This window comes from Streptomyces sp. Isolate_45 (assembly GCF_024721315.2).
GTDB lineage: Bacteria > Actinomycetota > Actinomycetes > Streptomycetales > Streptomycetaceae > Streptomyces.
In genome coordinates, this window is sequence record NZ_JANFAK020000012.1 from 56,270 (window position 1) to 99,306 (window position 43,037).

Annotated in this window: 27 protein-coding genes, 3 pseudogenes and 1 riboswitch (1 of these 31 cut by a window edge); of the genes and pseudogenes, 14 read left to right on the forward strand and 16 right to left on the reverse strand. The window is 72.6% G+C overall.

Features of this window, described 5'->3' with window-relative positions:
* Positions 1-566, forward strand: the 3' portion of a protein-coding gene (locus NOD94_RS06735) for an adenosylcobinamide amidohydrolase (protein WP_281204797.1). It extends 175 nt beyond the left edge of the window; only the last 566 of its 741 coding nucleotides appear in the window; its start codon lies beyond the left edge, outside the window; it ends in the stop codon at positions 564-566.
* Here NOD94_RS06735 and NOD94_RS06740 read toward each other — a convergent pair.
* The 5 genes from NOD94_RS06740 to NOD94_RS06760 are packed head-to-tail and all read right to left on the reverse strand — an operon-like array spanning position 553 to position 5,969.
* Positions 553-1,338, reverse strand: a complete 786-nt coding sequence (locus NOD94_RS06740) for an enoyl-CoA hydratase (protein ID WP_281204798.1) — start codon at positions 1,336-1,338, stop codon at positions 553-555. The genes NOD94_RS06735 and NOD94_RS06740 overlap by 14 nt on opposite strands.
* Entirely contained in the window at positions 1,335-2,255 is a 921-nt protein-coding gene (gene mmsB, locus NOD94_RS06745) for a 3-hydroxyisobutyrate dehydrogenase (RefSeq protein WP_281204827.1), read from the reverse strand. The genes NOD94_RS06740 and mmsB overlap by 4 nt, the downstream gene beginning before the upstream one ends.
* Positions 2,249-3,325 carry an enoyl-CoA hydratase/isomerase family protein gene (locus NOD94_RS06750; RefSeq protein WP_281204799.1) on the reverse strand — a complete coding sequence of 359 codons (1,077 nt, stop codon included), beginning with the start codon at positions 3,323-3,325 and terminating at the stop codon, positions 2,249-2,251. Before NOD94_RS06750 ends, mmsB begins: the two co-directional genes overlap by 7 nt.
* Positions 3,322-4,473, reverse strand: coding sequence for an acyl-CoA dehydrogenase family protein (locus NOD94_RS06755; protein ID WP_281204800.1), 1,152 nt, complete (start codon positions 4,471-4,473; stop codon positions 3,322-3,324). Before NOD94_RS06755 ends, NOD94_RS06750 begins: the two co-directional genes overlap by 4 nt.
* On the reverse strand, positions 4,470-5,969 hold the full coding sequence (locus tag NOD94_RS06760; protein WP_281204801.1) for a CoA-acylating methylmalonate-semialdehyde dehydrogenase: 1,500 nt from the start codon (positions 5,967-5,969) through the stop codon (positions 4,470-4,472). The genes NOD94_RS06755 and NOD94_RS06760 overlap by 4 nt, the downstream gene beginning before the upstream one ends.
* Positions 5,970-6,194: 225 nt before the next feature.
* A riboswitch (cobalamin riboswitch) is annotated at positions 6,195-6,385 on the reverse strand.
* An 86-nt stretch (positions 6,386-6,471) separates the two neighbouring features.
* On the opposite strand from NOD94_RS06760, the gene NOD94_RS06765 reads away from it, so the two are divergent.
* Entirely contained in the window at positions 6,472-6,900 is a 429-nt protein-coding gene (locus NOD94_RS06765) for a VOC family protein (protein ID WP_281204802.1), read from the forward strand.
* 72 nt (positions 6,901-6,972) lie between these two features.
* On the opposite strand, the gene NOD94_RS06770 is transcribed toward NOD94_RS06765, so the two are convergent.
* Positions 6,973-8,382 carry a short-chain fatty acyl-CoA regulator family protein gene (locus tag NOD94_RS06770; protein WP_281204803.1) on the reverse strand — a complete coding sequence of 470 codons (1,410 nt, stop codon included), beginning with the start codon at positions 8,380-8,382 and terminating at the stop codon, positions 6,973-6,975.
* A gap of 367 nt (positions 8,383-8,749) precedes the next feature.
* On the opposite strand from NOD94_RS06770, the gene aceA reads away from it, so the two are divergent.
* From aceA to NOD94_RS06790, 4 genes and pseudogenes are all read left to right on the forward strand, one after another.
* Positions 8,750-10,036 (forward strand): isocitrate lyase, encoded by a 1,287-nt coding sequence (gene aceA, locus NOD94_RS06775; protein ID WP_281204804.1) that lies wholly within the window; start codon positions 8,750-8,752, stop codon positions 10,034-10,036.
* A gap of 105 nt (positions 10,037-10,141) precedes the next feature.
* On the forward strand, positions 10,142-11,740 hold the full coding sequence (gene aceB, locus NOD94_RS06780) for a malate synthase A (RefSeq protein WP_281204805.1): 1,599 nt from the start codon (positions 10,142-10,144) through the stop codon (positions 11,738-11,740).
* Positions 11,737-12,624, forward strand: coding sequence for a 3-hydroxybutyryl-CoA dehydrogenase (locus tag NOD94_RS06785; protein WP_281204806.1), 888 nt, complete (start codon positions 11,737-11,739; stop codon positions 12,622-12,624). Before aceB ends, NOD94_RS06785 begins: the two co-directional genes overlap by 4 nt.
* A 176-nt stretch (positions 12,625-12,800) precedes the next feature.
* Positions 12,801-13,055: pseudogene (locus NOD94_RS06790) on the forward strand (ECF transporter S component); the annotation flags it as partial.
* Positions 13,056-13,085: 30 nt separating this feature from the next.
* On the opposite strand, the gene NOD94_RS06795 reads toward NOD94_RS06790, so the two are convergent.
* Positions 13,086-14,186, reverse strand: coding sequence for a serine hydrolase domain-containing protein (locus NOD94_RS06795; protein ID WP_281204807.1), 1,101 nt, complete (start codon positions 14,184-14,186; stop codon positions 13,086-13,088).
* Positions 14,187-14,410: 224 nt separating this feature from the next.
* Here NOD94_RS06795 and NOD94_RS06800 point away from each other — a divergent pair, with 224 nt between their 5' ends.
* Positions 14,411-15,976, forward strand: a complete 1,566-nt coding sequence (locus NOD94_RS06800; RefSeq protein ID WP_281204808.1) for an alpha/beta fold hydrolase — start codon at positions 14,411-14,413, stop codon at positions 15,974-15,976.
* A gap of 12 nt (positions 15,977-15,988) precedes the next feature.
* Positions 15,989-17,599, forward strand: coding sequence for an alpha/beta hydrolase (locus NOD94_RS06805; RefSeq protein WP_281204809.1), 1,611 nt, complete (start codon positions 15,989-15,991; stop codon positions 17,597-17,599).
* 20 nt (positions 17,600-17,619) lie between these two features.
* Here the strand turns inward: NOD94_RS06805 and NOD94_RS06810 are convergent, their stop codons facing one another.
* The 6 genes and pseudogenes from NOD94_RS06810 to NOD94_RS06835 all read right to left on the reverse strand — a co-directional run.
* Complete coding sequence (locus NOD94_RS06810) at positions 17,620-18,474, reverse strand: hypothetical protein (RefSeq protein ID WP_281204810.1); 855 nt, start codon at positions 18,472-18,474, stop codon at positions 17,620-17,622.
* Positions 18,471-18,998, reverse strand: coding sequence for a SigE family RNA polymerase sigma factor (locus NOD94_RS06815; protein ID WP_281204811.1), 528 nt, complete (start codon positions 18,996-18,998; stop codon positions 18,471-18,473). The genes NOD94_RS06810 and NOD94_RS06815 overlap by 4 nt, the downstream gene beginning before the upstream one ends.
* Positions 18,999-19,111: 113 nt before the next feature.
* Positions 19,112-20,299 (reverse strand): right-handed parallel beta-helix repeat-containing protein, encoded by a 1,188-nt coding sequence (locus NOD94_RS06820; RefSeq protein ID WP_281204812.1) that lies wholly within the window; start codon positions 20,297-20,299, stop codon positions 19,112-19,114.
* Between the two features lie 183 nt (positions 20,300-20,482).
* Positions 20,483-21,922, reverse strand: coding sequence for a serine/threonine-protein kinase (locus NOD94_RS06825; protein ID WP_281204813.1), 1,440 nt, complete (start codon positions 21,920-21,922; stop codon positions 20,483-20,485).
* Complete coding sequence (locus NOD94_RS06830; RefSeq protein WP_281204814.1) at positions 21,919-22,728, reverse strand: serine/threonine protein kinase; 810 nt, start codon at positions 22,726-22,728, stop codon at positions 21,919-21,921. Before NOD94_RS06830 ends, NOD94_RS06825 begins: the two co-directional genes overlap by 4 nt.
* 592 nt (positions 22,729-23,320) lie before the next feature.
* Positions 23,321-23,714 (reverse strand): annotated as a pseudogene (locus NOD94_RS06835) (M23 family peptidase); the annotation flags it as partial.
* Between the two features lie 167 nt (positions 23,715-23,881).
* Here NOD94_RS06835 and NOD94_RS06840 point away from each other — a divergent pair.
* Positions 23,882-26,362 (forward strand): penicillin acylase family protein, encoded by a 2,481-nt coding sequence (locus NOD94_RS06840; protein WP_281204815.1) that lies wholly within the window; start codon positions 23,882-23,884, stop codon positions 26,360-26,362.
* 100 nt (positions 26,363-26,462) lie between these two features.
* Positions 26,463-27,497 (forward strand): alpha/beta hydrolase-fold protein, encoded by a 1,035-nt coding sequence (locus NOD94_RS06845; protein WP_281204828.1) that lies wholly within the window; start codon positions 26,463-26,465, stop codon positions 27,495-27,497.
* Positions 27,498-27,708: 211 nt separating this feature from the next.
* Here NOD94_RS06845 and NOD94_RS06850 read toward each other — a convergent pair whose 3' ends face one another.
* Positions 27,709-28,482, reverse strand: a complete 774-nt coding sequence (locus NOD94_RS06850) for a maleylpyruvate isomerase family mycothiol-dependent enzyme (protein ID WP_281204816.1) — start codon at positions 28,480-28,482, stop codon at positions 27,709-27,711.
* A gap of 140 nt (positions 28,483-28,622) precedes the next feature.
* A pseudogene (locus tag NOD94_RS06855) lies at positions 28,623-29,112 on the reverse strand (hypothetical protein); the annotation flags it as partial.
* A 168-nt stretch (positions 29,113-29,280) separates the two neighbouring features.
* Between NOD94_RS06855 and NOD94_RS06860 the strand changes: the two are divergent.
* Positions 29,281-29,940, forward strand: coding sequence for a cutinase family protein (locus NOD94_RS06860; protein WP_281204817.1), 660 nt, complete (start codon positions 29,281-29,283; stop codon positions 29,938-29,940).
* Here the strand turns inward: NOD94_RS06860 and NOD94_RS06865 are convergent, their stop codons facing one another.
* Entirely contained in the window at positions 29,941-31,023 is a 1,083-nt protein-coding gene (locus tag NOD94_RS06865; RefSeq protein ID WP_281204818.1) for a BTAD domain-containing putative transcriptional regulator, read from the reverse strand.
* Positions 31,024-31,741: 718 nt separating this feature from the next.
* On the opposite strand from NOD94_RS06865, the gene NOD94_RS06870 reads away from it, so the two are divergent.
* From NOD94_RS06870 to NOD94_RS06880, 3 genes are all read left to right on the forward strand, one after another.
* The gene (locus NOD94_RS06870; protein ID WP_281204820.1) at positions 31,742-34,834 is read left to right on the forward strand and encodes an amino acid adenylation domain-containing protein; all 3,093 of its coding nucleotides are present in this window, start codon (positions 31,742-31,744) and stop codon (positions 34,832-34,834) included.
* Positions 34,835-34,953: 119 nt separating this feature from the next.
* Positions 34,954-40,602 carry a non-ribosomal peptide synthetase/MFS transporter gene (locus NOD94_RS06875; RefSeq protein WP_281204821.1) on the forward strand — a complete coding sequence of 1,883 codons (5,649 nt, stop codon included), beginning with the start codon at positions 34,954-34,956 and terminating at the stop codon, positions 40,600-40,602.
* On the forward strand, positions 40,599-43,037 hold a 2,439-nt coding region (locus NOD94_RS06880; protein ID WP_281204822.1), incomplete at its 3' end, for a condensation domain-containing protein. The genes NOD94_RS06875 and NOD94_RS06880, both read left to right, overlap by 4 nt.

Consider the following 43,037-nt stretch of genomic DNA (forward strand, 5'->3'; position numbering starts at 1 on the left):
AAGTGGCCCACGGATACCGGCGGATGGATCCGGACGTCCACCTCGCCGGACTCGCGGCGCGGGCCGGGGCACCGGGGTCGGGCGTGGGCCTCATGACGGCCGCCCCGGTCGCCGATCACGGCGTCGCCTCGGACGGGGGCGTGCGGGCCCTGGCGTCCGCCGGACTCGGGGTGCGGGGTTGGGCCGCCTACCCGGCCCCGGGCGTCCCGGGGCCGAGACCGGCGGGGACGATCAACATCGTCGTGTCCGTGCCCGTCGCCCTCTCCGACGCGGCCCTGGTCAACGCGGTCGCCACGGCCACCGAGGCCAAGGTCCAGGCCCTGCGCGACGCGGGCGTGGACGCCTCCGGTACGCCGACCGATGCCGTGTGCGTCGCCGCGCTGCGGCCCTCGGACGGGCATCCGGCCGAACCCTTCGCCGGCCCGCGGTCGGTCTGGGGGGCGCGGCTGGCCCGGGCCGTGCACGGGGCCACCTACCAGGCGTGTCTGCGGAGCGAGAGCCCCGGGCGGCTCCTCGCTCCGGGAGGGACGGGGAACCGCTCGGGGGGCCGCGTCAGCGGTGGGTGAAGTCCGGGGACCTCTTGTCCACGAAGGCGCTCATGCCCTCCTTCTGGTCGGCGGTGGCGAAGACGGCGTGGAAGAGGCGGCGTTCGAAGCGGACGCCTTCGGCGAGGGTCGTCTCGAAGGCCCGGTTCACCGCCTCCTTGGCCATCATCGCGACGGGCGCGGACATGCCGGCGACCGTTTCGGCGACGGCCAGGGCCTCGGCCATCAGTTGGTCGGCCGGGACGATGCGGGAGACGAGTCCGGCCCGCTCGGCCTCGGCGGCGTCCATGGTCCGGCCGGTGAGGCAGAGTTCCATGGCCTTGGCCTTGCCGACGGCCCGGGTGAGGCGCTGGGAGCCGCCGATGCCGGGGATGACGCCGAGTTTGATCTCGGGCTGGCCGAAGACGGCGGTGTCGGCGGCGAGGAGGATGTCGCAGAGCATGGCCAGTTCGCAGCCGCCGCCCAGGGCGTAGCCGGATACGGCGGCGACGGTGGGGGTGCGCAGGTTGCCCAGGCGGTCCCAGGCGGTGAACCAGTCGGTGAGGTACATGTCCATGTACCCCTGCGGCTGCATCTCCTTGATGTCCGCGCCCGCCGCGAAGGCCTTGGCGGAGCCGGTGAGGACGATGCACCCGACGTCCGGGTCCCGGTCGAGTGCCTCGGTCGCGGCCACGACCTCGTTCATCACCTGAAGGTTGAGCGCGTTGAGCGCCTTCGGCCGGTTGAGGGTGAGGAGGGCGCTGCGGCCCTTGCGCTCGACGAGGATCGTCTCGTGGTCGGTGGTCCCGGTCACGGGGTGGTTCCCTTCGGTGCCTCGGTCGCCGCGTCCCGCAGGACGTGGACGATTGCGGAGAAGTCCTGGGTGGCGCCGCTCGCCTCGGCGAACGCGGCGTACATGTCGGCCGCGCGCAGGCCGAGGCCGGCTTCGATGCCGCCGGCCCGCAGGGCGTTGGCGGCGAGGCCGAGGTCCTTGGCCATGAGCGGGGCGGCGAATCCGGGTCGGTAGTCGCGGTTGGCGGGACTGGCCGGGACCGGTCCGGGGACGGGGCAGTTGGTGGTGAGCGCCCAGCACTGGCCGGAGGCGGTGGAGGCGACGTCGTACAGGGCCTGGTGGGAGAGGCCCAGGCTTTCGCCGAGGACGAAGGCCTCGCTGACGGCGATCATCGAGATGCCGAGGATCATGTTGTTGCAGATCTTCGCGGCCTGGCCCGCTCCCGGGCCCCCGCAGTGCACCGTCTTCTTCCCCATGGCCGACAACAGGGGTTCGGCCTCGGCGAACTCCGCCTCGCCGCCGCCCGCCATGAAGGTGAGGGTCGCCGCTTCGGCGCCCATCACCCCGCCCGATACGGGTGCGTCCAGCGCCCGTTGCCCGGCGCCGGCGGCCGCCTCGTGGGCGGCTCGGGCGTCGGCGACGTCGATGGTGGAACAGTCGACGAACAGGGTGCCGGGCTTGGCTGCCGCCAGCAGGCCCTCGTCTCGGTAGAGGGCCAGGACGTGCCGCCCGGCGGGGAGCATGGTGATCACCACGTCCGCCTCGGCGGCGGCCACCGGCGCGGAGTCCACGATCTCCACCCCGGCCGTCGAGGCCGCGGCCAGGGCGTCCGGGGCCAGGTCGAAACCGAGGACGCGGTGGCCGGCCGCGACGAGGTTGGCGGCCATCGGGCCGCCCATGTGGCCGAGGCCGACGAAAGCGATGACGGTGGTCACCAGGGCACCTCCTGGAAGGCATCGGGGGCGGCGACGGCCGGCTCGCTGTCGTCGTCGAGCGGTGCGAAGTAGCGGGCCGTGTCGGCCTCCGTCACGTCGGAGAGCCGGGCGGGCGACCAACGGGGGTTGCGGTCCTTGTCGATGACCTGGGCACGGATGCCCTCGACGAGGTCGGGCGAGGACAGGGCCGCGCAGGACACGCGGTACTCCTGTTCCAGCACCCGTTCCAGCGGCCCGAGGCCGCGGGCCCGGCGCAGCGCGGCCAGGGTGACCTTCAGGGCGGTGGGAGACTTCGTGGCCAAGGTGGCCGCCGCCTGCTTCGCCGCCGGGTCGTCGGCGGCGAGGAGCCGGTCGATCACCTCCTCCACGGTGTCGACCGCGTAGCAGTGGTCGATCCACTCGCGGTGGGAGCCGAGCTCCCCGGCGGGGGCCGGACCCACGTGCGCGGCGAGGGCGTCGTGCACGCGGCCGTGGGCGAGGTCCGCGACCAGCGCTCCGAGCCGTTCGGCGGGTACGAAGTGGTCGGCGAGGCCGCAGAGCAGCGCGTCGGCGGCGCCGACCGGCGCGCCCGTCAGGGCCAGGTGGGTGCCCAGTTCGCCGGGTGCCAGGGCGAGGAGGTAGGTGCCGCCGACGTCGGGGACGAATCCGATGCCGGTCTCGGGCATGGCGACCCGGGAGCGTTCGGTGACGATCCGGACCGAGCCGTGGGCGGAGATGCCGACGCCGCCGCCCATGACGATGCCGTCCATGAGGGCGACGTACGGTTTCGGATAGCGGGCGATCAGCGCGTTGAGCCGGTACTCGTCGCGCCAGAAGGCCGCCGAGGCGGTGCCTCCCGTGCGGGCGTCCTCGTGGATCGCCCGGATGTCGCCGCCGGCACAGAGCCCGCGCTCCCCCGCCCCGGAGATCACCACCGTCCGCACCGCGGGGTCGTCGCGCCAGGCCGTCAGGGCTTCCTCGATGCGCAGCACCATGGAGTGGCTGAGGGCGTTGAGGGCCTTGGGGCGGTTGAGGACCAGCCGGCCGGCCCCGCCCTCCACCCGGACGAGGACGTCGTCCTCCTCCCCGCTCATCGCAGAGCCTCCGTCAGGCCGCGGGCGACGATGACGCGCATGATCTCGTTGGTCCCTTCCAGGATCTGGTGCACACGGAGATCGCGGACGATCTTCTCGATGCCGTACTCGCTCAAATAGCCGTATCCGCCGTGGAGTTGGAGCGCCTCGTTGGCGACGGCGAAGCCGGTGTCGGTGGCGAACCGCTTGGCCATCGCGCACAGCTGCGCGCCCTGCGGGTCGGCGCGGTCCAGCGCCTCGGCGGCCGTACGGACCAGCGCGCGGGCGGCGGAGAGTTCGGTCGCCATGTCGGCGAGGCGGAACTGGAGCGCCTGGGCGTCCAGGAGCCGGGCCCCGAAGGCCTCCCGGTCCGCCAGGTACGCGAGGCTGCGGTCCAGCGCGCTCTGGGCGCCGCCCAGGGAGCAGGCGGCGATGCCGAGGCGGCCGCCATTGAGGCCGTTCATGGCGATGCGGAAGCCGTCGCCCTCGGCGCCGAGCCGACGGTCGGCGGGGACGCGCACGCCGTCGAGGACGACCTGCCGGGTGGGCTGGGCGTTCCAGCCCATCTTGTGCTCGTTGGGTCCGAAGGAGACCCCGGGGTCCTCGCGCTCGATGACGAACGCCGAGATCCCGCCGGACCCGCTCTCGCCCGTGCGGGCCATGACCACGTAGACGCCGGCGGCCCCGGCTCCGGAGATGAACTGCTTGACGCCGGTCAGGACGTAGTGTTCGCCGTCCCGTTCGGCACGGGTGCGCAGCGCGGCGGCGTCGGAGCCGGCGCCGGGCTCGGTGAGGCAGTAGCTGCCCAGGGTGGCGGCGGTGCACAGGCTCGGCAGCCAGCGGCGCCGCTGGGCGGCGTCCCCGTAGCGGTCGATCATCCAGGCGACCATGTTGTGGATGGAGAGGTAGCCGGCGATCGACGGGCAGCCGGTCGCCAGGGTCTCGAGGACGAGGACCCCGTCGGAGCGGGTGAGGCCGGAGCCGCCGTGCTCCTCGCGGACGTAGACGCCGCCGAGGCCGAGTGAGGCGGCCCGGCGGATGACGTCGACGGGGAAGTGCTTGGCCTGGTCCCAGGCGACGGCGTGGGGGGCCAACTGCTCCTGGGCGAAGTCGAGGGTGACCTCGGCGAGGGCGAGCTGGTCCTCGGTGAGGGTGGTCACGGCGTTCATCCCATCGTCGGGATGGTGAAGCTCGCGCTCTCCTTGGCCCCGGAGGGCCAGCGCGAGGTGACGGTCTTGGTCCGGGTGTAGAAGCGGATCGAGTCGGGGCCGTGCTGGTTCAGGTCGCCGAAACCGGACCGCTTCCAGCCGCCGAAGGTGTGGTAGGCCACGGGCACGGGGATCGGCACGTTGACCCCGACCATGCCCGCGCCCACCCGGCGGGTGAAGTCGCGTGCGGTGTCCCCGTCACGGGTGAAGATCGCGACGCCGTTGCCGTAGGGGTGCTCGGTGGGCAGGCGCAGTGCTTCCTCGTAGTCGGCGGCCCGTACGACGGACAGCACCGGGCCGAAGATCTCCTCGCGGTAGATCCGCATCTGCGGGGTGACTCGGTCGAAGAGGGTGGCTCCGGCGAAATAGCCGTCCTCGTGGCCGGGCAGGGTGAACCCGCGTCCGTCGACGACGAGTTCGGCGCCCTCGGTGGCTCCGATGCCGACGTAGCGGTTCACCCGGTCGAGCGCGTCCCGGCTGACCAGGGGTCCGAAGTCGACCTCGGGGTCGTCGGAGCGGCCGACGCGCAGGGTGGAGATGCGTTCCGCCAGCTTCGCCACCAGGGCGTTCGCGGTCTCCTCGCCGACGGGGACGGCGACGGCGATGGCCATGCAGCGTTCGCCCGCCGAGCCGTAGCCGGCGCCGATGAGTGCTTCCACGGCCTGGTCGAGGTCCGCGTCGGGCATCACGATCATGTGGTTCTTGGCGCCGCCGAAGCACTGCGCGCGCTTGCCGTGGGAGGCGGCGGTGGCGTAGATGTGCGCGGCGATCGGGGTGGAGCCGACGAAGCCGAGGGCCTGGACGCGGGGGTCCTCGAGGAGGGTGTCGACGGTTTCCTTGCCGCCGTTGACCACGTTGAGGACGCCGGGCGGCAGTCCGGCCTCCAGGAACAGTTCGGCCAGGCGCAGCGGGACGGACGGGTCCCGCTCGGAGGGCTTCAGGATGAAGGAGTTTCCGCAGGCAAGGGCGGGTGCGGCCTGCCAAAGGGGAATCATCGCGGGGAAGTTGAAGGGGGTGATCCCGGCGACCACGCCCAGCGGGGAGCGCAGCGAGTGCACGTCGATCCCGGTGCCCGCGTTGTCGGTGAACTCACCCTTCAGCAGGTGCGGTACGCCGGCGGCGAACTCGACTACTTCCAGGCCGCGTTGCAGGTCTCCGTGGGCGTCGGCGACGGTCTTGCCGTGCTCGGAGGACAGCAGTCGGGCCAGCGAGTCCCTTTCGCTCTCGACGAGTTGGAGGAAGCGCAGCATGACGCGGGCGCGTCGCTGCGGGTTCCACCGACCCCATTCCAGTTGCGCCTCCTCCGCGTTGGCGATCGCCGCCTCGGTGTCGGCGCGCCCGGCCAGGGGGACCCTGGCCTGCACCGCGCCGGTGTTGGGGTCGTACACGTCGGCGAAGAGACCGGACGTGCCGGTCGTGTGCTTGCCGCCGATGAAGTGGGTGAGTTCGCGGACCATCGAAGCCTGCTCTCGTCAGGTGAGGATCCGAGGAAGGCGCGGCGCGGGAGCGGTACGGCACCGATCGGGGTGCGGACCGCGGCTCCGACCGCGGGACAGGGAAGGCCCGGGGCCTTCGTCGAGTCACGAACGCGGGGGCAGGGCCTCGCCGTTCGGGTACTCCGCCGGATCACCTGGGCCGTGGTCACGTACCGGTGCCATGCGTGTCAGCTCCATCCTCGTGGACAACACGGATCACCCCGCGGCCGGTATCCTGACTCCCGGATCAACGCGCGCTCTCCGGCCTTCCCGACGGATGGATTCCGTCAGTGGCCTGACCTGCTGAAGAGCGCACTTCCCGGTCACAGTGGCGGGACCGCGCCGGATTCACACCGGCTTCCCTGCACCGCGGGCTTGCCACGAACATATAGTTGGACGTCCTAGTAAGTCCACCCCCCACCCCCGGCGCGGCCGCGTGAAGAACCCCACGGCGCCGGCCGGGTCCTGTTGGTACGGTGCGCCGATGGCAGCGACCAAGAAGTTCCAGGTGACCTTCGACTGCGCGGAACCCGAGCGCCTCGCCCGCTTCTGGTGCGAGGTGTTGGGGTACGTCGCGGCGCCGCCGCCGGAGGGGTTCGCCGGCTGGGACGATTTCAACCGCTCGCAGCCGCCCGAGCAGCGGGATTCCTGGTTCGCCTGTGGTGATCCCTCGGGGGTGGGCCCGCGCCTGTACTTCCAGCGCGTGCCCGAGGGGAAGGCCGCCAAGAACCGGGTGCACCTCGACGTGCGGGTCGGCACCGGACTCGTCGGCGAGGAGCGCCTCGCCGCCCTTGAGGCGGAGTGCGCACGGCTCGTCCCGCTCGGCGCGGTGCACGTGCGAACGCTGTACGACGGCACGGACTCGTGCATCCCGATGCTGGACATCGAGGGCAACGAGTTCTGCGTCGACTGAGGTTCGTCCGATCCGCGCAGGCGCCGGGGATGCCCCTCCGCGGACGCCTCCCGGCCGGGGCCGGGCCTCGCCTCACCGGTCCCGGTCGGCGACCCGGTACGGGACGAAGGTGCTGGAGTTCTCGTCGACGGCGAGCGGCCGCCCGAGGGGCGGGACGGCGCGCTGCGGGCAGTCGAGCCGCTCGCAGAGGCGGCAGCCCATGCCGATGGGGGTGGCCGCCGCCGTGTTGTCCAGGTCGATCCCGTCGGAGTAGACCAGCCGGGACGCGTGCCGGATCTCGCAGCCGAGACCGATGGCGAAGGTCTTGCCCGGCTCTCCCCAGCCGCCGCGGTGGCGGGTGACGGCGCGGGCCGTCCACAGGTGGCGCTGCCCGTCGGGCATGGCGGCCACCTGCACGTGGATCCGGCCGGGCGCGGCGAAGGCCTCGTACACGTTCCACAGCGGGCAGGTGCCTCCCGCGCGGGAGAAGTGGAAGCCGGTGGCCGACTGCCGCTTGGACATGTTCCCGGCGCGGTCGACGCGGACGAAGGAGAAGGGGACCCCGCGCAGCCTGGGGCGTTGCAGGGTGCTGAGGCGGTGGCAGACGGTCTCGTAGCCGAGTCCGAAGTGGTCGGTGAGTCGCTCGATGTCGTAACGGAACTCCTCGGCGGCCGTGTGGAAGGCCCGGTACGGGAGGATCAGCGCGGCGGCGAAGTAGTTCGCGATGCCGATCCGGGCCAGCGCGTGCGGGGTCGACCCCGCGGGGAAGTCCTCCGCCGCCAGCCGGTCCAGTTCGCCGCCGTACTCCAGGAGCGCCAGCTGCGTGGCCATCCGGAAGGCCTGCTGGCCCGGCCGCAGCCGGGCGGACAGGTGGAGGACCCGGCCCGAGTCGTCGTAGTGGTGCAGCCGCTCCGAGTCGGCGCTCACCCGGACCCCGTGGCGCTCCATGAGTCGCGCCGAGAGGGCGCGGACGACCTCACCGGGCCGGATCCGGATGGTGCGGGCCAGCTCCTCGGCCGCGAGGTCGGTTTCGTGGAGGTAGTTCTGGCGCCGGTAGAAGAACTCCCGGATCTCCTCGTGCGGCGAGCGGGGCAGCCCCATGGCCGGGTCACCGTCGCGCCCGTCGGCGGACCCCGCCAGTCGCTCGGCCAGGAGTTGGCCGCGGCGGCCCAGGTCGAGCAGTACCTGTGCGACCGCCGGCATCCGGGAGGCCAGTTCGGCCAGGTCCGAGGGGGAGACCCTCGCCTCGGCCACTTCCCCGGCGAGCGCCTCCCTCAGGTCCGCGACCAGCCGACCGGTGTCCCGTTCGGAGAAGAAGCCCGGGTCGACGCCGAAGGCCTCGGTCAGCCGCAGTAGCACCGGCACGGTCAGCGGGCGGGAGTCGTGCTCCATCTGGTTGAGGTAGCTGGGCGAGATGGCGAGTACCCGGGCCAGCTCGGCCTGGGACATCCGCCGCTCCTCCCGCAGTCTCCGCAACCGCGTACCCGCGTACGTCTTGCTCACCGCGCCTCCTTCGTTCCGTGGACCACCCTATGCGGGGCGACGGCCACGTGGACCCTTCGCAAACTTGGCAAACGGCCCCGAAAAGATTCACAGAAATTGGCAGGCGTCCACGATTGATGGCACTGGGTGTCACTGCGAGAGTCGTCCTGCGGCCCGCCGGACCAGGCGGATCCGGACGGGAGTTCCGGGCCCGAATCACGCCCTGATGTCGGACACCCCGGCAGCTCCCGGCTGTGGATCGACAACATTGCTCACTCGTTCCAGGTCAGGAACGGCGGGCCGCGATCCAATTCGGCACGTGGTGCCAAAGCTTCGCACCTATGGCGTGCGAGGACGGTTGAAGCGACTCATGGAGACGGTGACGGTCATGGCACAGGCGAACACGACGGCGGCGGCCGAGCAACTGGGGCAGCGGTGGGCCGACGACCCGCGATGGGCGGGCATCGAGCGCACCTTCACGGCCGAGGACGTGGTGCGGCTCTCCGGCAGCGTCCGCGAGGAGCACACCCTGGCCCGGCGTGGCGCCGAGCGGCTGTGGCGACAGCTCCACGAGCAGGACTACGTCCACGCACTCGGCGCGCTCACCGGCGGCCAGGCCGTCCAGCAGGTGCGGGCCGGTCTCCAGGCGATCTACCTCTCCGGCTGGCAGGTCGCCGCCGACGCCAACCAGGCCGGGCACACCTACCCGGACCAGAGCCTGTACCCGGTCAACTCGGTCCCCCAGGTGGTCCGACGCATCAACAACGCGCTGCTCCGCGCCGACCAGATCGCCACCGCCGAGGGCGGATCGGACACGATCGACTGGCTGGCCCCGATCGTCGCCGACGCCGAGGCCGGCTTCGGCGGCCCGCTGAACGCCTTCGAGCTCACCAAGGCGATGATCGCGGCGGGCGCGGCCGGCATCCACTACGAGGACCAGCTCGCCTCCGAGAAGAAGTGCGGCCACCTCGGCGGCAAGGTCCTCGTCCCGACCTCCCAGCACATCCGCACCCTGAACGCGGCCCGCCTCGCCGCCGACATCGCCGACACCCCGACGGTGATCATCGCCCGCACCGACGCCCTCGCCGCGAACCTGCTGACCAGCGACGTCGACGAGCGCGACGCGCGGTTCGTGACGGGCGACCGCACCGCGGAGGGCTTCTACCGGGTCGAGAACGGCATGGCCCCGGTCATCGCCCGCGGTCTCGCGTACGCCCCGTACGCGGATCTGATCTGGGTGGAGACCGGCACCCCGGACCTGACCCAGGCCCGCGAGTTCGCCGAGGCGATCCACGCCCGGTACCCGGACCAGATGCTCGCCTACAACTGCTCGCCCTCCTTCAACTGGAAGGCGGCCCTGGACGACGACCAGATCGCCAAGTTCCAGCGCGAACTCGGCGCGATGGGCTACCGCTTCCAGTTCATCACCCTGGCCGGCTTCCACTCCCTCAACCACGGCATGTTCGACCTCGCCCGCGGCTACGCCGAGCACGGCATGACCGCCTACGTCGACCTCCAGGAGCGGGAGTTCGCCGCCCAGGCGCAGGGCTTCACGGCGGTCAGGCACCAGCGCGAGGTCGGCACCGGCTACTTCGACCTGGTCTCCACCGCCGTCAACCCGGCCTCCTCCACCACGGCGCTCGCCGGCTCCACCGAGGAAGAGCAGTTCCACTAGGGGCTGTCGTCACCGCATGGCGGGGCCCACCCGCCGGCGGTCGTCCGAAGGCGCCCGAGGCTCCCCCCTCGGGCGCCGGCCACCCACGCCGAGGAGCAGAACCGCATGTCATCCACGTCCCTGACCGCCGGTGTCCGAGTCCTCGGCACACCGGGTGAACGCCACGAGGTGATCCTCACACCGGCGGCGCTCGACTTCATCGCCCGGCTCGACGCCGCGTTCGCGGGCCGCCGTGCGGAGATCCTCAAGGAACGGCGCCGCCGGTCCGCCCACCTGGCCTCGGGCACGCCCCTGGACTTCTCGCGCGCCACCTCCGCGGTCCGCGCCGACGCCGACTGGCGGGTCGCCCCGCCCGCGCCCGGCCTCACCGATCGGCGCGTCGAGATCACCGGCCCGCCCGAGCGGCGGATGGCCGTCAACGCCCTCAACTCCGGGGCCGAGGTGTGGATGGCCGACTTCGAGGACGCCACCGCCCCCACGTGGAGCAACGTCATAGGCGGCCAGCTCACCCTGCTCGACGTCGTCGAACGGCGCATCGACTTCACCACCCCGGAGGGCAAGGAGTACCGCCTCGGTACGGACCTCGCCACGATCATGGTCCGGCCCCGCGGCTGGCACCTCCTCGAAGAGCACCTGGAGATCGACGGCCGGCCCGTGGCCGCCTCGCTGGTCGACTTCGGCCTGTACTTCTTCCACTGCGCGCGGCGACAGATCGACGCCGGGTACGGCCCGTACTTCTACCTCCCCAAGCTGGAGAACCGGTACGAGGCCCGGCTGTGGAACGACGTCTTCGTACTCGCCCAGGAACTCCTCGGCATCCCCCGGGGCACCGTCCGGGCCACCGTCCTGATCGAGACGATCACGGCCGCCTTCGAGATGGAGGAGATCCTCCACGAGCTGCGCGAGCACAGCGCGGGACTGAACGCCGGCCGCTGGGACTACCTCTTCAGCCTCATCAAGACCTTCGGCCACCGCACCGACTTCCAGCTGCCCGACCGGGCCGCCGTCACCATGACCGCACCCTTCATGCGGGCCTATACCGAACTCCTCGTCCGCACCTGCCACAAGCGCGGCGCCCACGCCATCGGCGGGATGGCCGCCCACGTCCCCAGCAAGGACCCGGCGGCGAACGAGGCGGCGCTCGCCAAGGTCCGGCTCGACAAGGAGCGCGAGGCCGAGGACGGCTTCGACGGCTCCTGGGTGGCCCACCCCGGGTTGGTCCCGGTCTGCCGCGAGGTCTTCGACGGCGTGCTGGGCCGGCGCCCCAACCAGGTGGAGCGGACCCGGGAGGACGTCGAGGTCACCGCCGCCGAGCTGCTGTCCGTCCGCCGGATCGCCGCGCCGCCGACCCCGGAGGGGATCCGCTCGAACGTCGCCGTGGCCCTGCGCTACTTCGACGCCTGGCTGCGCGGCAGCGGGGCCGTGGCCCTGTACGGGCTGATGGAGGACGCCGCGACCGCCGAGATCGCCCGCGTCCAGATCTGGCAGTGGCTCCGCCACGAGCGGGTGGACCGGGCGACGCTCCTCGACCTCCTCGACTCCGAATGCGCCGCCCTGGAGGCGGAGGACCCCGAGGCACTCGTGCTCGACGCCCGCGAGGTGTTCGTGGACGGTGCGCTGTCCGGGCGGCTCCCCGCCTTCTTCACACCCGAGGCCTACACCCGGCACCTCGTCCGCCGCGCCGCCGCGCCGGTGACCGCGTGAACGCCCCCGCCCGGTCGTCGAGCCGGATCCGGCGGGTCGGGATCGTCGGCGGCGGACAGATGGGTGCGGGCATCGCCGAGGTGTGCGCCCGGGCCGGCCTCGACACCGTCGTCGCCGAGGCCGACGCCACCGCCGCCCGCGCCGCTCGTGAGCGGATGGCCGTCTCCCTGGAACGCGCCGTCCAGCGGGGCAAGCTCGACCGGATCTCCGCCGAGGACGCCCTGGCCCGGCTCCTGTTCACCAGCGGCCTCGATGACCTCGCCGACCGCCAGTTGGTCATCGAGGCCGTCACGGAGAGCGCCGACGCCAAGATCGAGGTCTTCACCGCCCTCGACAAGATCGTGGAGGACCCGCAGGCGATCCTCGCCACCAACACCTCCGCCATCCCCGTCATGCGGCTCGGCATGGCGACCGGTCGCGCCGACCACGTGCTCGGCCTGCACTTCTTCAACCCGGTACCGGTGATGCCGTTGGTCGAGATCGTCTCCTCCCTCCACACCGCGGCGCACGTGTCCGACACCGTCGAGGCCTTCGTCGGCGACAGCCTCGGCAAGACCGCGATCCGCTCCCGGGACCGGGCCGGCTTCGTCGTCAACGCCCTGCTGATCCCCTACCTGCTCTCCGCCGTCCGCATGGCCGAGTCGGGGTTCGCGAGCGCCTCCGACATCGACACCGGCATGGTCCTGGGCTGCGCCCATCCGATGGGCCCCCTCAAGCTGGCCGACCTCATCGGCCTCGACACCGTCGCCGCCATCGCCGGATCCCTGTACGACGAGTTCAAGGAACCCCTCTACGCCCCGCCCCCGCTCCTCCGGCGGATGGTGCAGGCGGGGCTGCTCGGCCGCAAGACCGGCCGCGGGTTCCACACGTACGGCCGGGACTGAGGGGTCCCGGCACGCCGCCCGGGCTCTGAGGGTGCCCCGGCAGCTGAGGAAGGGGCGGGGCGTGACGAGTGGTGTCGTCGCGCCCCGCCCCGCCGCGTTCGCGGGATCCGCTTACGGCGCGCGCCCGCGACACCGTACGATGCGTTCTGCTCCGGCCGGTTCGGCGGAGCCGGAGGCCCTTCTCCCTGGACCCGAACAGTTCCATCGCCTACCTCCCCGGGCTCCCCTTCACCGAGCAGTTCCAGCGCTACCTGGCCTTCGACCTGGCCACCTCCCTCGGCTGGGACACCGGCCGCGCCGTCACCAACTTCGTCTGCGTCTGCCTGGCCGGCCCCGCCGTCCTCACGGTCTTCCGCCGCGCCGCCCGCAAGGCCCGGTTCCAGGCCCCGATCCGCTTCACGCCCCGGCCGGTCCCGCCCGACCGGAGCTGATCGCCACCCGCGTCCCGTACGCCTTGCGCGTCATCCGGTCCAGACGTCCATAAGTCGGTTCGCCGCTCGGAAGTGATCGGGGGAATCGACGTTGCAGACGACGGTGACGGCGGTGCCGCGGTCCGGGCTCACCTTGAAGGTGCTGTGGAATCCCTCCCAATCGCCGCGGTGCACGAGGCTGTTGTCCGGGAGGAGGAGGATCCCGGCCCCGTAGCGCCCCGCCTCTATGCCACGCGGGCGCAGGACATCGCCCACGTCCACCGCTCCCCCCGTGACCCCGGCGAGCAGTTCGGTGCCACCGACACGACCGGTTCGGTAGTTGTCGGCCCAGCGGACGAGTTCCCCGGGGGTGGTTTGGACGGACCCGTCCCCGTACTGCTGCCAGGGGGAGGAGTCGGGAGTGTAGGAGCCGTTCTTCTCGTCGTACGACCTGGCCTTGCCGGGGACGTCCACGGCCGGGGCCAAGGTCATGCGCAGACCCAGCGGGGTGAAGAACTCCTGCTGGACGAAGGTCGGGAACGGCTTTCCGGTGACCCTCTCGACGACCTGCGCCAGGAGGACGTAGTTGGAGTTGGAGTAGGCGAACCGTTTTCCCGGTGGATCCTCCGGCCGTGAGGCGAGGATGGCCGCGATCGCTTCCTTCTGGCCGGCCGGGTCGGACACCGCGACGCCCTCGGCCTCCAGCAGGTCCTGGTAGTCGGCGATGCCGCTGGTGTGGCGCATCAGGTCGCCCAGGGTGACGTCCCGCGTCCAGGCCGGCGGATCGTCGAGGAACTTGGACAGGGGCTCGGTCAAGGCGAGTTGGTGTCGCCCGGCCAACAAGAGGACCGCGTCCGCGGTGAATTGCTTGGAGTTGGACGCCATGTCGAAGACCGTCTTCGAGGTGATGGCACGCCCGGTCGTCAGATCGGCTCGCCCCCTGCCCGCCTCCCAGACGACCCTCCCCCGCTCGCCGACGGCCGCCGCGCAGCCCGGACCGTCGGGGGAGGGCACCAGTTCCTGGAGGACGGCCGCGCTTCGTTTCTCGCGGTCATCGCCGGTCGCGTGTGCCTGCGGCCCCGCGACGCCGGCCACTGCGACCATGACGGCGCTTCCGGCGGCGCACAGCGACGCCATCCGATTCACGGCCATGCGATCAACGCTACCGGGTGGTGCGGGGGGCCGCACGAGGGGCCGGGGCGGGCGTCCGCCGTGCTCCGTGATCGGCCCGGTGGCCCATCCGGTCGCGGCCGCTCCGGGTGCACGCGCGGCGGCCGCCCGGTAGCGTCGAAGGAGGGCCGTTCCGCCCAGAACACCGCTGTCCGCCACGGCACGGCCGCTGTGTCGTGCCGTTCCGGGCAGAGGAACGAGACCACATGCCAAAACACAGCATCCACGCGGCGACGACGGCCGCGGTCGCCCTGGTCTGCCTGACGGCGTTCGGCCCCGCGGGCGGCAGTGCGCCTCCGGCACCCGCCCGGCCCGCCGGTGAGCCCGCTCCGGTGGCTCCGGTGGCCCCCGCCCGGTTCGTACCCGGTCCCTGTCCGAAGCCGCCCGAGCCCATCGAAGCGCTGAGCAACGCACGGTGCGGGGTCCTGGAGGTCCCCGAGAACCGCGCCCGCCCCGGCGGCCGCACCATCGAACTGGCCGTCGCCCGCATCCCGGCCACCTCCGCGAAGCCGGCGGCCGACCCCGTGGTGTTCATGGCGGGCGGGCCCGGCGCCGACACGATCGACGACATCCCGTTCCTGGTCGCGTCCGGTCTGAACAAGGACCGCGAACTGATCGTCATGGCCCAGCGCGGCAACCTCTACAACCGGCCGAACCTCGCCTGCCCCGAGATCGACCGCTTCAACTCCCGGGCCGTCGGCCTGGGCTACGACGCGCCGCAGGCCAAAGCGCTGTTCCTGAAAGCGGTCAAGGACTGTCGGGACCGCCTGACGGCCGACGGCACCGACCTGGGCGCGTACAACACCACCGAGAACGCCGCCGACTTCGCCGACCTGCGGAAGGCGTTGAAGATCCCGCGGTGGAACGTCTACGGCTACTCCTACGGCAGCAACCTGGCCCTGACGTACCTGCGCCTGCACCCCGAGGGAATCCGTGCCTTCGCGATCGACTCGGTCACCCCTCCCCGGGTCGTGACCCTGCCGTGGACGTGGGGCAGCACCGCCGAGGGAATCGACAACATCCTCGCGGCGTGCGCGGCGCAGCCCGCCTGCAAGAGCCGGTACCCGGAACTGCGGCGACTGTTGACGGAGCAGGTGCGCAAGCTGGAGGCCCACCCCCTGACCCTGGACGTCACGCCGTCGGAGGGCGGCAAGCCGGTCAGGACCGTCCTCGACGGCGGCGCGCTGCTGAACCTGATCGTCGCCTCCACGCCCCGGCCCAAGGACATCCCCGCGGCGCTCGACGAACTCGGCCGCGGCAACCCGGAGCGCTTCGCGCAGGCCCGCGCGGCCGGCTCGGTCCAGAAGGTCGGCGAGTTCGCGCACGGCCTGACGAACTCGATCGTGTGCGGCGAGTGGGCGCCCGGGTACTCGGAATCCGACGTGCTGGAGGCCGGGCGGAAGACCTTCCCCGGGTGGCCCGACACGGTGCTGGCCCAAGTGCCGCAGCTGCCCTTCCAGTACGAGGCGTGCCGGATCTGGAACGTTCCGGACCGTGCTTCCGGCCAGCGGGTGCCCACGGTCGGTTCGGTGCCGGCGCTCGTCGTCTCCGGCACGTTCGACGTGAAGACCGGGGCGAGTTGGGCCAAGGGCGTGGCCCGCGACCTGTCCCGCTCGACCTCCGTGCAGGTCCCCGGAATCGGCCACTGGGTGGTCCCCCAGTCGCCGTGCGCGCAGCGCGTGCTGGCGTCGTTCTTCGCTCACCCGACCGATCCCGACACCTCGTGCGTGGACGGTCTCGAACCCCCACCGTTCACCATCGTCCCGAGATGACCGGGAGACCCGATGACACGCCACCACGCGCCCCGTCACCGCCGCACCGTACGACGCCTGCGCGTCACGTCGGCCGCCATGGCGACGGGTCTCCTCGTCACCGGGCTCCTCGCGGCGCCCGCCCGGGGGCAATCCCCCACCGGCGACACCCCCTCCCCGCAGCCGCCGATCGGCACGGTCGCGCGGACGGTGGGTGACGCCCGCTTCGAGCCGGGCCCCTGCCCGAGGACGCCGGAACCGGTCGAGGCACTGGAAGGGGCCCGCTGCGGAACCCTCACCGTGCCCGAGAACCGCGCCGAGGCCGGCGGTCGAACGATCGAACTCGGTGTCGCGATCGTGCCCGCCGCGACCGACACACCGAAGCCCGACCCCATCGTGTGGCTCGCGGGCGGACCCGGCGACGACGCGGTGGGAGAGGCGAAGATGGCGATCGACGGCGGCCTGAACCGCGACCGCGACGTGATCTTCATGTCCCAGCGCGGTACCTACTCTGCCGACCCGACGCTCCTCTGCCCCAACATCGACGAGTTCAACGCGCGCTCGGTCGGCCTCGTGTACGACGCTCCGTCCACCGAACGCCTCCACGTCGCGGCGACGAAGGCCTGCCGCGACCAACTGGCGGGCCGCGGGATCGACCTCGGCGCCTACAACGACATCGAGAGCGCCGCCGACTACGACGATCTGCGCACCGCGCTGGGCGTAAAGCAGTGGAACCTGTACGGGATCTCCTACGGCACGCACCTGGCGCTGACCTACATGCGCCTGCATCCCGAGGGCCTGCGCTCGGTGGGCATCGACGGCATCCTGCCGCCGTCCAGGGCCGGGTCGGTCGCGACCTGGAGCAGCGCCCGGCAGGGCTTCGACGGCCTGTTCAAGGCCTGCGCGGAGCAGCCCGCCTGCAACAAGCGCTATCCGAACCTGTCGGCCACCTTCGACCGGCTCGTCCGCGAACTCGAAGCCGAGCCGGTCACCACCACCGTCACGCTGCCCGGCAGCGACAAGCCGGTGAAGGTCGTGCTGGACGGCGGGGCCCTGGTGAACTGGATGACGTCCGCCACCCACGTGGCGCCCCAGGTGCCCGCCGCCCTCGATGAGCTGGCCAACGGCAAGCCGCAACGGATCGCCAAGCAGTGGGCCGGCGGCAAGCTCAGCCCCCAGGCCATGGGAAGGGTCGCGCACGGGCTCGTCTACGGTGTCTTCTGCGGCGAGTGGACTCCGTACGAGAGCCAGGCGCAGGCGCTGCGCGGCGGACAGCAGGCGTTCCCGTCGTTCCCCCGCTCGGTGCAGGCCCAGGCGCCGCAGCTCACCTTCCTCCGGCCGGACTGCGACGTCTGGAACGTGCCCGCGGCGCCGCCGTCGATCCGGGACGTCACGCGGGGCGACATCCCGACCCTCGCCCTGTCGGGCGGGTTCGACTCCCAGACCGGGGCGGACAACGGACCTTACGTGGCCCGTACGCTGCCCGAGGCCAAGGTCGTCACGGTCCCGTACGAGCCGCACGTGGTGTTCGCCACCTCGAAGTGCGCCCAGGAGATCGCCGTCTCGTTCTTCGACGACCCGGCCGCGCCGGACACCGAATGCCTGAAGGACCTCAAGCCGCCCGAGTTCGAGATCGGGCGCTGATCGGTGAGTACCGGCCGCCGTCATCCGGTGCGGGCGAAGTCGCCACCGACCCTGAAGGTTTCCCGGGCCGCCTCGGCGGTGGCCTCGTACCGGTCGGCCGCCGCATCGCGGCCGCTGGTCGTGTGGTCGTACCGGCCGGCGAACACATGGGTTCCGGCGGGCACCGTGCGGCCCGCCTTGAGTTCCCAGCGGTAGAGCAGCGTGCCGTTCCGTTCGTGCACGGAGAAGGTGAAGTCCGCCTCGGGCAGGGTCTGCCACGGGCCGCTGCTCTTGACGCCGCCCGTTTGCGCCACCCGCAGTTCGACGCTGAGCGCGGTGAGCGGTTGTCGGGTCTTGAGGGTGACGTTGCTCTGCGACCAGTGGGTCCTGCTGCCCGGGTCGACGGAGCCGTCGGCCCACAGCGGGCCGTCCTCCGTCCGTGGTCCGCCGGAGGGCCGGGACGGCGTCGGTGCGCCGGTCGTGGGGGGTGAGCCGGTACGGCTCGGGCCGGGCTCCGGTGTGGGGGCGGGTGGGGTGGCCGTGGGTACGGGTGGGTCGCCCGGCTCGCCCGAGGCGCCGCGGTCCGGCTGCGGGGTTGCCTGCCCGAGCGTCCCGGGGCCGGGGTCGGGCGGTAGCGGTGCCGCGCCCGAGTGGTGGCGGGGCACCGTGTCCTGCACGGCCTCGGCCACGACGTAGCCGGCGACCAGCAGGGCACCGGCCGCGGCCATCGTCGCGAGCGTGACCCGGGACCAGGGCGCCGCCACCGTCCGGCGACGCCGATACGGGCGCGCGAGGTCGGCGCCGGCCGTGCCGCGTTCCACCCGGGCCAGTATCCGGGCGCGGTCGGGCTGGTGCGACTCGGCCGCCTTCCGCAGGTGTTCGCCCAAGTCGGTCATCGCTGAACCCTTTCCAGGAGTGCGCCCGCGTCTCGTGCCGCCAGCAGTCGTTGCAGCTCCGTCATGCCCTTGGACGTCTGGCTCTTGACGGTACCGACCGATATGCCGAGGGCCAGGGCGGTGTCCTTCTCGGACAGGTCGAAGGCGTGCCGCAGGACGACGCACGCCCGCTTGCGGAAGGGCAGCCGGGCCAGGGCCTGGCGCACGTCCACCACCACCGCCACGTCCGGGTCGTGCACGCGCTCGGCGCGCACGGACCAGAACAGTGCGACGCGACGGCGCTCGCGGACGGCGCCGCGGATGCGGGCGCGTGCCAGGTTGGCGACGACACCGCGGGCGTAGGCGACCGGGTGGTCGGCCGACCGCAGCCGGTCCCACCGGTGCCAGAGCGCGACCAGCGCGTCGGCGGCGAGATCGTCGGCGGCGTCCGCCTCACCGGTCAGGAGGTGGGCGAACCGGGCGAGTTCGGCGTAGTGCCGCTCGAAGAAGGCGTGGAACTCCTCGGACGCGTCGTCCACGAGCATGTGCGGGGTTGCCTCTCGCTGTGCTGCTGTGTCCGTGGCGCGTGTGCGACCCGGCACGTCGTCCCGCGATCCTCGCGTCTGCACGCCGCGGTGCGGGGGGACTGTGCCGGGGCTCACTTCATCGCCGCGCCGATGTCTTCGGTCCCGGTGGTGAGGAAGGTGGTCTCCGGGAGGGATCCGTCGGCCTTGCGCGGGCCGTAGGCCGTCGTCGCGTCCGTGTCGCGCAGGAAGGAGCGCCCGTCCGGGAAGGGGCCGCCCTCGCCCTTGGCGTCCCAGCTGTTCGCGGCGGTGACGGCGCGGTGCCCCAGCTTGGCCGTGCCCCCGGCATTCTGCGCCGCGAGGTTCCGGGACAGGCGTGAGGGTGACGAGGCGAAGAAGAATCCGTCCGCGTGGTTGGCGTACGCCGTGTTGCGGTGCAGGATCAGGGCCCCCGGGTTGCTGTTCTCGGTGAACCCGTGGAGCCGGTTGTTCCAGGCGGCGTTGCCGGTGACGACGTGCGCGGCGCTCGCGCCGCCCCCGCCCAGCTTGAAGCCGTTCCCGTTGCCCTCGAAGGCGGGGTCGTTCCAGCGGTTCTCCCCGTTGCCGTACGCCCAACTGTTCTCGATCCGTACGGGGCTGGCCCACTGCCACAGGTCGAGGCCGTCGTCGGCGTTGTTCCAAAGGCGGGCGCCGACGACCTTGTTGTTCGTGCCCGACCCGAACTTGATGGCCAGACCGTCCGCGTTCTGACCGTGGGTCCTGGCGTCGTGGTTGTCGTAGGAGTCCAGGTTCTGGATGAGGTTGTCGTTGGTGCCGTCACCACGCAGGGTGAATCCGGAGTCGCCGTTGCCGTGGGTCCGTAGGTTCCTGAAGATCCCGCCGACGGAGGAGGTCAGCACCACCCCGTGCGAGGGCGAGTTCCGGAACGTCAGGTTCGACAGCGTCCAGTGGTCGCCGCCTATCGCGGTCAGCCACTCTCCCGCGGGGAGCTTGGAACCGTCGACCGTCACCTTCTCCGTGCCGTGGGCGGTGACGGTGATCCGCCGCGTCGGAGTCCCGTCGGCCTGGCTCTTGAGCGTGCGCGCGGGGAGGTACGTGCCTCCGCGCAGCTGGATCGTGGTCCCGGGCCCCGCCTCGGCGAAGGCCTGCTCCAGGGCTGCGGTCGTGGAGACGACCACCGGCCGGGCGCTCCCGGCTGCGGCGGCCTCCCCACCACCGGGCGCGGCGGCCAGGTACACCCCGCCGGCCACGGCCGTCAGGGCGAGGACTGCCGCGACGGGCAGCGTACGGGTCCTGCGGTGGCGTCCTGCACTGGTAGTCATCGTGAGGGATCCTCTGCGCGTGTCGGGAAGGTCGGCGCCCGTGAAGGGGGTCGCCTGCCCGTGCAGTTGCCGCCGAGGACCGAAAGGTTGCCGTTCCGGCGGAGATCCTTTCGCTCGCTCGCCCTTTCGTCCGCTGATCCTTTCCATCGGGTGTCGGCGCGGCCGGATCCGGCGCGCTCCGCGTCAGCGCCCCGTCGCGGAGTGCGGGCATTTCGGCAGCGCCGGCCGTTCCTTGGTGCGTACGGCGGGCAGCCAGGCCGAGGGGGGCAGGGAGCCGGGCGGGAGGTTCACCCGGTACCAGCGGGTGGACTGCTGGTCCTCCTCATCGATGATGGGCCGGCCGCCGGGCAACTGGCAGTCGGCGGCGAGGACGTCGCCGTGCCAGACCCTGGTCGGTACGACGTTGTCCGCGGTGTAGGGCCGCAGGGGGTCGATCGCCAGGCCCAGACTGCATTGCGGTGCCCGATCGATCCGCTCCCGACAGCTCCGCTCCGCGTTGAAGATCCGGACCGTGCCGGCTGCCGCGCCCGCGAGGCCGGGCGGTGCGGACGTGGCGGCTCGTACCGCGTCCGAGCACAGGGTCGCGCCGGCCATGCCGCACAGCGCGGTGGCGAGGACCGCGGCGCGGGCCCGGCCCCGCAATCGGCCCGCCGCGGCTCCCGGTGCTTCCCGCTGGGCGGCGATGCGGGCGAGCAGGCTCTCGGCGGTGTGCGGGGCGCGGGCCTCGTGGGTCGGGGCGAGGCAGTCGGCGGCCAGCGCCCGCCAGAACGGGGGCACCGCGTGGTCCATGCGCAGCGGGGCCCGACCCTCGCCGTACTCCTGGACCGCGGCGCCCCGCGCCATGGGCGTGGCGCCGGAGAACGGCGAGCCACCCGCCGCGAACACCTCGTGGATGACGATGCCCAGGGCCCAGATGTCGGCGCTCGGCCGGACCCGCACCCCCAGTTCGCCGAGGGGAGCCCGCCAGCGCTCGGGCGGGAGGTAGTCCAGGGTGCCCATGGGCGGCGCGTAGCCGTGGGTCCCCGTCAGTTCGGTCGCCAGACCGAAGTCCGAGAGCTTCACGGAGCGGTCGGCGTCCAGGAGGACGTTCTCCGGTTTGAGGTCCGCGTGGACCCAGCCCGACCGGTGGAGGTGGGCGAGGCCCTCGCAGATTCCCGCGATCAGCCGCCCGCGATCGGCCTCGGGCACCCCCGCGTCGATGAGTTCCCGCAGACTGCCGGCGGCCCGTTCCATGACCAGGACGATGGCGCCGTCCAGGGCGGGCCGGTCGGGTGCGGCGACGACGAACGACTCCAGGAGGCCGATCAGCCTCGGATGCCCGGCCCTGCGCCCGAGCTCGACCTCGCGGCGGGCGGATTCCACGATCCTGCGCGCCTGCCGCGGCGCGAGCCCGGCGGTCGGCATGATCTTGAGCGCGACTTCGGTGGGGCCCGGAGGCCGGCCCGCGGCGGCGCCGGAGGGCCGGCCCGGGTGCGCGTCGGCCGGACGCGCCGCGTGGACCGTGGACCAGCCTCCGGCCCCGATCAGCCGGGTGACCACCCAGTCGCCCACCTGATGGCCGGGGGCGATCAGGTGGATCCGGTCGCACTCCGTGGTGCCCTCCAGGCCGTGTTGCAGCGTCATCGCGCGGCCCGCCGCTCGCGGCCGCCCGCCCCGGTCAGGGGCGGCAGCAGCCCGAGGTTCTCCTCCCGTACGAGTCCGAACCGCAGCGCGAGCCCGACGATCTCCTCCCGCTTGCCGTTGCGGCGGTCGCCCTTGCCCGGTTCCTGGGCGTCGGGGAGGCTGATGCGCAGCTTCTCCTCGGAGAGGTAGTCGATGTGCGAGCTGACCGCGCGCGCGGTCAGTGTGCCGCAGGTGGCGTGACCCCTGAGCCGCTCCACGATCTGGGGGGTGGTCGGGACCGCCACGCGGGACTGGTCGCGCAGGCGCGGCTCGCAGAGCGCGACGAGGACGAGGAAGTACGTGGCCGTCTCGTCCAGGGAGTACGCGGTGACCGTGCGGTTCCCCCAGGGGACGCCCATGGCGTCCGGGTCCAGGTAGACGTGGTCGGGGGCGAACACCTGGAAGGACACGGTGACGTCACCGCGGGTGGGCAGCACCACGCGGGAGAACTCGAACGGGATGGGCGCGCCGACCCTGCGCGGCGGAACCCTCAGGTACTCCCCCGCTCCCTCCGGGTTCTCCACGAGGTAGCTGTGGGTGGTGCTGTGGTTCGTCAGCTGCCAGTGGTCGTCGGTCACGCGGATCTCCCCGGCCAGCCGGGAGATCGCGGGGTCGGCGAGGCGCAGCTCGACGGGGACCGCCGAGGAACCCCGTCCGAAGCGGGCGACCTCGCCGGGGCCGAGCCGTAACGTCACCGCGTCACCGTGTGGTTCGCCACCGTCGGCGCCACCGTTTCCCCGCGGCAGATGAACGACCACGCCGCTCACCGCTCCCCCCGTTCCACCCGTCGCGATTGCCGGACGAGCGGAACGATACTCATCGATCAGGGGAGTTCACCGGCGTACTTTGGCCACTTCGCCGGACGGCCCGCGGGGACGGCCTGCCCCGGTTCGCCGCGTCCCGGTGACGGGGGCGGTGATTCGGGGCCGGTGCCGGTCCGCGCCCGGCCGTTCGGCCGGAACCCTGACGCCGGGACGCGGGAGCCGTCCTCCCGTGCCGGACGCCGGGCGCCCCCTCCCGGAGGCTCAAGGTGGGGAAGGTCACTGCGGGTGGAGCCGCGGAACCGGGGTCGGGGCAGATTTGCGGCGCGAACGGAGCACTTGTCGCCCCTTCACTTGGCGAGATCCGCACCTTTCCTCAGGGAGCGGGGCTGCCCGACACGAGGGGTGCGACCGCACGATCGCCGAAAGCCGCCCACGCATGCCACTCGCCGCTCGGCCGGTCCTGGACGCGGGTCCGCAGCGCGCCCGTGGTGGTGACGGCGAACACGTGCGTCCGCCCGGTGGCGTCGAGGGCGGCGGTGGGCGTGGCGGCGAGCCTGAGGCCGGGCTCGCCGAACTCCCCGCCGGGATGCCGGTCCCCACCCGGTGCGACCTGCGGGCGGTGGCCGAGCCGTGCGCCGCCGGGCGTCGGGGAGAACGCCTCCAGCCGGCCGTCGGCGCCGGCGGCGCCGGAAGGTGTTCCCGTTCAGGGCGAACAGCTCCAGGACGCCGTCGGCGTCGGGCCCGATGGCGAGTTCGGCGCCGCCGGGTCCGCCGAGGGGCTCCCAGGCCGACCAGTTGCCGTTGGCCTCCTGCTGCCAGGCGTGGTGGATGCCGTCGGCTCCGGCGGCGAACACCTCCAGGCGCCCGTCCGCCGACCGCGCCGACACGACCCGGCCCGACTCCGCCGGATGGACCAGCGGCCGGGGCCGCGGACCGGCGCCCGGGGTGCAGGGCAGCACCACGCCGCGCTCGGCCAGGTGGACCTCCGGAAGGTGGCAACACCACCTTCCGGCGGGACCCCGGAAGGGTACGGACCGACAGGCGGGCGCACGTCGGCTAGGTCTCCCGGGGTGCGGCGGCATCATCGGGATTTCATCGGTCCTCCCTACCGTGGCCGTGTTCGGACCAAGGCCCGTACCCAGGGAAGGACGGCTCGATGGCACGGAGGAGATTCAGGGCGAGGCTGCCGGTGGCGGTCGCGGCCGCGGTCGCGGTGCTGAGCACGATGGCGGCCACCGGTTCGCCGGCGACGGGGCCGGGGCCGTCCGCCGGCGAACGGGGCCCGGACAAGCCGACGATCCGGTACACCGAGTACGGGATCCCGCACATCATCGCCTCGAACTGGGAGGGGCTGGGTACGGGCTACGGATACGCGGCGGCCAAGGACAACATCTGCACCCTGGCCGACACCTATCTGATGGTCAACGCCCAGAGGTCCCGTCATTTGGGGCCCGACGGCAGGGCGAGCCCCGGCCAGAACCAGAACGGTACGAGCAACCTCAACAGCGATCTGTACTTCCAGCGGATCAAGGACAACCGGGTGGTGGAGCGGCTGCTCGACCAGCCGGCTCCCAACGGGCCGGAGCCGGAGGTCAAGGAGGCCATTCGCGGCTACGTCCAGGGCTACAACAGGTACCTGACCGAGACGGGCGTGAACGACATCTCCGACCCGGCCTGTCGCGGCGCGGCCTGGGTGCGACCGATCACGGAGCTCGACGTCTACCGGCACGCGCACGCCGAGATCATCATGGGCAGCGCCGACCCGCTGCTGGAAGGCCAGGTGAACGCCGCTCCGCCGGGAGCCGCGGCGGCCGGCACGCGGCAGACGCCCTCAGCCGCGCCGGCGCCCGAGGAGACCGCGGCGAGGATCCGCGACGCCATGGCGGTGAGCCGGGAACAGAGCATGGGCAGCAACGCGTTGGCGGTCGGCTCGCAGGGCGTGTCGGGCGGCACCAGCATGATGCTGGCCAACCCGCACTTTCCGTGGCAGGGCAAGAACCGGATGTGGCAGAGCCAGCTGACGATCCCGGGAAAGCTCAATGTCTCCGGGGCGAGCCTGCTCGGACTCCCCGCGGTGAACATCGGCCACAACAACGACGTCGCCTGGAGCCACACCGTCGCCACGGTGGCCCCGTTCGGGCTGTTCGACGTGCAGGTGGATCCGTTCAACCCGACCAACTACCTGGTCGACGGCGCCTGGGAACAGATGACCTCGCAGCAGGTCGGTGTCGACGTACGGAACGCGGACGGGTCCGTCGGCAGGGTCACCAGGACGCTGTGGTCCACGCGCTACGGCCCGATCACCACGTCGATGCAGGGCCAGCCCCTGCCCTGGGTCGTCAGTGCGCACGCGGTGCGCGACGTGAACATGGACAACCTGCGGGCGCTCAACACCTGGTTCCGTCTCGACCAGGCCAAGGACGTCAACGACGTGGTGAGCGCCCTGGAGACCACACAGGGGGTCCCCTTCTTCAACACCGTCGCCTCCGACCGAGGGGGCAAAGCCCTGTACGCGGACATCCAGGCGACCCCGAACATCACCGACGAGCACGCGCGGTCGTGCCTGACCCTGACCGGTCAGCTGCTGTTCAACCAGTCGCTGCGGCTGCCCAATGTGCCGCCGATCTCCATATTCGACGGCAAGCGCAGCGAGTGCGATTGGCCCGACGACCCGAACGCGGTCGCGCCCGGACTGCTGGACCCGCACAAGCAACCGCGGCTGATCCGGTCCGACTTCGTGGGCAACGCCAACGACAGCCCCTGGCTGGCCAATCCCGAGCAGCCGCTGTCCTTCCCCAGGGTGATGGGCGACGCCGCGGCGCCCCGATCGCTGCGCACCCAGGAGCTGATCCTGACCGCGCAGAACCGGATCAACGGCACCGATGGCCTGCCGGGCAGGGGCTTCACGCCGCAGACCATGGGGCAGTTGCTGTTCGCCGACAACAGCAGGGCCGCCGACCTGGCCCTCAACGCGACCGTCTCGATGTGCCGGAGCCAGCCCTTCGGGCTCATCCTGGTGGACGGCAACCTGGTGAACGTGAGCGAGGCGTGTCCGATCCTGGCGGCATGGACGGACCACGACTACACCGCGAACAGTCGGGGATCCCTGTTGTTCGCGAACTACTGGCACTTCCTGCTCAATGGACAGGGCGTCGAGAAGCTGCCGTGGCGGGTCCCCTTCGATCCCAAGGACCCGGTGCACACACCCAACTCGTTGGATTCCGGGCACTCCTCGGTCCGTGACGCGTTCGGCCGGGCCGTCCTCGCGATGCGCAGGGCGGGCATCGGTCTGAACGCCCCGTTGTCGGACGTCCAGAAGGTCACCCGCGGCGGCGAGCAGATCCCGATCCACGGCTCGATCAGCCAGCTGGGCGTGCTCAACGTGATCACTCCCGGTCAGGTGGACGGAAAGTCGGACGTCGTCTTCGGGTCGAGCTTCATCCAACAGGTGCTGTTCACCGCCGACGGCCCGCCGCAGGCGCTCTCCGTCATGGCCTACTCCCAGTCGGCCGACCCGACCTCCCCGCACCACGCCGATCAGACCAAGCTGTTCTCGGCCGGCCAGTGGGTGACCGGGCGGTTCACCGAGGACCAGATCGCGGCCTCGCCCGCCCTGCGGGTGCGGGTCCTGGACTGAGTCCGCTTCCCGACACGTTCCGCGCAGCGCGACGACCGAGCTCACGAGGGGAAACACAGTGAAGAAGACATCGCATTGGTGGCGCACGGCCGTGGCATGGATGGTCGCCGCCGCGGCCGTCGTCGCGCCGGCCGGTTCGGCGCAGGCCTCCGACGGCGCCGCGCCGCCGCCGATGGGCAACGGCTTCGGCCTGACCCAGGTCGCGCCGGCGGCGGGAAGCGCCACCAACTTCCACCTCACGGTGACCACGCCCGAGGTCGCGGGAGAGCAACACATCAAGATCATCCTGCCGAGCGGCTACTACGACGACCCGGGCAGGCGCTACCCGGTGATGTACTTCCTGCACGGTTCGCCCGACGATCCGATCCAGCAGAACTATCCGGCGCTGTCCATGTCGGACTCCATGATCACGGTGATCCCGGACGGCGGCGCCCGGGGCTGGTACGCCAACTGGCTCAACCAGAGGACCGCGGCCGGTGCCCAGAACTGGGAGAATTTCCACCTCAAGCAGGTGATCCCGTTCATCGACGCGAACCTGCGGACCATCGCCACCAAGAAGGCCAGGGCCATCGCCGGCATCTCCATGGGCGGGTTCGGGGCCTTCCACTACGCCCAGGCCCGTCCCGACCTGTTCAGCCAGACCGCGTCCCTGTCCGGGGACATCGACCTGTCGGCCCGGTCCATGGACCTGCGGCTGGCCGTCGTCGCCTCCCTCATCGACGCGACGGGCGCGCTCTGCGGCTCGGCCTCCGGAGCCTGCGACCCCAACGACTCCCCCTACAAGCCGGCCGTGGACAGTGACGCCGCCTTCGGCTCGCCCTACCCGGTGTTCAACGTCGACTGGCGGTGGAACGAGGTCGACCCGTCACAGCACATGGACAGGCTCGCCGGGATCGGGGTCTCCATCTACACGGGCAACGGAGGCGGCTCGCCCCTGCAACCGGAGTTCTGGATCCAGGGCGCGGCCCAGAACGTCAAGGCCCGGATGGACGCCCTGGGCATGCCGTACTACTACGTCAACTACGGGGACGGCTCTTCCTGGGGCACCCGCTGCGACGGCGGGCACAACTCCGGCTGTTGGGAACAGGACCTCCGGGACCTGATTCCCAGGCTGGAAAGGGCCTTCGCCTCCTGACGCGACAGCGGCGGGGCCGAGCGCCGGCCCGTCGTACGTCGTCGCACGTCGCACGTCGTTCGCCGCCCGCCGTCGTCCGCCGTCGCCCCACCCGCAGTCGGTGCGGAGCACGGGGCGACGGCGGACGGCTTTCGCCCTTGAACAGCGGGCCCGCGGCCGGCCGCCCGCAGGGACGCGCGCACGACCGACAGCTCCGTCGCAAGTGCGCGTTCTACGCGTTCGGGTCCCAGTCCGCGAGCTGCTCCATCGGCTCGGTGTCGCCGGTGGTCTCCAGACCGTCGAGCGGGACGCGGTCGTAGAAGTAGAGGACCAGTTCGCTCGCTGCGCCTCGCATCACCATGTCGCCCGGCTCCGCGTCGGCGGCGAGGTCATCGCAGCGGACGCCATCGGCATTGAGGGTCAGTCGCCAGGAGCGGCCCTCGGTCGTGTGCAGGTCGATGGTCGCCGGCTTGAACGGCCATGGGACGGTCGTCGCCGAGACGGTCGTCAGGAACTCGTCGACGCCCTCGACCGCGACGTCCGTCGGCAGCGGCTCCGCGACCCCCTGGACGAGCTGCGCGTCGTAGGTGTGGACCGCGAACTCCTGGATCTGGTGCCGGGCCACGGCTCCGCTGGTCTGCGGGGCCTGCGAGCGGCCCCACCAGGTCCAGCAGCCGCGGTCCGGGCCGGCCTCGCGCATCGCGTCGAGCATGAGTTCGGTCGACTCGGCGAGCCAGGCGTCCAGGGCTTCGCGGTCGCGGGGCGCGGTCGGGGCGCCCTTCGGGTCCGTCCTCGCCGGGGGCTCGGCGCCCGGGCCCGCCGCGACGATGGCGGCCTGGCGGCGGCGACCGTCGCCGATGTGCTGTGCCAATTCGCGCAGCGTCCAGTCCGGGCAGGTCGGGACCTGGACGTCAAGGTCGAGGGCGGACGCGATCGCGGCGCGGAACGCGGCCGAGCGGTCCTCGATCAGCCGCAGGACCTCGGGAAACTCCAAAATGTTTTGCACATCGGGTGTGTATCACGGCGCTCCGGCCGCCCGGTAGCGAATTTGTCGGACGAACGCCTCGACGGCCGGGCGGATGTCCGTCTCGTCCAACCGGTTCCGGCCCGCCACCGCCCACCCGGTCAACGCTCCCGGTCAGAGGGCTAGTTGATCGCGGGGCCGGCGTCGTTCAGCCAGGTCCACTGATCCGACCAGGTGGCGAACCCGCTCTGCCACCGGTGGTGGACGCCGAGGCGGCCGGTGCCGAAGACCTCGATGCGGCCGTCGGCGTTGTTGCCCGCGCCGATCCGGGTGCACCACCCGGCCCGAGGTGTACGGGTGCTTGGGACCGCCGCCCATGCCGGACCACAGCGCATTGGCGATGAGCACCGCGTCACCGGCCTTCAGCCGTTGCTCCCGACTGCCCCACCAGTCCTGCTGCTGGAACAACCCGAGGCTGGTGTGGTCGACGGCCTGGGAGTAGTTGTTCATGCTGGTTTCCACGATGATCGTTGCGATGGCGATCGCCGCGGCTCTCGGGTTGAGACCCCGTTCCTCGACGGCCTGCGTGACCATCCGCGCACAGGACACCTTGTGGGCGTCGAGGTAGCCGGCCATCTTCGCGTTCAGCTGCGGGTTGAGCTGAGCGGCCACCTTGCCACGGAGTGCCTTCCCGTCGCGAAGTGGAGTCCGCGGAGGCGGAATTCGGTCGGCGGTGACAGTAGGCGGCGCCAATGAAATACCGATGGAATCGGGGTATTTCATCGAGATGTCATCGGGCGGTGCCACTTTCGTGCGGTAGCGACGAAAGGGGAGGAACGAATGCGGGCAAGAAGGATCGGGGCCGTCATGGCCGGGCTGCTGTTGACGGCCGGGATCTCGCCGGCACAGGGGTCCACGGCGCAAGCGGCGGCGACGGCTTCGTGCGAGGGCACCTACACGATCGTCGTGGGTGGCACGGGAAGCTCGTGGAACAACGACAACTTCACCGGCAACATCCAGCAGCACGTCGGCTACCCCACCCAGATCCCCAACGGCGCGAGCGCCCGCGCCGGGGTGAACGAGCTGAACCGGCTGGTCCGTGACCAGCGCGCCGCGTGTCCCGACCAGCACGTCAAAATGGGCGGGTACTCCCTGGGCGCCGCGGTGGTGCACATCTGGGTCACCGAGAACTGGCGGACGTTCGGCAACGTCAACGCCGTCCTCGTCTCGGACCCGAAGCGGCAGGGCGGTCCCGGAGCCAACGGCGGCGCCGTGCCCTTCGGCGGTTTCGTGGGCTTCCCCCTCGCGGGAGCGGACCGCTACTTCGGCAACGTGCCGGTCAAGACGATCTGCCACTGGGATTACGTCTGCGACGAGTCCGCCGGCATTTGGACCTACCCGGGCAACCACATGAACAACTACCCCAACGACTTCAACATGGACCACCACAACGACAGCGCCAACGAGCAGTGGTACAACGGCGCGTGGTACCCCGCGTAATCACGGACGGGTCGATCCGGCCGCGGTGACGGGGCCGAGGCCGGACTCGTCACCGCGCAGGATCATCTGGTGGGTCCTCCGCAGCATCCGGCTCGGAGCCACCCCCAGGTCGTCGGCCAGCCGGCGGCGGGCGCCGTCGAACACGGTCAACGCGTCAGCCTGCCGGCCGTTGCGGTACAGCGCCCGCATCAACATCGCGGCCAACGGCTCGTTCAGGGGGTGCGCCACGGACAGGGCGAACAACTCGGCGATCACCTCCGAGTCCTGACCCAGCCGCAGCTGCCAGTCCAACTTCCGCTGGGCGAGGGCGATCCGGCGCTCGGTGAGTCGTAGCCGCTCCAGTTCGGCGAGCGGCCCGGGCAAACCGGCCAGCGGCTCCCCACGGAACAAGCCCAGCGCCCGGGCGCACAGACGGACCGCCTCGGGCGGCTCCCCCGCCCGCTCGGCCGTCCCGATGTCGGCGACGAGCTCCGCCAGACGTGCCACGTCCACGTCGACCGCGCCGGGGACCAGTTGGTAGCCGCGCCGGGCCGGCCCGATGACCGAGTCCGGACCGTCCCCGGAGCGCAGGGACTTGCGCAACCGGTAGATGTACACGGGCACCACGTTCGCGACCGGCGGCTCCATCCCCCACACGTCGTCGAGCAGTTCCTGCTGACTGAGCGGCCGCCCCGCGCACAGCGCCAGCGCCGCCAGTACGGCCTGCTGCCGCAGGTGCCCCAGGTTCAGGCTCCGCCCGTCCCGCCACGCCTGCAGGGGACCGAGCAGGGAGATCCGTACCGTCGGCCCGGGGGTCCGACCCGCGGTGGTCGGCGCCACGGTTCGCACCGGCCGGGGACGCGGGCCGCGCCCGGGGACGGTCAGCCCGCAGTCGAAGGCGTGCACGATCGCCGCGGCCCGGTCGCGCAGACCGAGCTTCACCAGGATCCGCGCGAGGTGTTGGGCCACGGTCTCCTCGGGGATGGCGAGCGCGGCGGCGACCTCGTCGTCCCGCATGCCGCAGCCGACCGCGGAGAGCACTTCGCGCTCCCGGTTCCCGAGCACCGTGGCGCTCTGGTGGTCGGTCGTGGCCGTCGTCGGCATCGCTGCTCCCCGGGCTCCGGACAGGTCGGTCTGGCGGGCGCCGTCGACAAGGTAGGGCGGTCGGCCCCGGTCGGGGCATCCGGAACGATCCGGAGTGACACGCGTACGCGGCCGGTGGCGGCGGCGCGACCGGTCATGCCTCACGGGCATCGGCTCGGTTTCCGCGCCGAGACGCCCTCATGGCTCTCGATCGGTGACGGCCGGTTCCTCCTGATCGTCGACCTGCTGACGGCCGCGGATGTGCGACAGCGAACCCTTCGCTCTCGATCCCAGATGCGGTCGCCAAGATTCCGGTTGGGTGAATCGTGACGCTCCGTCAATGCGGTTCTTGGTTACGGAGGTTCGGGCGAAAGCCCGCCCGGCCCGGCGTGCACATGACGGTCGATTCCGGGCCATGGTCAACCCTTGACGGTGTGTGGGTGTTGTGCGAATCTCTCGACAGGTCTGGACCAATTGTCTTCATCCGGCGGGGGTCCGAGCCACCGAACACCTCGGGGAACCCGGGATGTCCGGTGGTCCTGACCGCTCACGGCCGTAGGCCGGCCCCCGGGGGTGGGCCGGACACCACACGATGGCCGGAACCGACACCCAACCCGTTTGCCGCAGCCTGCCGTTGCCGTCCCGAACCTCGACGTGCGGTAGCCCGCGCCCAAGGCCGCGTCCGCACTTCCACCGTGCCGCTCCTCCGTTCCGCTCCGACGTCCTAAGTGAGCCGCCGATGTCCGAAGTCCTCCCATCACCCGACCCCGCCCCGGCCTCGCCGGCCCAGCAGGGCGTTTGGCTCACCGATCGGCTGGGACTGGCCCGCGAGGCGTTCCACATGCCGGTGCGGATCTCCTTCGACCGGATCGACGCCGCGGCGCTGGCCCGCGCGGTGGCCGCCGTGACCGGGCGCCATCCCGCCCTGGCCGCCCGGCTGGTGGAGCGTGACGGCCGGGTCCGGCAGGAACCCGCGGAACGGCGGCCCGAACTGGAGCTGCTCGAAGCGCCTGCGGACGAGGCCGACCTGGAGAAGCGACTGGAGGAGGAGGCCGCTCGTCCGTTCACCCTGGAGACCGGCCCGCTCAGCCGCTTCACCCTGCTCCGGCGCGCCGACGGCAGCGCCGAGCTGTTGGTCACCGCCCACCACTCGGTCTTCGACGGCAACTCCAAGGACGTCCTGACCCGGGACCTCGCAGCCGCGTACTGCTCGCTGCCCCTGCCCGCGACCACTGCAGCGGCACCGGCCGCGCCGGCCGCGGAGCCGGACACCGTACGGAGGGCCGCCGAGTGGTACGGACCGCGTTGGGCCGCCGCCACCGAACCGGTACTGCCCGGCGCGCCCCGCACGCCGACCGCGGCCGGGGCCGGTGAGTCGGTCGAGTGGCGCCTCGAAGGCTCCGGGACGGCCGAGTTGGCCGCCGCGGCCGCCCTGACCGGGACCACCGTCTTCGAGTTCCTGCTCGCGGCCCTGCACGGACTGCTGCGCCGCTACGGCGGCGACGCCGTGCCGGTGTCCGTACCGCTCTCCACCCGGACGCCCGAACTCGCGGGAGAGATAGGGCTGTTCGTCAACGAACTGCCCGTCCACGCGCCTGCGGCCGATGCGGCACACACCTTCGCCGGGTTCGCCGCCGCCGTCCGGGCCGAGCTGCGGGCCGGCTACCCCTACCGCGGCGTTCCCTTCGGCACCGCCGTCGCCGGGCTGGGCCCCCGCGTCGGGCTGACCCCGGTCTCGCTCGGCTACCGCCGGCGCGGCCCGGACCCGGACTTCGCCGACACCGGTGCCCGGGTGGCCTGGGCGGTGCACAACCGTACCGCCCGCAACACCCTTCACCTCCAGATCGTCGAAGCCCCCGACTCCCCCGGCACCCCGGGCGGCGACATCGACTTCAGCCTCCAGTTCGACCCGGCCGTGCTCGCCCCGGACACCGCCCGCCGGATCGCCGGCCACTACCGGACCCTGCTCGCCGGCGCGGTCGCCGCACCCGGCACCCGGCTGCTGGACCTGCCGCTGCTGGACGCGGCCGAAAACCGGGCCGTCACCACCGCGCCGAACGCCACCGACCGGCCCTATCCGGCCGACCGGACCGTGCTCGACCTGTTCCGCGCCCAGGCCGCCGCCACCCCCGAGGCCATCGCCGTCAGCGCCACCGGCCGCCGTCTGCGCTACCGCGAACTGCTTTCGCGGACGGACCAGTTGGCCGCGGCCCTGCGCACCGGCGGTGTCCGGCCCGGCGACCTGGTCGCCCTCCACCTGGACCGCACCGCCGACCTGCCCGCCGCGCTGCTCGCCGTCCTCGCCACCGGCGCGGCGTACCTGCCGCTGGACCCCGGCTATCCGGCCGAGCGCCTCGCCCTCGTCCTGCGCGACTCCGGAGCCGTTCTGGTGCTCGCCGACCGCGAGCCCGCGCCCGTGGTGGCCGCCGCCGCCCCCGCGGTCCTACGGCTCCCGGCCCCGTCGGCGGTCGACCACCACCCGGCCGGAACCACCCCCGACACCGCTCCCGGGCCGGACGACGTGGCGTACGTCCTCTACACCTCCGGATCCACGGGCCGCCCCAAGGGCGTGGCGGTCGGCCACCGGGCGCTGGTCAACCTGCTCACCTCCTTCGCCGGCCTGCTCGACTCCGGCCCTCGGCACGCCTGGCTCGGCCTGACCTCGCTCTCGTTCGACATCTCCGCGCTGGAGTTCTACCTGCCGCTGATCACCGGCGGCCGCCTGGTCCTGGCCCCCGACGGCCTCGCCGTCGACGGCCCCGGCCTGCTCGCGCTGATCGCCGCCGAGGGCGTCACCCACGTCCAGGCCACCCCGTCCGGATGGCGGGTGATGCTCACGGCGGGCACCGGCGCCGACGTGCTCACCGACGTCACCGGCCTGGCCGGCGGAGAGGCGCTGCCGCTGCCGCTCGCCCGCGAACTGCGTGCGCGCACCGCCCGCCTGTTCAATGTGTACGGTCCCACCGAGACCACCATCTGGTCCACCTGCGCCGAGATTCCCGCCGAGCCGCGGCAGGTCGGGATCGGCCGCCCGATCGCCAACACCCGGGCCTACGTCGTCGACGAGCGGCTCGGCCCGACCCCGCTGGGCATCCCCGGAGAGCTCCTGATCGGTGGGGACGGCGTCGCTCACGGCTACCTCGGCCGGCCCGAACTCACCACGGAACGCTTCGTGCCGGACCCGTTCGGCCCGCCCGGCGCCCGGCTCTACCGCACGGGGGACCGCGCCGTTCGGACGTCCGACGGCGAACTCGAATTCCTCGGCCGGATCGACGACCAGGTCAAGATCCGCGGTCACCGGATCGAACTCGGCGAGATCGAGTCGGCCCTGTTGGACCACCCGGCCCTGACCCAGGCCGCCGTCGCCGTCCACACCGAGGAGGACGGTGAGCCCTTCCTGGCCGGCTACCTGGTCCCGACCGTCGGCGCCCCGCCGCCCGCCCCCACCGACCTGCGCGACCACCTGCTGCGCACGCTGCCGGCCGCGATGGCGCCGCAGCGCTGGCTCACCATGGAGCGCCTTCCCCTCACCCCCAACGGCAAGTTGGACCGGCGGGCCCTACCGGTACCACCGCGCGAGGCTCCGACTCGGCGGGCCGCCGATGCGGGCGACGGGACGACCGCGACGATCCGCCGGATCTGGGCCGAGGTGCTGGACCTGCCCGACGTCGGCCCGGAGGACGACCTGTTCGACCTCGGCGGGCACTCGCTGACGGTGATCCGGATCGCCGCCCGGATCCGCGACGCGTTCGGCGTGGAACTGGATTTCGACGTCTTCTTCGACGTCCCGACCCCGGCCGGCATCGCCGCCGCCGTCCGCGAGCGCCACTAGGACCCGGCACGCCGGGCGCAGGCCACTTCGCCGCGCCCGGCCCCACCGCGTCCGCACCCTCCCGCTCCCCCGCCGAACGCCCGAACCCCCGAACGTCCGAACGTCCGAACAGGAACCCGATGACGGATACCCAGGACCTGCCCACCGACTGGTCCGCGGCCAAGCGCGCCCTGCTCAGCCGGCGGCTGCGCGGCGCCGCGGCGCCCGCCCGGGTGGTGGAGCCCCGCCCGGTGGGCACCGCGCCGCCCCTCTCCAGCGGCCAGGAACGGCTCTGGTTCATGGACCAGCTGGCGCCCGGCTCCACGGCCTACACCCTGGCGCCGGCCCGCCGGTTCCGCGGCCCGTTCGACCGCGCCGCGCTGGATGCCGCGCTGACCGATCTGGTGGCCCGGCACGAGAGCCTGCGCATGACCTTCCGCACCACCGAGGCCGGTACCGCCGAGGTCCGGGTCGCCGAGCCCGCGCCGTTCGCCGCCCAGCACCTGGACGTCGGCGCGGACCCGGACCCGCAGGCGCGCGCCGCCGCCGAACTCGGCGCGCTGATCGCCGAGCCCTTCGACCTCCAGGTCGGCCCGCTGCTGCGCGCGCTGGTCGTCCGGATCGCCGAGGATGACCACGTCCTCGCCCTGGTGATGCACCACATCATCGGCGACGGCTGGTCGATCGACATCCTCAACCGCGAGCTCGACCTCCGCCACGCCCACCACGCGCACGGCGTTCCGGGTGAACTCCCGCCCCTTCCGGTCCAATTCGGGGACTACGCGGCTTGGCAACGGAATCGTCTGGACAACGGTGCGCTCGCCGCCTCGCGCGAGCACTGGCGCACGCGGCTCGACGGCGTCCCGGCCCTGGAGCTGCCCTCCGACCGGCCCCGGCCGGCGCGGTTCACCTTTGACGGGGCCGCGATCGAGTTCCGCTGGAACACCGAACTCTCCCGCCGGGTGGGCGAAGTGGCGCGGGCCCACGGCGCCTCCACGTACATGGTGCTGATGGCCGCGTTCCAGGCCCTGCTGGGCCGGCACGCCGGCCGGCGCGACTTCGCCGTCGGCTCCGCCGTCGCCGGTCGCCTCCACCACGAACTCGAAGGCGTTGTCGGCGCGTTCGTGAACATGTTGCCGATCCGCGCCCGGCTCTCCGCCGACCTCGACTTCGGCCGTCTGATCAGCCGGGTCCGCGAGACCACGCTCGACGCGTACGCGCACCAGGAGGTGCCCTTCGAGCAGATGGTCAACGATCTCGCGGTGGAACGCGACGTCAGCCGCGCTGCCGTCTTCCAGACCACCTTCGCCTTCCAGAATTACGGCGACCCCGCCTCCACCACCACCGCGGGCCCGGAATCCGAGGGCTTCGGCTACGAGGCCACCACCACCCACGCCGACCTCGCCCTCTACATGCGCGAGGAGGCGGACGGCGGCCTCTACGGTCTGTTCACCTACCGCACCGACCTCTTCGACGCGGGCACCGTCGAACGCCTCGCCGAGCGGTTCCGGCTGCTGACCGCGGCCGGCATCGCCGATCCCGCACTGCCGGTCGACCGGCTCCCGCTGCTCGGTGCGGCCGAGCGGACGGCCGTGCTGGAGACCTGGGCCGCCGGCCCCGCACTGCCGGACGGCGGTCCCGCCACGCTCACCGGGGCGTTGGCCCGGACGGCGGCCCGATCGCCCGGGGCGCCGGCGTTGGTCTTCGAGGACCGCACGCTGACCTACGGCGACCTCGACCGGCGCGCCAACGCCATGGCCCGGCGGCTACGGGCGCTGGGGGTCGGGCCGGACGACCGGGTGGCCGTCTGCCTGGAGCAGTCCGCCGAGCTGGCCGTCGCCCTGGTCGCCGTCCTCAAGGCCGGTGGCGGCTACCTGCCGCTCGACCCCGAGCAGCCCCCCGCCCGGCTCGCCCACCTGGTCGCCGACGCCGGAGCGAAGGTCCTGATCACCGACGGCGTGCTGCGACCGCGGTTCGGCGACCACCCCGCGGTGGACCTGCTCACGGGCGACCTCGACGAGGCGACCGAGCAGGACGGGGCGCCGCTGGAGGAGGTCTCCGGCGCCGACCACCTGGCGTACGTGATCTACACGTCGGGCTCCACCGGCACGCCCAAGGGCGTCGCCGTACAGCACCGCCAGGTCCTCAACTACCTCGCGGGGGCCGGCGAGCGACTGCGGATCGTACCCGGTTCCTCCTTCGGACTGCTGCAGTCCCTCTCCTTCGACTTCAGCATCACCATGCTCTACCTGGCCCTCACGACCGGTGGCCGGGTACACCTGCTGTCGCGACGGATCGCGGGCGTGGAGCTGGCCGCGGAGATCGAGCGGGCCGGCATCGACTACCTGAAGATGACGCCCTCGCACCTGGCCGCGCTGTCCGCCGACGCGCCGCTCGCGCGGTTGCTGCCGCGCCGGGCACTGGTCCTCGGCGGCGAGGCCGCCAACTGGTCCTGGGCGGCGGGCATCGCCGCACTGGGCCGGTGCGCGGTGTTCAACCACTACGGGCCGACCGAGGCGACGGTGGGGATCACCGTCCACGAGGTCACCGCCGACGGCGTGGACGCGCCGGGCTACACCCCGATCGGCACTCCGCTGGCCGGTGGGCGCTGCTACGTGCTGGACGAGGCCCGCAATCCCGTTCCGCCGGGCGTCACCGGGGAGTTGTACGTGGGCGGGGACCGACTCGCCCGCGGCTACCTCGGGCGGCCGGACCTGACGGCGGAACGGTTCCTGCCCGACCCGTACGCCGACCCGGCCGGCTCGGAGCCGTCCACGGCCGACCCGTCCGGCACCGGGCCGGGTCGCACCGACCCGGGCGCCCCGGGAGAGGGCGGCCCGCGGATGTACCGCACCGGCGACCTCGCGCGCTGGCGCGCCGACGGGTCCCTGGACTACCTCGGCCGCGTCGACGACCAGATCAAGGTCCGCGGCTACCGGGTCGAGCCCGGCGAGATCGAGGCCGTGCTCACCGCGCTGCCCGGCATCACCCAGGCGGTGGTCCTGGCCCGTGGCGAGGGCGTCAAGCAGAACCTCGTCGCCTACCTGGAACGCCCCGCCGGCGGCGAACCGCCGACCGCCGCCGATCTGCGGGCCGCCCTGGGCGAGGTCCTGCCGGACTACATGGTCCCCGCCCGCTACGTGGTGCTGGACCGGCTGCCGCTGCTCGCCCACGGCAAGGTCGACCGGAAGGCGCTGCCCGAGCCCGCGGACGCCCCGCCCGCCGGCGCCCACGTCGATCCGGAGGGCGGGACCGAGCAGGTGATCGCCGCCATGTGGGCGGACCTGCTGGACCTCCCCCGGGTCGGCGCGATGGACGACTTCTTCGCACTGGGGGGCCACTCCCTGCTCGCCACCCAGGTGGTCGCCCGGATGCGCCGGGCCTTCCCCGACCTGGCCACCCCGGTCGGCGTGATGGACCTCTTCAAGCACCCGACGGTCCGTCGGCTCGCCGCGCTGGTGGCCGCTCCGGAGGCCGACCGCGGCCCGCGCCGGCTGCTGCACCTGCTCACCCCCGAGCGGCGCACGGTGGCAGCCAGCGTGGTCTGCGCCCCGTACGGCGGCGGCAGCGCGCTGATCTACAAGCCGCTCGCCGACGCCATGCCGGCGGACTGGGCCCTGCACTCCATCGCCGTCCCCGGCCACGAGCTGGGCGAGGAGGCGCTGGACATCGACGAGGTCGCCCGGCTCTGCGCCGAGGAGATCGTCGCCCACGTCGAGGGACCACTGGTGCTCTACGGGCACTGCGGGGTCGGAGTCAGGTTGACCGTGGAGATCGCCCGTCGGGTGGAGGCGGCCGGGCGGGAGATCGACGCCGTCCACCTCGGAGGCATCTTCCCGTTCGCCCGCCCGAAGGGCCGCGGCGCCGCGCTCGCCGAGCGCTTCGCCGAGCTGTCCGCCCGCCTGCGCAGCGACCAGGGCATGATCAACGCCCTGGCCGCGGCGGGCCTGGACGTGGACGAGGTCGACGAGGACCAGCTGCGGCTGATCGTGCGCAACCGCCGGATCGGGACCAAGGGCGCCGAGCGCTACTTCGGCGAACTGTACGAGAGCGAGGGCGGCCGCATCACGGCCCCGGTGATCGCCGTCTGCGGCGACCGCGATCCGGCGACCGAGTTCTACGAGGAGCGGTTCCGCGAGTGGCACCGGATCACCGGCACCGCGGCCGTGGTGGTCCTGGACGAGGCCGGGCACTTCTACCTCAAGTACCGCGCCGAGGAGTTGGCCGACATCCTGACCGGGGTGCACCGCTCGATCGCCACCGGCGAGGAGGCGCGCCACGGGCGCAACGCCGACGCCACCTGGTGGTTGGCTGGCCTGTCCCGCGACGCCGCCGGGACGGAACCCGTCCTTGAACCGGCCCCCGAGCGGGAAGCCGCACGGCCGGAGGAGTCGGAGCGGGCCGGGACGACGAGGAAGGCCCGCAAGGGCCGCGAGCGCGGCCCCGTCCGCCCGACGATGGGCCGCTTCCTGGCCGTCGCCACCGGCCAGCAGCTCTCGATGATCGGCTCGGCGCTCACCGAGTTCGCCCTGCCGATCTGGGTGTACCTGCAGACCGGCTCGCTGTTCCAACTCGGCCTGCTCGCCGCCTTCGGCCTGGTGCCCGGCATCGTGGTCGCCCCGCTGGCCGGCGCCATCGTCGACCGCGGCGACCGCCGCCGGGTGATGCTGTGGGGCGACGTCGCGGCGGGCCTGACCCAGGCGGCGCTGCTGGCGCTCCACCTCAGCGGCTCGCTGGAGACCTGGCACTGCTACGTGATGATCTCCGTGCTCTCGGCCGCGCTCGCCTTCCAGCGCGTCGCCTGGGGCTCGGCGGTGCCGCAGTTGGTGCCCAAGCGCTTCCTCGGCCGCGCCAACGGCGTCGTCCAGATGGCGTTCGGTCTGGCCCAGTTCCTCGTGCCGCTGATCGCGGTCGGCATCCTGCACGTGATCGGTCTCGGTGGCATCCTGGTCTTCGACGTCGTCAGCTACCTGATCGCAACCGGTGTCACGCTGGCGGTGCGCTTCCCCGACGCGATGGCCGCCACCCGTCGCGAGAGCGTCGCCGCCGAGATCCGGGCGGGCTTCCAACGGGCCCTGGGCAGCAGACACTTCAGGGCCATGCTGTTCTGGTTCGCGGTGCTGAACATCTTCCTCTCCCCGCTGTTCCTGCTCGTCACCCCGCTGGTGCTCTCCTTCTCCTCGACCGCGGCGGCCGGCTGGGTCTCCACCGCGGCCGGTCTGGGCGCCGTCCTCGGCGGCCTCACCCTGCTGGTCTGGGGCGGTCCGCGGCGGATGCGCCTGCGCGGGGTCCTGCTCGCCACGCTCGGTCTCGCCGCCGCCTGCGTCGTCACCGGCCTGCGGCCCTCGGTGACCGTGGTCGCCGCCGGCGCGTTCGGCATGACCTACGGGCTGGCGCTGCTCAACGGCATCTACGCGACGGTCGTCCAGACCAAGGTGCCGATGCGCTTCCACGGCCGGGTGATCGCGGTGAACACCATGGTCGCCTGGTCCACCCTCCCGATCGGCTTCGCCCTGGTCGCCCCGCTCGGCCCCGAGTTGCTCCAGCCGCTGATGGACGAGGGCGGCGCCCTGGCCTCCAGCGTCGGCGCGCTGATCGGCACCGGCGACGGGCGCGGCATCGGTCTGCTCTACCTGGTGTTCGGCCTCGCCATGGCCGCACTGGTCCTGATCAGCCTCTGCGTTCCCGTCCTGGCCCGCTTCGACCGGGAAGTCCCGGACGCCGAATCCGACGACCTGATCGGCCTGGAGACCCTGCGGGCCCGCGCGAAAAGCGAGATGAGCACATGACCTCCCCGAACCCGAACCCGACCGTTACCGCGACCGCGACCGTGACCCCGCCCCCGGCCCCCGCCCCGGCCCCGATCGCCCGGCATCCGCTGACCGACGAGCAGCGCCGCCTCTGGTTCCTCCAGCAACTGGCGCCCCAGGACTCGGCGTTCAACATGTACCTGAACCGTCGCTGGAGCGGCCCGATCGACCCGCGGGCACTGGGCGCGGCGCTCACCCGGCTCACCGCGCGCCACCGGGTGCTGCGCACCCGGTTCGCCCTGGACGGCGAGCAGCCCGTCCAACTCGTGGAACCCGTACGGGACGTCGAGCTCACCCTGATCGCGGTACCGGACGCCGAGGAGGAGTCCTTCACCGCGGCCTGCGCCCCCTACGTCAACGCCCCCTTCGACCTGGGCGAGCGCCCGCCGCTGCGGGCCGTCCTGGTCAGCGCCGGCGAGCACGAGCACGCCCTGGGCGTGGTGGTCCACCACATCGTCTCCGACGGCTGGTCGTTCACCGTGCTGTGGCGTGAACTGCTCGCGCTGTACCGCGAGGAGATCGGCGAGGGCGCGTCCGAACTGCCCGAACTGAAGATGGAGTTCGGCGACTTCGCGCTCGCGGAACGGGCCAGGCTGGACGGCGGCGGTGCCGAGGAGGCGGTCCGGTACTGGAGCGGGCGGCTGGCCGGCGTCGGCGTCCTGCGGATGCCGTTGGACCACCCCAGGCCCGTCGAACCCGCCCACCAGGCCGGCTTCGCCGACCTCGCCCTCGGTCCCGACCTGGTCGCCGATCTCGACGCCCTGGCCCGCGAGCAGCGCTGCACGCCGTTCATGGTGCTGCTCGCCGCCTACCAGAGCGTGCTGGCCCGCTGGAGCGGCAGCTACGACTTCGCCGTCGGCACCCCGCTGGCAGGCCGCAACGAGACCGCCCACGAGGCCCTGCTCGGGTACTTCTCCCGCACCGGCGTGATCCGCGCGGACCTCACCGGCGAGCCCGACTTCCGTACCGTGCTGCGCCGGGTGCGCTCCGCCACGATGGCCGCGCTGAGCCATCAGGACGTTCCGGTCGAGCGCGTGGCCGCCGAGCTGGGACTGCCCGTACGGCCCGGTGTCGGCCCGCTCCACCAGGCGGTGTTCGTCCACCAGAGCCAGTACGATCCGGCCGGCGCCGACGAGCGGTCCGCGCTGCCCGCGGGCGTCCGGACGACGAGCATGGACTCCGGGTTCGACCGGGCCAAGACCGATCTGTTGTTGGACAGTTGGCGTACCGCGGACGGCGGGATGACGCTGTCGTTCTGCTTCGACCGGGAGCTCTTCGATCGTGCCACCGTCGAGGCCCTGGCACGCCGGGTCCGCGACCTGCTCGCCCGAGCCGTCATGGACGTGGAGGTCCCGCTGCACGGTGACTGGCTACTGACCGGCGAGGAGCGCGCCGCACTGCTGGCCCTCGGGGCCGGGCCCACCGTCACCGAGGACGCCCGCCCGATCCTGCGCGGCTTCGCCGACCAGGTCGCCGTCCGCCCCGACGCACCCGCCGTCGAGTGCGGGGGCGGCGTCCGCACCTACGCCGAACTCGACCAGGATTCGGACGCGTTGGCCCGCCGGTTGGGTCCGGTGGCCGGTCGCGCCGTCGGCGTCCGGATCGAGCCGTCCTTCGAGCTGGTCACCGCCCTGCTGGCGATCTGGAAGGCCGGCGCCGGCTACCTGCCGCTCGACCCCGCGCACCCGGCCGAGCGCCGCCGGCTGATGCTCCGCGAGGCGGACGCCGCCCTGCTGCTGACCGGAGGCGAGCGGCCGGACCTGGGGGTCCCGGTGCTGACCGTGGGCGATGCGGACACCGGGACCGTGGGCGATCCGGACACCGGGACCGCGGGCGTCGCGGCCGGGAGCGCGGGGGCCGCGCGGGCCGCGCTGTCAGGAACGGAGCCGGGCGGCCTCGCGTACGTCCTCTACACCTCGGGCTCCACCGGCGCCCCCAAGGGCGTCGCCGTCGAGCACGCCGCCCTGGCCGAGCGCGTCCGCTGGATGGCCGGGCCGCAGGGGTACGGGCTCCGGCCGGGTGACCGGATCGTCCAGTTCGCCTCGATCGGCTTCGACACGCACGCCGAGGAGATCTGGCCGGCCCTCACCGCGGGCGCCTGCGTCGTCCTGCTGCCCGGCGGCGGCCGGATGCTGCCCGACCTGCTGCACACCGAGGCCGGGCGGTCCGTCACCGTACTCGACCTGCCGACCGAGTACTGGCAGGAACTGGTGTCCCTCGGAGACCGGACCCCGTGGCCACCGGCGCTGCGCCTGGTGGTCCTCGGCGGTTCCGAGGCGCGCGCCGTCACCCTCGCCCAGTGGCGCGAGCGGCACGGCGACACCGTCCGGCTGGTGAACACCTACGGCCCGACCGAGGCCACCGTCATCGTCACCGCGGGCGAGCTCGCCGGCGGCCCGGGTGGACCCCGAGGC

Bases quoted from the DNA above. Each gene is read 5' to 3' on its own strand.
- NOD94_RS06870 (WP_281204820.1), top strand. From the start codon at position 31,742: ATGTCCGAAGTCCTCCCATCACCCGACCCCGCCCCGGCCTCGCCGGCC.
- NOD94_RS06815 (WP_281204811.1), bottom strand. From the start codon at position 18,998: ATGCTCGTGGACGACGCGTCCGAGGAGTTCCACGCCTTCTTCGAGCGG.
- aceA (WP_281204804.1), top strand. From the start codon at position 8,750: ATGGCACAGGCGAACACGACGGCGGCGGCCGAGCAACTGGGGCAGCGG.
- NOD94_RS06750 (WP_281204799.1), bottom strand. From the start codon at position 3,325: ATGAGCGGGGAGGAGGACGACGTCCTCGTCCGGGTGGAGGGCGGGGCC.
- NOD94_RS06865 (WP_281204818.1), bottom strand. From the start codon at position 31,023: ATGCCGACGACGGCCACGACCGACCACCAGAGCGCCACGGTGCTCGGG.
- NOD94_RS06840 (WP_281204815.1), top strand. From the start codon at position 23,882: ATGGCACGGAGGAGATTCAGGGCGAGGCTGCCGGTGGCGGTCGCGGCC.
- aceB (WP_281204805.1), top strand. From the start codon at position 10,142: ATGTCATCCACGTCCCTGACCGCCGGTGTCCGAGTCCTCGGCACACCG.
- NOD94_RS06825 (WP_281204813.1), bottom strand. From the start codon at position 21,922: ATGACGCTGCAACACGGCCTGGAGGGCACCACGGAGTGCGACCGGATC.
- NOD94_RS06805 (WP_281204809.1), top strand. From the start codon at position 15,989: ATGACACGCCACCACGCGCCCCGTCACCGCCGCACCGTACGACGCCTG.
- NOD94_RS06875 (WP_281204821.1), top strand. From the start codon at position 34,954: ATGACGGATACCCAGGACCTGCCCACCGACTGGTCCGCGGCCAAGCGC.
- NOD94_RS06760 (WP_281204801.1), bottom strand. From the start codon at position 5,969: ATGGTCCGCGAACTCACCCACTTCATCGGCGGCAAGCACACGACCGGC.
- NOD94_RS06800 (WP_281204808.1), top strand. From the start codon at position 14,411: ATGCCAAAACACAGCATCCACGCGGCGACGACGGCCGCGGTCGCCCTG.
- NOD94_RS06845 (WP_281204828.1), top strand. From the start codon at position 26,463: ATGGTCGCCGCCGCGGCCGTCGTCGCGCCGGCCGGTTCGGCGCAGGCC.
- NOD94_RS06795 (WP_281204807.1), bottom strand. From the start codon at position 14,186: ATGGCCGTGAATCGGATGGCGTCGCTGTGCGCCGCCGGAAGCGCCGTC.
- NOD94_RS06755 (WP_281204800.1), bottom strand. From the start codon at position 4,473: ATGAACGCCGTGACCACCCTCACCGAGGACCAGCTCGCCCTCGCCGAG.
- NOD94_RS06810 (WP_281204810.1), bottom strand. From the start codon at position 18,474: ATGACCGACTTGGGCGAACACCTGCGGAAGGCGGCCGAGTCGCACCAG.
- NOD94_RS06820 (WP_281204812.1), bottom strand. From the start codon at position 20,299: ATGACTACCAGTGCAGGACGCCACCGCAGGACCCGTACGCTGCCCGTC.
- NOD94_RS06860 (WP_281204817.1), top strand. From the start codon at position 29,281: ATGCGGGCAAGAAGGATCGGGGCCGTCATGGCCGGGCTGCTGTTGACG.
- NOD94_RS06765 (WP_281204802.1), top strand. From the start codon at position 6,472: ATGGCAGCGACCAAGAAGTTCCAGGTGACCTTCGACTGCGCGGAACCC.